General features: G+C 65.1%; 51 protein-coding genes and 1 other RNA gene (1 of these 52 running past the window's edge). 16 read left to right on the forward strand and 36 right to left on the reverse strand.

Going from position 1 to position 57,671, the window contains the following annotated elements:
• Positions 1–372 (forward strand): transposase (locus OPU71_RS17055; RefSeq protein WP_267729264.1); only part of this gene is annotated, 372 nt, incomplete at its 5' end.
• An 820-nt stretch (positions 373–1,192) separates the two neighbouring features.
• On the opposite strand, the gene OPU71_RS17060 is transcribed toward OPU71_RS17055, so the two are convergent.
• A complete protein-coding gene (locus tag OPU71_RS17060; RefSeq protein WP_267729265.1) occupies positions 1,193–2,002 on the reverse strand; it encodes a substrate-binding periplasmic protein in 810 nt (269 codons plus the stop codon).
• A gap of 141 nt (positions 2,003–2,143) precedes the next feature.
• Between OPU71_RS17060 and OPU71_RS17065 the strand changes: the two genes are divergently transcribed.
• The 5 genes from OPU71_RS17065 (at position 2,144) to OPU71_RS17085 (ending at position 6,410) form a co-directional block, all read left to right on the forward strand.
• Positions 2,144–2,644 (forward strand): SRPBCC family protein, encoded by a 501-nt coding sequence (locus OPU71_RS17065; RefSeq protein WP_267729266.1) that lies wholly within the window; start codon positions 2,144–2,146, stop codon positions 2,642–2,644.
• A 3-nt stretch (positions 2,645–2,647) separates the two neighbouring features.
• On the forward strand, positions 2,648–4,285 hold the full coding sequence (locus OPU71_RS17070) for an alpha-glucosidase (protein WP_267729267.1): 1,638 nt from the start codon (positions 2,648–2,650) through the stop codon (positions 4,283–4,285).
• 102 nt (positions 4,286–4,387) lie between these two features.
• A complete protein-coding gene (locus tag OPU71_RS17075) occupies positions 4,388–5,617 on the forward strand; it encodes a hypothetical protein (RefSeq protein ID WP_267729268.1) in 1,230 nt (409 codons plus the stop codon).
• Positions 5,618–5,640: 23 nt separating this feature from the next.
• On the forward strand, positions 5,641–6,060 hold the full coding sequence (locus OPU71_RS17080) for a hypothetical protein (RefSeq protein WP_267729269.1): 420 nt from the start codon (positions 5,641–5,643) through the stop codon (positions 6,058–6,060).
• A gap of 56 nt (positions 6,061–6,116) precedes the next feature.
• A complete protein-coding gene (locus OPU71_RS17085; RefSeq protein WP_267729270.1) occupies positions 6,117–6,410 on the forward strand; it encodes a hypothetical protein in 294 nt (97 codons plus the stop codon).
• Here OPU71_RS17085 and OPU71_RS17090 read toward each other — a convergent pair.
• The 12 genes from OPU71_RS17090 to OPU71_RS17145 all read right to left on the reverse strand — a co-directional run bounded on the left by OPU71_RS17090 (position 6,385) and on the right by OPU71_RS17145 (position 22,509).
• Positions 6,385–6,699, reverse strand: coding sequence for a PilZ domain-containing protein (locus tag OPU71_RS17090; RefSeq protein WP_267729271.1), 315 nt, complete (start codon positions 6,697–6,699; stop codon positions 6,385–6,387). The two genes, OPU71_RS17085 and OPU71_RS17090, sit on opposite strands and share 26 nt — an antisense overlap.
• A 181-nt stretch (positions 6,700–6,880) precedes the next feature.
• A complete protein-coding gene (locus OPU71_RS17095; protein ID WP_267729272.1) occupies positions 6,881–7,675 on the reverse strand; it encodes an ABC transporter ATP-binding protein in 795 nt (264 codons plus the stop codon).
• A gap of 19 nt (positions 7,676–7,694) precedes the next feature.
• Positions 7,695–8,600 carry a nitrate ABC transporter permease gene (ntrB, locus tag OPU71_RS17100; RefSeq protein ID WP_267729273.1) on the reverse strand — a complete coding sequence of 302 codons (906 nt, stop codon included), beginning with the start codon at positions 8,598–8,600 and terminating at the stop codon, positions 7,695–7,697.
• A gap of 63 nt (positions 8,601–8,663) precedes the next feature.
• Positions 8,664–9,920: a CmpA/NrtA family ABC transporter substrate-binding protein gene (locus OPU71_RS17105; RefSeq protein WP_267729274.1), complete on the reverse strand. Its 1,257-nt coding sequence runs from the start codon at positions 9,918–9,920 to the stop codon at positions 8,664–8,666.
• A 454-nt stretch (positions 9,921–10,374) separates the two neighbouring features.
• Positions 10,375–10,953, reverse strand: a complete 579-nt coding sequence (locus tag OPU71_RS17110) for an ANTAR domain-containing response regulator (protein ID WP_267729275.1) — start codon at positions 10,951–10,953, stop codon at positions 10,375–10,377.
• A 68-nt stretch (positions 10,954–11,021) separates the two neighbouring features.
• Positions 11,022–13,415, reverse strand: a complete 2,394-nt coding sequence (locus OPU71_RS17115; RefSeq protein ID WP_267729276.1) for a sensor histidine kinase — start codon at positions 13,413–13,415, stop codon at positions 11,022–11,024.
• Between the two features lie 159 nt (positions 13,416–13,574).
• Positions 13,575–15,119 (reverse strand): SpoIIE family protein phosphatase, encoded by a 1,545-nt coding sequence (locus OPU71_RS17120; protein WP_267729277.1) that lies wholly within the window; start codon positions 15,117–15,119, stop codon positions 13,575–13,577.
• A complete protein-coding gene (locus tag OPU71_RS17125) occupies positions 15,116–16,024 on the reverse strand; it encodes a response regulator (RefSeq protein WP_267729278.1) in 909 nt (302 codons plus the stop codon). Before OPU71_RS17125 ends, OPU71_RS17120 begins: the two co-directional genes overlap by 4 nt.
• 2 nt (positions 16,025–16,026) lie before the next feature.
• Positions 16,027–20,241 carry a PAS domain S-box protein gene (locus OPU71_RS17130; RefSeq protein WP_267729279.1) on the reverse strand — a complete coding sequence of 1,405 codons (4,215 nt, stop codon included), beginning with the start codon at positions 20,239–20,241 and terminating at the stop codon, positions 16,027–16,029.
• A 133-nt stretch (positions 20,242–20,374) separates the two neighbouring features.
• Complete coding sequence (locus tag OPU71_RS17135; protein ID WP_267729280.1) at positions 20,375–20,743, reverse strand: sirohydrochlorin chelatase; 369 nt, start codon at positions 20,741–20,743, stop codon at positions 20,375–20,377.
• 27 nt (positions 20,744–20,770) lie between these two features.
• Positions 20,771–21,559, reverse strand: a complete 789-nt coding sequence (locus OPU71_RS17140; RefSeq protein ID WP_267729281.1) for a tRNA threonylcarbamoyladenosine dehydratase — start codon at positions 21,557–21,559, stop codon at positions 20,771–20,773.
• Positions 21,556–22,509 carry an MBL fold metallo-hydrolase gene (locus OPU71_RS17145; RefSeq protein ID WP_267729282.1) on the reverse strand — a complete coding sequence of 318 codons (954 nt, stop codon included), beginning with the start codon at positions 22,507–22,509 and terminating at the stop codon, positions 21,556–21,558. The genes OPU71_RS17140 and OPU71_RS17145 overlap by 4 nt, the downstream gene beginning before the upstream one ends.
• A 214-nt stretch (positions 22,510–22,723) precedes the next feature.
• Between OPU71_RS17145 and OPU71_RS17150 the strand changes: the two genes are divergently transcribed.
• Positions 22,724–24,196: an aminoacyl-histidine dipeptidase gene (locus OPU71_RS17150; protein WP_267729283.1), complete on the forward strand. Its 1,473-nt coding sequence runs from the start codon at positions 22,724–22,726 to the stop codon at positions 24,194–24,196.
• Positions 24,197–24,254: 58 nt separating this feature from the next.
• Here the strand turns inward: OPU71_RS17150 and OPU71_RS17155 are convergent, their stop codons facing one another.
• From OPU71_RS17155 to rnpB, 18 genes are all read right to left on the reverse strand, one after another.
• Positions 24,255–25,793, reverse strand: coding sequence for a lytic transglycosylase F (locus OPU71_RS17155; protein ID WP_267729284.1), 1,539 nt, complete (start codon positions 25,791–25,793; stop codon positions 24,255–24,257).
• 533 nt (positions 25,794–26,326) lie between these two features.
• Positions 26,327–27,244 carry a UDP-3-O-acyl-N-acetylglucosamine deacetylase gene (gene lpxC, locus OPU71_RS17160; protein WP_267729285.1) on the reverse strand — a complete coding sequence of 306 codons (918 nt, stop codon included), beginning with the start codon at positions 27,242–27,244 and terminating at the stop codon, positions 26,327–26,329.
• A gap of 155 nt (positions 27,245–27,399) precedes the next feature.
• A complete protein-coding gene (gene ftsZ / locus OPU71_RS17165; protein ID WP_267729286.1) occupies positions 27,400–28,539 on the reverse strand; it encodes a cell division protein FtsZ in 1,140 nt (379 codons plus the stop codon).
• A gap of 160 nt (positions 28,540–28,699) precedes the next feature.
• Entirely contained in the window at positions 28,700–29,929 is a 1,230-nt protein-coding gene (ftsA, locus tag OPU71_RS17170) for a cell division protein FtsA (protein WP_267729287.1), read from the reverse strand.
• Positions 29,926–30,750 carry a cell division protein FtsQ/DivIB gene (locus OPU71_RS17175; protein ID WP_267729288.1) on the reverse strand — a complete coding sequence of 275 codons (825 nt, stop codon included), beginning with the start codon at positions 30,748–30,750 and terminating at the stop codon, positions 29,926–29,928. The genes ftsA and OPU71_RS17175 overlap by 4 nt, the downstream gene beginning before the upstream one ends.
• Positions 30,743–31,663: a D-alanine--D-alanine ligase gene (locus OPU71_RS17180; protein ID WP_267729289.1), complete on the reverse strand. Its 921-nt coding sequence runs from the start codon at positions 31,661–31,663 to the stop codon at positions 30,743–30,745. The genes OPU71_RS17175 and OPU71_RS17180 overlap by 8 nt, the downstream gene beginning before the upstream one ends.
• Positions 31,664–31,666: 3 nt before the next feature.
• The gene (gene murC, locus OPU71_RS17185; RefSeq protein WP_267729290.1) at positions 31,667–33,055 is read right to left on the reverse strand and encodes a UDP-N-acetylmuramate--L-alanine ligase; all 1,389 of its coding nucleotides are present in this window, start codon (positions 33,053–33,055) and stop codon (positions 31,667–31,669) included.
• Between the two features lie 64 nt (positions 33,056–33,119).
• On the reverse strand, positions 33,120–34,211 hold the full coding sequence (murG, locus tag OPU71_RS17190; protein ID WP_267729291.1) for an undecaprenyldiphospho-muramoylpentapeptide beta-N-acetylglucosaminyltransferase: 1,092 nt from the start codon (positions 34,209–34,211) through the stop codon (positions 33,120–33,122).
• Positions 34,211–35,395, reverse strand: a complete 1,185-nt coding sequence (gene ftsW / locus OPU71_RS17195) for a putative lipid II flippase FtsW (protein ID WP_267729332.1) — start codon at positions 35,393–35,395, stop codon at positions 34,211–34,213. The genes murG and ftsW overlap by 1 nt, the downstream gene beginning before the upstream one ends.
• A gap of 53 nt (positions 35,396–35,448) precedes the next feature.
• Entirely contained in the window at positions 35,449–36,831 is a 1,383-nt protein-coding gene (murD, locus tag OPU71_RS17200; protein ID WP_267729292.1) for a UDP-N-acetylmuramoyl-L-alanine--D-glutamate ligase, read from the reverse strand.
• A 15-nt stretch (positions 36,832–36,846) separates the two neighbouring features.
• Positions 36,847–37,935 carry a phospho-N-acetylmuramoyl-pentapeptide-transferase gene (mraY, locus tag OPU71_RS17205; RefSeq protein ID WP_267729293.1) on the reverse strand — a complete coding sequence of 363 codons (1,089 nt, stop codon included), beginning with the start codon at positions 37,933–37,935 and terminating at the stop codon, positions 36,847–36,849.
• A gap of 19 nt (positions 37,936–37,954) precedes the next feature.
• A complete protein-coding gene (locus OPU71_RS17210) occupies positions 37,955–39,325 on the reverse strand; it encodes a UDP-N-acetylmuramoyl-tripeptide--D-alanyl-D-alanine ligase (protein WP_267729294.1) in 1,371 nt (456 codons plus the stop codon).
• Positions 39,322–40,830, reverse strand: a complete 1,509-nt coding sequence (locus OPU71_RS17215; RefSeq protein ID WP_267729295.1) for a UDP-N-acetylmuramoyl-L-alanyl-D-glutamate--2,6-diaminopimelate ligase — start codon at positions 40,828–40,830, stop codon at positions 39,322–39,324. The genes OPU71_RS17210 and OPU71_RS17215 overlap by 4 nt, the downstream gene beginning before the upstream one ends.
• Positions 40,827–42,575, reverse strand: coding sequence for a peptidoglycan D,D-transpeptidase FtsI family protein (locus tag OPU71_RS17220; protein ID WP_267729296.1), 1,749 nt, complete (start codon positions 42,573–42,575; stop codon positions 40,827–40,829). The genes OPU71_RS17215 and OPU71_RS17220 overlap by 4 nt, the downstream gene beginning before the upstream one ends.
• Positions 42,572–42,850 (reverse strand): cell division protein FtsL, encoded by a 279-nt coding sequence (gene ftsL, locus OPU71_RS17225; RefSeq protein ID WP_267729297.1) that lies wholly within the window; start codon positions 42,848–42,850, stop codon positions 42,572–42,574. Before ftsL ends, OPU71_RS17220 begins: the two co-directional genes overlap by 4 nt.
• The gene (gene rsmH / locus OPU71_RS17230; protein ID WP_420712396.1) at positions 42,847–43,767 is read right to left on the reverse strand and encodes a 16S rRNA (cytosine(1402)-N(4))-methyltransferase RsmH; all 921 of its coding nucleotides are present in this window, start codon (positions 43,765–43,767) and stop codon (positions 42,847–42,849) included. The genes ftsL and rsmH overlap by 4 nt, the downstream gene beginning before the upstream one ends.
• 8 nt (positions 43,768–43,775) lie before the next feature.
• Positions 43,776–44,222, reverse strand: coding sequence for a division/cell wall cluster transcriptional repressor MraZ (gene mraZ, locus OPU71_RS17235; protein ID WP_267729299.1), 447 nt, complete (start codon positions 44,220–44,222; stop codon positions 43,776–43,778).
• Positions 44,223–44,591: 369 nt separating this feature from the next.
• Positions 44,592–45,091, reverse strand: an RNA gene (gene rnpB / locus OPU71_RS17240) — RNase P RNA component class A.
• 94 nt (positions 45,092–45,185) lie between these two features.
• Between rnpB and OPU71_RS17245 the strand changes: the two genes are divergently transcribed.
• Both OPU71_RS17245 and OPU71_RS17250 read left to right on the forward strand, forming a co-directional pair.
• Positions 45,186–46,091: an SPFH domain-containing protein gene (locus OPU71_RS17245; RefSeq protein ID WP_267729300.1), complete on the forward strand. Its 906-nt coding sequence runs from the start codon at positions 45,186–45,188 to the stop codon at positions 46,089–46,091.
• On the forward strand, positions 46,091–46,276 hold the full coding sequence (locus tag OPU71_RS17250) for a hypothetical protein (protein ID WP_267729301.1): 186 nt from the start codon (positions 46,091–46,093) through the stop codon (positions 46,274–46,276). The genes OPU71_RS17245 and OPU71_RS17250 overlap by 1 nt, the downstream gene beginning before the upstream one ends.
• On the opposite strand, the gene OPU71_RS17255 is transcribed toward OPU71_RS17250, so the two are convergent.
• The 3 genes from OPU71_RS17255 to OPU71_RS17265 all read right to left on the reverse strand — a co-directional run bounded on the left by OPU71_RS17255 (position 46,266) and on the right by OPU71_RS17265 (position 49,627).
• The gene (locus tag OPU71_RS17255) at positions 46,266–46,862 is read right to left on the reverse strand and encodes a pyridoxamine 5'-phosphate oxidase family protein (RefSeq protein ID WP_267729302.1); all 597 of its coding nucleotides are present in this window, start codon (positions 46,860–46,862) and stop codon (positions 46,266–46,268) included. The two genes, OPU71_RS17250 and OPU71_RS17255, sit on opposite strands and share 11 nt — an antisense overlap.
• A 123-nt stretch (positions 46,863–46,985) precedes the next feature.
• Entirely contained in the window at positions 46,986–48,299 is a 1,314-nt protein-coding gene (locus OPU71_RS17260; protein ID WP_267729303.1) for a sigma-54-dependent transcriptional regulator, read from the reverse strand.
• Between the two features lie 11 nt (positions 48,300–48,310).
• Positions 48,311–49,627 (reverse strand): sensor histidine kinase, encoded by a 1,317-nt coding sequence (locus OPU71_RS17265; protein ID WP_267729304.1) that lies wholly within the window; start codon positions 49,625–49,627, stop codon positions 48,311–48,313.
• A 366-nt stretch (positions 49,628–49,993) separates the two neighbouring features.
• Here OPU71_RS17265 and OPU71_RS17270 point away from each other — a divergent pair, with 366 nt between their 5' ends.
• Both OPU71_RS17270 and OPU71_RS17275 read left to right on the forward strand, forming a co-directional pair.
• Positions 49,994–51,001, forward strand: coding sequence for an alpha/beta hydrolase (locus OPU71_RS17270; protein ID WP_267729305.1), 1,008 nt, complete (start codon positions 49,994–49,996; stop codon positions 50,999–51,001).
• A gap of 65 nt (positions 51,002–51,066) precedes the next feature.
• The gene (locus OPU71_RS17275) at positions 51,067–51,945 is read left to right on the forward strand and encodes an HDOD domain-containing protein (protein ID WP_267729306.1); all 879 of its coding nucleotides are present in this window, start codon (positions 51,067–51,069) and stop codon (positions 51,943–51,945) included.
• Positions 51,946–52,057: 112 nt separating this feature from the next.
• Here the strand turns inward: OPU71_RS17275 and OPU71_RS17280 are convergent, their stop codons facing one another.
• Both OPU71_RS17280 and OPU71_RS17285 read right to left on the reverse strand, forming a co-directional pair.
• Positions 52,058–52,984 (reverse strand): SPFH domain-containing protein, encoded by a 927-nt coding sequence (locus OPU71_RS17280; protein ID WP_267729307.1) that lies wholly within the window; start codon positions 52,982–52,984, stop codon positions 52,058–52,060.
• 17 nt (positions 52,985–53,001) lie between these two features.
• The gene (locus OPU71_RS17285) at positions 53,002–53,415 is read right to left on the reverse strand and encodes a hypothetical protein (RefSeq protein WP_267729308.1); all 414 of its coding nucleotides are present in this window, start codon (positions 53,413–53,415) and stop codon (positions 53,002–53,004) included.
• Positions 53,416–53,540: 125 nt separating this feature from the next.
• Between OPU71_RS17285 and OPU71_RS17290 the strand changes: the two genes are divergently transcribed.
• The 5 genes in view from OPU71_RS17290 to OPU71_RS17310 are tightly spaced (at most 34 nt apart) and all read left to right on the forward strand, a layout consistent with a single transcriptional unit that may run on beyond the window.
• Positions 53,541–54,767 (forward strand): HD-GYP domain-containing protein, encoded by a 1,227-nt coding sequence (locus OPU71_RS17290; protein WP_267729309.1) that lies wholly within the window; start codon positions 53,541–53,543, stop codon positions 54,765–54,767.
• A gap of 19 nt (positions 54,768–54,786) precedes the next feature.
• Complete coding sequence (locus OPU71_RS17295; protein ID WP_267729310.1) at positions 54,787–56,571, forward strand: methyl-accepting chemotaxis protein; 1,785 nt, start codon at positions 54,787–54,789, stop codon at positions 56,569–56,571.
• 9 nt (positions 56,572–56,580) lie between these two features.
• Complete coding sequence (locus tag OPU71_RS17300; protein ID WP_267729311.1) at positions 56,581–56,895, forward strand: plastocyanin/azurin family copper-binding protein; 315 nt, start codon at positions 56,581–56,583, stop codon at positions 56,893–56,895.
• A complete protein-coding gene (locus tag OPU71_RS17305) occupies positions 56,892–57,326 on the forward strand; it encodes a c-type cytochrome (RefSeq protein WP_267729312.1) in 435 nt (144 codons plus the stop codon). The genes OPU71_RS17300 and OPU71_RS17305 overlap by 4 nt, the downstream gene beginning before the upstream one ends.
• 34 nt (positions 57,327–57,360) lie before the next feature.
• A protein-coding gene (locus tag OPU71_RS17310) for a cytochrome-c peroxidase (protein WP_267729313.1) crosses the window boundary here: on the forward strand, positions 57,361–57,671 show its 5' end (the start). It continues 724 nt past the right edge of the window; the window shows 311 of its 1,035 coding nt (coding positions 1–311); it begins with the start codon at positions 57,361–57,363; the stop codon falls past the right edge of the window.

Raw genomic sequence — 57,671 nt, forward strand, 5'->3', positions numbered from 1 at the left:
GCGCGCCAACTGCTCACCCGCGCCCGACGCAGGAAGATGCATCCCAAAACATTGGGGGCCGACAAGGGCTACCACGTGAAGGACTTCGTTGCGCACCTGCGCGAACACCGAATCAAGCCGCATATCGCGCGCATCGACGGGCGTCAGACACCGGGGCTCGACCGACGTACCACCGGTAGCGACGGTTACAAGGTCAGCCAGCGCAAGCGAAAGCGCATCGAGGAAATCTTCGGCTGGCTCAAGACCGTCGGCGGGGTGAGAAAGACGCGCTTCATCGGCCAAGCCCGAACCCAGATCGCCGCCTACCTGTCGGCGGCGGCGTACAACTTGCTGCGCATCGCGAAAATGCAAACGGCGGGGAGCGCGGCATGACGCGGCACCCGGAATCGGGTCAGAACCCTTTCTCCGACCTATTGGATGGGCATCGAAAGTGAATTGGGAATCCAATTCCGGGATTGAAGTCATGGCAAACCAAATCCAGGAGGCGAGGGCTGGCGCGGCTTCTCAGCGTTTTGCATCGGCCTGCTAAGGCAACAAGACCGGCGCTTGGCTCGCGAGACAGACTCCCACTCTACCCAGTCAGCCCACCGTATGCTGGCTTCTTGCTGACAGGTCTCTGCGAAGTGGCGGTATTCGAGAAGGAGTTGGGCATCGCTGCGCTTAGCCCAAGCGGCATCAGGACCGTCCTCTGTAACATGGGAGTCCTGACCCCGGAGTCCCGGAGGATTCAGTTGTCGGAAGAATTACGTGAAAACAACCCGCCGCGCAGCGTTTGCGTTTTGTCTGGCTGGCCCTTGGGCTGGAATAATTACAGCAATACTTGGTCATTGCGGCATCCGCGCAGGGGACTTTGCTATTTGGATATTCGTTGGGGTCTGGCTCGCCTGCAGTCCAATCATTTACCTTGCGCTGGCCAAACACGACCAACGTTTAGGGCGAGATTGAGCCGCGGTCTCTGGTCGCCTGGGGCTGTGGGGGCTTCCACCGATGCTTAGCTCCCCGCGGTTGCGTAGGTTGGGCTGAGCACAGCGAAGCCCAAGGCGCAAGAATCGAGTAAGGCACCTTCCGACGGTGCGTTGGCCGGGTTTCCGCTCACGGCGGGACCCGGCTTGAGCGGCACTGCGCTCGCATTGCGACCCCGCCAATCGCAAGCCGACGCGTCAAGCCGCCCACGCGAGGAGCTTCGCTAAGCTCACTGCCCGCCGTCGATCACCTTGTCCGCCAGTTCTGCAGGCAGGTGTTTCTGCAGGATGCGCAGCAGGCTTCCATCTGCCTTCATCTCTGACAAGGCTTTGGCTATGGCCTTGTGGACGGCGGGGTCGAGGGTCTTGCGCGACAGCACCACCGACATCACGCCGGCGGTTGCGCCCACGTCGAGCTTGCGCAGCGGCCGGTCGCTGTACTGGCTGGCGTAGTAAGACCAAGCGATCTCACGCACGATCGTCGTATCCGCACGACCGATCGCCACCAGGCGCACGGCGTCGCCTTCTTCGGCGACCTGGCTTACCAACCCGCGCGACTGAACCTGGCTGATCCAGGGCTCCCAGAACGGGCCGTAGTGAAAACCGCGCGTCACGGCGAGGGTGGTTTCCGGGTCGTTCATCGGGTTGGGGCTCGCCGGCGCCGGGCTGCGCGCGGCGTTGCGCAACAGCAGCACGTTGCGCAAGTGCAGATACGGCAGGAACACCGCGAATCGCTCACGCTCTGCGGTGGCAACACCTGACAGCGAGATATCCACTTGCGAGGCATCGAAGGCCGCCCACAGGCGAATCCGCGATTCATAAGTCGGCAGGAAGGTGCAGCCGGTTCGGTGCGACAAGGCCTGCGCCAAGTCCACCTCGATGCCACGCCCCTCGCCTTGTTCATCCTGGTAGTACAAGGGCGGCAGCATCGAATACGCCAGCCGCAGCGGGCGGGGGCAGAGAGGGTCAGCGTGCGCAACCCCTGACAACAGCGCGAGGGAGCCCAAGGCCAGCAGCAGAATCCGACGAAGTTGATTCACTGGATGATCCGCCTCTGCGGTTTTATGCATTCAGTATGGCTCACTTCGCGGCGCATTGCCTGCGGGGAGACGAACGCCTTGACTGCACCGGGAGCCACGCTGAGAGTAAGGCCTGCCTCACCCTTGAGCAAGGACACCCCGATGCCGAGCAACGCCCCCGAAACCCAAAGCCAAGCCCTCGATCTGGTGTTCGAGCGCGTCGTTGATCTGCCGCCGGCGGCGATCTGGCGGGCCTGGACGACGCCGACACTGATCACCCAGTGGTTCACGCCCGCGCCGTGGGAAACCATCGCCAGCGAGATCGACCTGCGCCCAGGCGGGCGCTTCTACACCGTGATGCGCTCGCCCGAGGGGCAGACTTTCCCGCACGAGGGTTGCTACCTCGCGATTGAGCCGAACCAGCGCCTGGTGTGGACTAACGCGCTGGGGCCGGACTACCGCCCGGCCGACACTTCGGCCGGCGGCCCGGTAATCACCGCCGAGATCACGCTCACGCCCGAAGGCCATGGCACCCGCTACCGCGCCCTCGCCCGCCATGCAACCGCTGCCGACTGCCAGGCCCATGCCGCGATGGGCTTTGCAGAAGGCTGGGGCAAGGCACTCGATCAACTCATTGCGCTGATGAAGCGCCAGCAGGCTTGAGCGATGACCCTGCCCTGGTGGAAAACCTGCGTCGCTTACCAGATTTACCCGCGCAGCTTCTGCGACAGCAACGGCGACGGCGTGGGCGACCTGCGCGGCATCATTTCCAAGCTCGACTACCTCGCCAGCCTTGGCATCGGCATGCTGTGGCTGTGCCCGGTGTATGCCTCGCCGAACGACGACAACGGCTACGACATCTCGGACTACGAAGCGATCCAGCCAGAGTTCGGCACGCTGGAGGATTGGGCCGCGCTGCGCGACGGCCTGCACGCGCGCGGCATCCGGCTGGTGATGGATCTGGTTGCGAACCACAGCTCGGACGAACACGCGTGGTTCGTCGAATCGCGCGCCGCGAAGGATTCGGACAAGCGCGACTGGTACATCTGGCGCCCGCCCGCGGCGGACGGCGGCCCGCCGAATGACTGGCAATCGGTGTTCGGCGGCCCGGCCTGGGAATTGGACGAAGCGAGCGGCGAGTACTACCTGCACCTGTTCACCCGCAAGCAGCCGGATCTGAACTGGGCGAACCCGCAATTTCGGGATGCCCTGTTCGCGATGATGCAGCGCTGGGTGGCGCTGGGCATCGACGGCTTCCGCATGGACGTGATCAACCTGATCTCCAAGCCCGATGGCTTGGGGCAAGGCGGCAACGAGGGCGGCATGGATCGCGCGCTCAACGGCCCGCGGCTGCGCGACTACCTCGCCGAGATGCGGCACGAAGTCTTTGCCGGCACCGATCTGGTGACGATTGGCGAGACGCCCGGCATGCCGCTGGATCTCGCGCGCGAGATCACCGACGAACGCGCGCCGCTGCTCGACATGCAGTTCCACTTCGAGCATGTCGACCTCGACCACGCGCCCGGCGCCAGCAAGTGGGACAGCACGCCGATGACGATGCCGGCGCTGCGCGCCACGCTGTCGCGCTGGCAAGCGGGCATGGAAGCGCATGGCTGGAACAGCCTCTACCTGGGCAACCACGACCAGCCGCGCACGGTGTCCCGCTACGGCGATGACGTCCGCTACCGGCGCGAATCCGCCATGCTGCTGATGACCCTGCTGCTCACCTTGAAAGGCACACCCTTCATCTACCAGGGCGACGAAATCGGGATGGCCAATGTCGCCTTCGATTCGATCGACGATTACCGCGACATCGAAACCCTCAACGCGTGGCGCTGGCTCACGGGTGAGCGCGGGCTCGATGCGGCCACCGCGCTGGCGATGATCCGCAAGAAGAGCCGCGACAACGCGCGCACGCCGATGCAATGGTCGGCCGCGCCGAACGCCGGCTTCAGCAGCGCCCCGCCCTGGATCGCGCCCAACCCGGATTACGCCGATCACAACGTGGCGGCGGCCGAGGCCGAGCCCGATTCGGTGCTGCACTACACCCGCCGCCTGATCGCGCTGCGAGCGCAAACCCCCGCGCTGACGTGCGGGCACTATCGGCTGCTGGACGCCGAACACCCTGCGCTTTGGTTGTTCGAGCGCGCCACCCCGTCATCGCGCTGTGTGATCGCGCTGAACTTCAGTGCTACGGCGCAAGCGCTGCCGGCCGAGTTCGGCACGCTTTCGTGCGTTTTAGGCAATACGGCCGATCGCGCCGCGGAGACGCTCGCAGCCTGGGAGGCGCGCATCCTGATCTAGCACCGACACGGGGGGTGGCCTTCTCTCAACTTGCCGGCCAATTCGCCGTTAACCGCGACATCGCCCACCCGAATCGGCCTGCCCACCCCGATGCCCACCACCGTGTGCCTCCGTTTCGCCTGCCTCGCTGTGGCCCTGCTCGGCCCGATCGGGCATGCGGCGGCGCAGGATGAAAGCGCGGCACAAGCGGGGTTCGGTGAGCGGTTCAGGGTATCGGGCTTTGGCACCGCGGGCTTTTCGGCGTACAGCTCGGAAGTGGCCGACTACGTGGGCACACAACAGCCAGACGGCCCCGGCCGCACCGGTGAGACCAGCGGCAGTCTGGATTCGAACCTTGGCGTGCAACTGGATGCACAGATCCTGCCGCAGTTGTCGGCCACGCTTCAGGTGCTGTCTGAATACCTGCCCGAGGGAAACTGGGACCCGCGCGTGAGCGTGGGCAGCCTGCGCTGGGAGGCGAGCGATCAGCTCGCGCTGCGCGTCGGCCGCTTTCAGTCATCGACCTTCCTTGCCACCGACTATCGCTATGTGCGTTTTGCCAACGCCTGGCCGCGCCCACCGCGCGAAGTTTATGGCGTACAGCCGACCACCCGGCTCGACGGTGCCGATCTGAGCTGGCAGATGCCGCTGCGCGACGGGCGCCTGATGATCCGCGCCGGCGGCGGGGAAGTCACCAGCGGCGCGGTGGCCTCAACCGCCGGCGCCTCGGATGAGATCGTCTATCGCGGGGGATTCCTGCGCGCCCAGTGGGAAGCCGGCAGCTGGCTGGCATCGGCCTCGCTCGCGCACAACCGGGTCACGTTTGCACCCAGCGGCGTCGTGGGGCAGGCACTGCAACTGCTGGCAAAGCTGGACCCGGCGGCCGGCGAAGCGGCCATCGTCGACGACAAGCCGAACACCGCGCTGGCGCTTGGGCTGGCCTACGACAGCGAGACCTGGTTCGTCCAGGCCGAATGGGCGCGCGCCTGGAACGACAGCATCCTGATCGACCGCAGCGGCGCCTATCTGCAAGCCGGCCACCGCTTCGGGCGCGCCCTGCCCTACCTGATGCTGGCCGAACGCTGGACGCACGGCCAGAAAATCCGCTCTGGCATCCCCGCCGCCGAAGCCCTGCTGCGGGTGCTATACCGAAACCAGCATAGCGATCAACGCTCGGCGACCTTGGGCGTGAATGTGGAATTGTTCGATCGCGCCATGCTCAAGGGGGCCATCGAATGGGTCCGCCCCGCGTCTGGCGGCACCGGCCTGCAAGGCAACATCGGGCCGGGGTATTCGCGCGAATCCCCCAAGTCCGAGCGCCTGTTCACCCTTAACCTGGACTTCGTCTTCTGATGCGCGCCGGATTCGGACTCCTGTTGTCAGCCAGCTTGCTCTGGGCCAACGCGGCCCTGGCGGCGAGCGCGGCAACCACGGGCGAAGAACGGGTGGCGGTGATCGTCAGCGCATCGGTGGCGATCAACCAACTGAGTGCCGCCGATGTGCGCGAGCTCTTCCTCGGGCGCAAGCAGATCCAGGCCGGCGAGCACACGCTGCTCGCGGTGGACAACGCCGATAAGCAAGCGCGCGACATTTTCTACACCGGCGTGGCCGGCATGAACGGCAACCGGGTCCGCGCCTACTGGGCGCGGGTGGTGTTCTCGGCGCAAGGGCGGCCGCCGCCCGAACTGCCGGCCAGCGAAGTCGGCCGCCGGGTGATCGAGCGCCCCGGCACGCTGGGCTATGTTGCCGCCTCGTCCGTTCCGCCGGGCACCCGGGTGCTCTTCACCTTCCCTTGATCCGGCCGCTGATCACACGCCTCCGCCCGGCATGCCTGCTTGCGGCGCGGACACCCATGCCCGGTCTGGCGATCGACGCCGCGCAGCTCGAAGCCCCGCCTTACAGCTTTGTCCGCAAGAATGAGCCCGCCGGCGCGTATGTCGACGTGGTCCGTGTAATCGCCGCGGCATCCGGCCTGGCGATCAACATTCGGTCGCCCCCTTCACACGGGCCGTCGCAAATGTTGCCGCAGGCCGCGCAGGTGCAACTGAACCGTGCCGTCGACATGCTGCGCCAGCGCGGCGACATCGCGCGCATCCTCCACCGCTGGGGTGAGCAGGCGGCTACTTCAAGACTTCCAGGATCTTGACGCCCACTTCGTAGATCTGCGAACCATTCACCGGGAAACAACGCCGCACCTGCGCGCGCACATGCATCGGGCTGGCGGCGAGGGGGCCGTCGTGCGGGCGCACGATCACCTCGAAGATCTCATCTGGCCGGGGCACGTACACCGTGTGCAATGTCATGCCATCGACGCTCAGATCAACGCAGCGAGCCTTGCGCGGCGGGTGCGGCGGGGTGGGCTGGATGAAGGCCTCACTGCCGAGCGGAATGCGCACCGCGGTGCGGCGTTCGCGATCGCCGAAACCATTGTTCATTGCTTTGTCTGCTCCCTGTGCGGCCGCTGCGCGCGTGGCGGGCGCGGCACATTTCTTGTGCCGCTAGGTTACCCGAAGCGCACCGCGACGGCAGGGGCCGACACGCCGACAAAACACAAAGAGGCAGAAAAAAGGCCCACGACAGTGCCGTGGGCCTTCAGGGGTCGAGTCCGGCGCGAACTCAGGCGGCCTTCTTCATCTGCTTCTGGTACAGAAACTCCAGGATCGCCGCACGGCAATCGACGAACTGCGCGTCGTGCGCCAGCTCCAGGCGGTTACGCGGCTTGGCGAGCTTCACGTCGAGGATCTCGCCGATCGTCGCGGCCGGGCCGTTGGTCATCATCACCACGCGGTCAGAGAGCAGCACCGCTTCGTCCACGTCGTGCGTCACCATCACCACGGTGGCGCCGGTCTTGCCCATCACGCCGATCAGTTCGTCCTGCAGGCTGGCGCGGGTGAGTGCGTCGAGCGCGCCGAAAGGCTCGTCCATCAGCAGCACTTTCGGCTCCATCGCGAAGGCTCGGGCGATGCCCACACGCTGCTTCATACCGCCCGAGATCTCATGCGGATACTTATGCATCGCGTGGTCCATGTGCACCATCTCAAGCGCCGCCTCGGTGCGCAGCTTGAGCTTGCCATTGCGCTCACGCGAACCGAACACCCGCTCGACCCCAAGGTAGACGTTCTCGAAGCAGGTCAGCCAGGGCAGCAGCGAATGGTTCTGGAACACCACCGCCCGCTCGGGGCCGGGGCCTGCCACCTCACGCCCGGCACAGATCACGTTGCCGGACGTGGGCAGCGTGAGGCCGGCAATCAGGTTCAGCAGCGTGCTCTTGCCACAGCCCGAGTGGCCGATCAGCGAGACGAATTCGCCTTCGGCAATCTGCAGGTCGATGTCGCGCAGCGCGGTAAAGCGGCCACTCTTGGTATCGAACGCCATTCCGACGTTCTCGACGATCACCATGGGTTTGCTCATGATTGGGCTCCGGTGTGGCTCAGTTGTTGCCGTACGAGAAGCGCTTGGCCAGCAGCAGCAGCGCCTGTTCAAGAAGCAGACCGACGATGCCGATCACGAAGATCGCGATGACGATGTGCTCGACCTTCAGGTTGTTCCACTCGTCCCACACCCAGAAGCCGATCCCCACGCCACCGGTGAGCATTTCGGCCGCCACGATCACCAGCCAGGCGGTGCCGATCGAGAGCCGGATGCCGGTCAGCATGTAAGGCAGTACCGCCGGGAAGAGGATCTTGGTGATGATCTTCCACTCCGAAAGGTTGAGCACGCGCGCCACGTTCATGTAGTCCTGCGGCACGCGCTGCACACCCTGCGCGGTGTTCAGGATCATCGGCCAGATCGAACAGATGAAGATCGTCCAGGTCGCGGCCGGGTCGGCCTTCTGGAACACCAGCAGGCCGATCGGCAGCCAGGCCAGCGGGCTGACCGGGCGCAGCAGCGAAATGATCGGATCGAACATATTGGTCAGGAAGGTGAAGCGCCCGAGCAGGAAGCCGGCCGGGATGCCGATCAGCGCCGCAAAACCGAAGCCGATGCCCACCCGCTGCAAGGACGAGAGCACGTTCCAGCCAATCCCCTGATCGTTCGGGCCATTGCGGTAGAAGGGGTCGGCAAACAGGGTCACGGCCGCGTCCCAGGTTTGCAGCGGGCTCGGAATGCCGCTGGCCTTCATCGCGACGATGGCCCAGATGCCCAGCATGAGCGCGACGCCCATCACCGGCGGTATCACGCGCTTGGCCGCCGCGCGGAGTTTTGGCCGCAGCGGTTCGCGTTGCGGCTTTTCCGGGCGCGCCGGGGTGCTTACTTCGTTGGCAGCGGCCGGCTTTTCGGCGGCCGGGGGCGCGCCCGCATGGGCGGGGCTGGCGGACAGTGTCAGTGCGCTCATGTGTCTCTCCTCGATTCAGGGGCTTGCATGCGGCGCGCCCGGTGCGCGCCGCGGTTCAAACGATCAGGCCTTGACCTTGAAGCTGTCGGCGTACTTCTTCGGGTCTTTGCCGTCCCACACCACACCGTCGATCAGCTTGCTGCTGCGCATCTCGCTCTTGGGCAGCGCCACGCCGGCCGCGGTGGCCGCTTGCTTGTAGATGTCGAGACGGTTGATCGCCTTGGCCACGCCGGCGTAATCCACATCGCCCTTGAGCAGGCCCCAGCGCTTGTGCTGGGTGAGGAACCACATGCCGTCTGACAGGTAGGGATAGTTCACCGCGCCGTCGTTGAAGAACTTCATGTGGTTCTTGTCGTCCCAGCTCTTGCCCAGCCCGTTCTGGTAGCGGCCCAGCATGCGTTCAAGGATCACGTCCATGTCGGTGTTCACATAGGACTTCTGCGCAATCGTCTCGGCCGTCTTGCGGCGGTTGAGCAGCGAGGCATCGATCCAGCGGCCGGCGTCAAGGATCGCGGCGGTCATCGCACGCGCGGTGTTCGGGTTCTTCTGCACGAACTCGGCGGTGGTGCCGAGCACCTTCTCCGGGTGATCGGTCCAGATGTCCTGCGTGGTCACCGCGGTGAAGCCGATCTTGTCCATGATCGCGCGGTTGTTCCAGGGCTCGCCGACGCAGAAGCCGTCCATGTTGCCCACGCGCATGTTGGCCACCATCTGCGGCGGCGGCACGGTGATGACCTTCACATCCTTCATCGGGTTCACGCCCTGTGCAGCAAGCCAGTAGTACAGCCACATCGCGTGGGTGCCGGTCGGGAAGGTCTGCGCGAAGGTGTATTCACCGGGCTTGGCGGCCACCGCCTTGGCGAGGCCTGCGCCATCGGTCACGCCCATGTCGCGGAACTTGTTCGCCAGCGTGATCGCCTGGCCGTTGTGGTTGAGCGTGGCGAGCACCGCCATGTCTTTCTTCGGGCCGCCGATGCCCAGATGCACGCCGTACACCAAGCCGTAGAGCACATGCGCGGCATCCAGCTCGCCGTTGACCAGCTTGTCGCGCACCGAGGCCCACGAAGCCTCTTTGGTGGCGATGATCTTGATGCCGTACTTTTCGTCGAACTTCTGCACCGCAGCCATCACGACCGAGGCGCAGTCCGTCAGCGGGATGAAACCGATGCGCACTTCCTTCTTCTCGGGCGCGTCAGAGCCGGCCGCCCAAGCGCCGTTGAAAGGCACCACGCTCGCGGCGGCGGCCGCGCCACCGAGGGCCAGGGTTTGACGCAGGAAGCCGCGACGGCTCAGTTCGTTGTCCGAGGGGCGATCGATCATGGTGGTCTCTCCGCAGCTAGGTTCAGGAATCAGCAAAACAAAAAGGCGCCCGCCGTGCGTGCTTGGCACGCTCGGGGGACGCCGTTGTCCATTGCGAGCTGCGCGCCGTCTTTGGCAGGGCAAGCTTCGCTGCGATCACCGCCATTGGCGATCGCCTTGCAAAAGCCATCGCAACGGCCATGCCAGATATCGCAAGCTTCTGTTTTTATTTGACTTTATGAACGCGCAGTGCGGCGGAGCAGGCTTTAAGCGGGGCGCTTGAGGGCTGGCGGGGGGGAGTTCAGCACTTGGGCGGTGCAAGCCACGCCCGCGGCGCACCGGATGAATGCCGCACCACAGCAGTGCTAGTGCAGCAGCAATCACCCGGACATCGCACAGTCTTGGTGCAGAAGGAGCAACGCACAGCTGGGCGGGGTGCCTGCGGCGCTGAACGCGGCGCAATCGCCGCTGCGCATTAACCGATCAGCAGCTTGGCGGACTCGATCACGTCTTGCGCGATCTCGCCGATGCGGCGGCCGCGCTCCATCGCGAGCTTGCGCAAGGCGTGGTAGGCCTCGTCTTCCGACAGGCCGCGCGCCTTCATCAGGATGCCCTTGGCGCGATCCACGGCAATGCGGTCAGAGAGCTTGCGCTCGGCGTCGTCGCGCTCGCGGCGCAATGACTGGAATTCCTCGAATCGCGCGACGGCCACTTTCATCAAAGGCTCAATCCGCTCGGGGGCGAGCCCGTCGACCACATAGGCGGACACGCCGGCCCGCATCGCACGCCGGATGATGGATTCGTCGTCATCGCCGGCAAACACGATCACCGGCCGTGGATAATCGCGATCCAGCGTTGCCAGATGTTCCAGCGTGTCGCGGCTGGGCGATTCGGTGCTGATCAGGATCGCATCGGGCTTGATCTCCTGCACCCGCTCGGCCAGCGCGGCCGCATCCGGCAAGACGGCGGCAACCAGATGCCCGGCGGCCGCCACACCCTGGCATAGATCCAGCGCGCGCTCCTTGGATTCGTCGACGATCAGGACTCGAAGCATGTATCAACCGGCCGTGGCATTCGGGAAGCACGCAATGCAATCGCCGTGCCAGCGCACCAAGTTGAGGCTCAGGGCAGCCAGAACGACAGCGTGGCGCCCTGGCCCGGCGCACCTTCGGCGTGCACCGCGCCATGGTGCCGCTCGACAACCCGTTTGACGATGGCCAGACCGATGCCGGTGCCTTCGAACTCGCGCGAGGAATGCAGGCGTTGAAAAACGCCGAACAGCTTGTCGGCGTAGTTCATGTCGAAGCCCACGCCGTTGTCCGATACGAAGTACCAGGCGCGTCCGTCGCGCTGGGTAACGCCGATGTGCACGCGGGGTTCCGGTGTGTGTGACGAAAACTTCAGCGCATTGCCGATCAGGTTGCTCCACACATGCCGCAGCAAGCGCGGATCGCCATAAGCCGGCGGCAACAGGCCCACGGACACACGCACATCCAGGTAAGGCCCGCGCAGATCGGCCACCACTTCGGCCACCAGGCGCCCCATGTCGACCTTCTGGCGTGTCAGCTCGGCACGCCCGATGCGCGAAAAATCGAGAAAATCGTCGATCAGCTCACCCATGCGGACCGAGGCGTTCATCACCCGGTCAAGCAGGCCGCGCCCCTCGGCCGAGAGGCGATCGCCCTCGCCATCCTGCAACAGGAAGGTGTAGCCGTGAATCGCCCGCAGCGGCGCGCGCAGATCGTGCGAAACCGAGTAGGAGAAGGCCTCCATCTCGCGATAGGCACGCTGCAGTTCGGCGGTGCGTTCATTCACACGCTGTTCGAGCGAGGCATTGAGCACGTTGATTTCCAGTTCGGCCCCCACCTGCTCGGTGATGTCGCGCAGGATCAGGGTGTACAAGGTGCGGTCGCCCAGTTCGACGCGCGACAAGGCCAGCTCGACCGGGAATTCATCGCCATCGGCGCGGCACCCGAGCAAGGGGCGGGCTCCGCCGCGCAAGCGCCAACTGGCCCGACGCCGCGCCTGCAGCATGATCTTGGCGGCCGGCACATCACGGTAGCGTTCGGGCAGCAAGCGCAGCACGTCCTGCCCGATGATTTCGTCGGCCGTATAGCCGAACATCCGTTCGGCGGCCTTGTTGTACATGACCACCCGGCGGTCCGAGTCGGTGATCAGCACTGCATCCATCGCTGAATCAATGATCGCTTCCATCTGCAGCGATCGCACGCGCAGCGCCCATTCCGCCTCGCGCTGGGCGGTCAACTCGCGGCCGATGATGGCAAAGCGGGGGCGGCTATCGTCGGACGCAGGCAACTCGATGACCTTGATTTCCACCTGGGCGTCCGCGCGCGCCAGCGGCACGCTCAGGTTGAACACCCGCTGGCTGTCGTGGCGATGACGCGCGGCCTGCTCCAGTGCGCGGCGCAGGGTTTCCCCGGCCAGCAGCTTTGAAACCGGCGCGCCGCCCGCAAGCGCCTCGCCCCCGAAAATGCGCCGCGCCGACGGGTTGCTGCGCTCGCAGATGAAGCCGCCATCAATTTCCTGACGCACCAGCATCATCGGATCGGGCGAGGCTTCAAACAGTGCCGCTTGCTGGTCGGCACGCAGGCGCGCATGCCGCATCGAACGGGTTGCCCCCATCAGCATCAGCGTGACTGCCAGCACAAATACTGCCAGCAGGATCAAGCCCATGCCCTGCGCGCGGCTAGGCAACTCCACCGCACTGCGCGAGCGTTCCGCATCGAGCGCAACAACGACCCACAGCGGCAGTTGTGCCAGCTGCCGGACGCCGAAAAGGCGCCCGTCCGTGTCACTGCCGATCTCGGTTTCAAGCCCGCTGGCAATCGCAGTCAGCACGCTGGAAGGCAGCGTCACCGCCTCGCCATCGGCGAGCAGCACGCGGCCGGTGCGGTCGGCCAGCATCGCAGTCCGCCACTTCTGCGGCGGATCCACCGAAAGCAGCTTTGCCAGTTGTGGCCGCATCAATTCAACCGCTGCGCCGCGCGCCTGGGCATTGCCCTCGCCCGCCGCACGCCAGACGCGCACCGCAAAGATGCGCTGCTGCGCCCCTAACAAGAGATTGAGCTCACCGCCCTTGGCGTCGAGCAGGGACTCACCGGGCGGCAGGGCATCCGGCGCATCGAGCTTGGCCTCACCCCAAAGGCGGGCCTGGTCGAGGACGAAGGGCTTGCCCAGCAGGCTCGCCAGATCCCCCAGCGGGAATTCGTGAGGCGCCGGCAAGCTGGCCTCGCCGCCACGCCGGGCGGTGCGCTCAAGCACGTAGTCGGTCAGATCCAGCGCGCGCAACACGCGTTGCTGCACTTCGGCGGTGGCGCGCCCCACGCTGGCAAGCGCCTCGCGCTCGCGCATCTGGCGCGCTTCATTGAAGGGCTGCCAGGCAACAAAGAGCGCCAGCAGAACGACCGCGAGGCCACCGAAGCCGACAAACCACTCGGCACGCGAGCTGGTCCACGGGTCAAGCCAGCGCGAAAGGCGTTCGATCAAGCCAAACATGGGCAGACGGGTGGAGTCATGCGGCGATGATAGTAGTAATCCCGATGCGATGCCCGTCAAGCTGTGGTAACCCGCGCATGCGCCGCGCAGCGCTGGTCAGGCACGCCGGCAAACTGCAAGGCCGGACCAGGACCGATCCGGCGCCCGCGCGGGCCGGCCTCATCCGGCGCTGATCAAGAGCAGCGAGAGATCGTCATGCGGCGAACCGCCACCGCAGTGCGCGGCCGCTGCCTGCACCAGCGCGGCAACACGCTGATCCGCCGCCGCGCCGCGCAAGGCACGCTCCACCCCTTCGTAGCCGAAGTGCGAACCGTCTTCCCCCACGGCCTCGAGCAAGCCATCAGAGAAAATCAGGATCTGTTCACCCGGCCCCAGCAGCGTGCTTTCACACTCGGCGGATTCGGGCGTGAGGCTGTCGATGCCCAAGGGCAGCGAGGTCGATGCGAAGCGCTGCACGACCGTGCCGTCGGCAGCCACCTTGAGCACCTCGGGCGTGCCGCCCACCCACACATGCGCCTGCCGCGTTGCCGGGTCCACACACACCAGCGCCGCCGCCACGAAACGCCCGATCGGCAGTGATTCGCACAGCGCATGGTTGAGCTGCGCCACCAGCTCGGCAGTGCTGGGGGACGCGGCCACCGCGCGGTAGAACTCCGCCACCGCGGGCAACACGCTGACTGCGGCACCCAGACCATGCCCGGTGGCATCGGCCAGCACGGCGAACAGGCGCCCGTCCGGCGCGCGCTGGGCGAGCACCACGTCACCCGAAAAGCGCTGCGCGGGCACCACGCTGTGCGCAAGCGTCGGGTCGTCGAGACCGCCGCGGCGGATCTGCCGCTCGAGGATTTCAAGCGCAAGGCCGTTCTCGCGTTCGGCGTCGTCGTGATAGTGCTTGAGCTCGTTCGTGTAGGCCGCCAGCTCGCGCTCGGCCTGCTTGCGCTCCGAGATGTTGCGCAAGACCGCCAGATACATGATTCCGTTCGACGCGTTCATGGTCGATAGCACCAGTTCCAGCGGCACCACCACGCCGTCGGCACTGAGCGCCGCCACTTCGCGCGCGCGGCGTTGCTCGGCACCGCTGCGATTGGCCATCACCACGCTGCGCAGCAGGCGATCGCCCGGCGGCAGGAACAGATCGAACACCAGCGAACCGACCAGCGCACTTTCGTCGCGCCCCAGCATCGCGCACACCGCCGGGTTCACCGTGCCCACCCGCCCTTCGGGATCGAAGAGCATCAGCCCGTCGCTCATCGCCGAAGAGATCGCGCGCACTTCTTCGAGCGCGGCATCGCTTTGCCGCTGCAGATGCAGGCCGCGGGTCACGGTGCGCATTTTTGCCGCAAAGATCTGATAGGACAGCGGCTTGACGAGGTAGTCGTCGGCCCCCGCATCGAGCCCACCGACCACGTCGCCCTCGGCGCCCAGCGCCGAGAGCATGACGATCGGCACGCCACGCCCATGCTTGCTGGCACGCACACGGCGGGTGGCTTCGAGGCCGTCCATCACCGGCATCATCACGTCCATCAAGACGATGTCGGGCCGCTCCCGTTCGAAGAGCTCGAGGGCCTGCGCGCCATCCTCAGCCAGCAGCACTTCAAAACCCAAGCGGCTCAGGTACGCGCGAACCAGCGTTCGGTTAGCTGCCGTATCGTCCGCCACCAGCACGCGAAAGCCGGCCGTCGAGGTCGTGTCGGATGCGCTCATGCAGTGCCCTCCGTGTTAGCCGCCAGCCAGGCGTGGACTTCGTTGCCGGAGCCGGCGTAAGTCACTTCATCGAAAGCAATCTGCTTCGCGAGCACGATGCCGCGGCCGTTGGGCGCGAAGGCGCGCGCCGGGTCCAGTTCGATGAAGCGTTGCCAGTCGAATCCGGGGCCGTCGTCGCGTACATGGAAGTGCCAACGGCCACCTTCCTTGGCCACGGTCAGGCGCACCCGTTTTTCGGCGTGCTCAGGCAAGGCAAGCCGGCGGTTGACCTCATCCGCCCAGGTGCCGGACTCCTTCAGCGCCCCCTTGGCGACGAAGTCGATCCCCAGATTGCCGTGCTCTACCCCGTTCACCAGAAGTTCGGCAAGGCCCATGGCCACCGCTTCCGGCCGCGGGCAGACCAGCGCCGCCGTGGTGGCAACCGCCGCCGCCTCTTCCAGCGAGCGCACCGAAAACTCGGCGCGCTCGATCATCTGCATGGCCACAATGTGTTCGTTGATACGCGCGGAAAGCTCGGCCCTGCGCCGCTGGTCGTCGAGCGCGGTGCGGATCACCGCCTGCAAGGAATCGGCCTCGAAGGGCTTGGTGAGGTAGTAATGCGCGCCAGCGGCCAGGCCTTCACGCACCTGATCGGGAGTGGCAGCCGCCGTCTGCATGATCACCGGGATCGCCTTGAGGCGCTCGTGCTGCTTGACCTGACGCAGCACCTCCATGCCGCTGATGTCGGGCATCATGCGATCGAGCACCAGCACATCGTAGTGACGCCCGGCGTCCTCCAGCCAGGCCAGCGCTTCTGCGCCGCTTTGCGTCGTGTCGAGCTGGTAGTCGCAATCCTCAAGGTAGTCGCAGATGATCTCAAGATTGAAGGGCTCATCGTCTACCACCAGTATCCGCGCTCTCGGCATGACTACTCCTTTTGTAGGTCTTCTACGGCGGGCAGGCGCACAGTGAATCGCGCGCCCCCCTCGGGGTTGTTGCGGGCAAAGATCACGCCGCCGTGCGCGGCAACGATCTCGCGGCAGATCGCCAGGCCAAGGCCGGTGCCGCCGGCGCCGGTGTGGGTCTTGCTGCTCTGCACGAACTTGTCGAACACGGTTTCAAGTTCGTCCTCTGGAATGCCAACGCCCTGATCGCTCACCGCCAGTTCGATCGCGGCCCGCTCAACGCCCCCGGTGCCGTGCAAATTCGCGTGCGACAAGGCAAGTTCGATCCGGCGCCCCTCCGGCGTGAACTTCACCGCGTTCGACAACAGGTTGCGCACCACCTGGCCAAAGCGCAACGCATCCGCCCAGGCGCGCAGCTCGGCGCATTCGGTTGTGAGCCCGACCTCAAGCCGCTTGGCGGCAAACCAGGCGTCGTATTCGGAGAGAACCTCGCGGATCAGGGCCGAGAGTTCGACCGGGCGCGGCTCGATCTGCATGTGCCCGGCCTCCAGCTTGGCGAGGTCCAGCAGATCGTTGAGCAGGTTGAGCAGCCGCTCACCGCTGGTGGTAATGCGCTGGAAGTACTCACGCAGGCGCTCATCCTGAGCCCGGCCAACCTTGCCTTCGCCCAGACGCGAGAACGACAACACTGCATGCAGCGGGGTGCGCAGTTCGTGGCTCATGTTGGCGAGGAACATGCCCTTGGCTTCATTGGCGGCTTCAGCGGCTTCCTTGGCGGCAATCAGGTCGATCGTCTGCTCGCGCACCAGATCGGCCAGTTTGTCGCGGTGCTGTGCCAGTTCGGCTTCGGCAGCGCGGCGCGCGGCCGCCGTGCGGCGGGCAGAGATGATTTCGCCGAAGGTGCGCAGCAAGGGCTGGAAGTCTTCGCACAGCGCATCGGTGTAGCCGCCAGGCCGATTCGCCACCCCGACCATGCCGACGAGTTGTTCGCCGTACATCACCGGCATACCCAGGAAGGCCGTCAGCGGCGGATGGCCGGCCGGCAAACCACCGGCGCGCGGATCACTCGCCGGATCGTTCGCAATCACCACCTGCCGGGTCAGCAGCGCGGCGCCGAACAAGGTATTCAGATTGCGGAATTCCATGCCCCTGGGCGCGTGCTCGGCGTAGAACGCGCGCGTCTGCGCATCCCAGGCAATATTGCTGATGGCATTGGTTTTCAGGTAGGGCTGCTCGCCGTCGTAGAGCACTTCGCCGATGAAGCCGAAACTGCTGTCACTGATCGCCAGCACCTGCTGCAGCAGGCCATCGAAGGCGCGCGCGGCATCCGATTCGCGGATGAAGGCTTCCTGCACATCGCTGATCGCCCCCAGCAAGGTCGCGCTGCGGCGCAAGTCGGCCTCGGCCTGTTTGCGCGCCGAGATGTCGGTATGAGTGCCGATCACCCGTAGCGGCTTGCCGCGCTCATCACGTTCAACGACCTTGCCGCGATCGAGCACCCACTTCCAGCTGCCGTCTTTGCAGCGCATGCGAAGCTCGCACTGGTACATCGGCGTGAGGCCATCCAGATGCTGCTGAACAAGCGCCATCGACGGCTCCAGATCATCCGGGTGTGCACGCGAAGCGAAGTCCTCGATCCGTCCGCCAACCTCGGCTTCGTCATAGCCGAGCATTGCCTTCCACTGGCGTGAGAAGAACACCCGTCCGCTCACCAGATCCCAATCCCAGACGCCGTCGCCGGCGCCGTCGAGCGCGAACTGCCAGCGTCGTTCGGACTCCTGCAGCGCCGCAGCGGCGGCCACCCGGTCACTGATGTCTTCGACAATACCCCAGGCCAAGCCATAGCCCTGCCCGTTGTGCCCGACCGCCGCGCCGGCCACGCGCACCGCCAGTTCATTGCCCTTGGCATCGCGGTAACGGGTCTCGAACGGTGCAAGCCGCCCGCTTGCGAGCAGCGATGCGAATCTCGCCTGGTGCGCTTCGCGCAGCGCGGGCGGGCTGAGGGCGCCGATACGCCGGGTGCGGAGGAAATCGTCGTCCAGGGCGAACATGCGGCGAAAGCTCGGGTTGGCAAGCAAAATGCGCCCGTCCGACTCGATCAGCGCAAGCCCGAAAGGCGCATTACGATAGAGCGAATCGAGCCGTTCAATCACCTCGCGCTGGCCGTCCTGCGCGGCAACGAGGTCGGTGATGTCGGTCGCCACGCCGGCGATCAGTTGCGCCCCATCCTGATCGGCGCACAGCGCCTTGTGCACGCGAATCACGCGGTGTGTGCCAGCGCGGGTGGTGTAGCGCAGCTCCTCACCTTCGATACTGCCACCAGCGAGCACGCGCTGGTCGTGTTCGACCTGCACGCGGGCAATCGCCGCGTCCCCGAAAACATCAAACGAAGTCTTGCCGAGCACTTCTTCGGGTTTGAGCTCGTACAAGGAACAGAAGGCCGGATTGACCAGAACAAAACGCGAAGCGGCATCCTTGACGAAGAAGGCGTGCGGCATGGCATTGATGAGGCCTTGCAGGTATTTGCGGAACGCGGTCTGGCGCGCCTCTGCCGCGGTTTCGTCACTGATGTCGATGTAGGCGCCCACCACCAGTTCGGCGCCATCGCCGCCTGCACACAGGCAGCGCGCCATGCGGAAGTGGCGCCTGCCAGCAGGCAGGTCGAGCCAGGCCCTGAGCTCCGTAGCATCACCCACATCCTTGAGCGCGGCGTCAGCCTGCGCCAGCATCTGCGCTACTGCCCCCAGATCGAGATCGGCGGCCTTCATGCCGACCAGGCGATCGCGCGTGAGCCCGAAGGTCTGCTCAAAGGCGGCATTCACGAGCAGGATCGTGCCGGCGCGCCCCTTGACCGAGATCGGCACCGGCACCACATCGAGCACACGCGCCAGCGCCGCCTGCTCCTGCGCCAGACGCTCGGTCAGGCGGCGATACAGGCTCACATCGGATATCGCGCCGATCACCGTCTGCGGCCCGCTCGCCCGCAAGGCCCCCAGGTCGCCCCGGATGCGCACCCAGCGCTGCGCGCCATCGCCCGCACGAACCCGGCATTCAAGGTCGAAGGGTTCGCGAGCGCGCACTGCGACACGCAACCGTGCAAACAGCTCATGCCGATCGGCGCGGGCCACACACCGCATCAGTCGCGCCAGCGGAAAACCGGCACTTTGCGGTGTAAGCCCAAGGAACTCGCAAGCGTTGGCCGAAAGCAGGCAGGTGCGCTCGCCGGGCCGGTACTCCCAGATGCCATCGTGGCTGGCAGCCAGCGCACGCTCGAAGCGCGCCTCGCTGAGTGCCAGATCACGCCGCACCCGGTAGGCCAGTCGATCGGCCAAACGCTTGCGTGCTGCCTGTGTGAAGACCCCCACCGCCAGCAGGCTGCTGAGCAGAAGCCCGGAGAGCAGCAGATGCACGCGCTGGACAAGCCCCGGCGGCGGCGCGAGCGAAGCCACCTCGAAAGCCCAGCGCTGATCGCCCTGGGCGAACACGCCGACCTCGGTGAATTCGGGATCCTCCGGATAGTTCAGGGATGAAACGATGCTCACCGCCGGCCCGCTACCGGGGACTTCCATCGCACGCAGCGCTGCGTCCTGCGAGAGGATGGCGCCGCGCGTGGCCAGCCAGGCCCGTGCGTCAATCAACTGCAGCAAGACTGACTGATCGGACACCGGCGTTGCCAGTGCCAGCAAGGACTTACCGCCGGGCCGCCCGTCGCCGCCACTGGCCACGGCCGCATCACGATCGCGCAAAGCCCGCCCGGCAACAGTCTGCGCAAGGCGCAGCATCCAGGGGTCCAGGGCGGCGTCGGTGCTGCGCTGGGTATCGAGCCGGTATGCGGACACCACCTGCATGTCGGCCGCCTCGGGGTTGGCCAGGCTCACCAGCAGCACCGCCACCCGCGGCGGCTCCAGTTGATCGATCTGGACATCGCGCAGCAGCGTTTGCCAGGCCTGCGGCGTGAGCGCCGGCAACAGGCGCACCGTCGAAGCCATTGCGCGGCCGAGCGTGAGCGCAGAACTGACATCGGTATCCATGCGCGTAATGACTTCCTGCGCGGTGGCATGGAAGCCCTGCTCGAAGGCCTGGCGTTCCCCATCGAGACCGGAGCGCCAGACCCACACGCTCAGCGCACTACCCAGCAGTGCAACCGCCAGCGCCAGCCAGGCAGCCGGCCACAGCGAGCGCTTTGCGCCGCCGCTGGCGTCTCGCCCACCGAACCCGTTTTGCCTGCGATCAATCACATGCGCCCGCCTCGAATGCGCGCGCCAAAGGCTGGCAGCGCTGCGTGTCCGAACGGGTCAACGGCACCCCAGCGGCGCTCTTGAGGGCAACGCGCGGTCGCCACACGCGCGCGGGCGTGAGGTGTTCAGAAGCTCAAGCGGCCAGGCCCACCACATGCGCGGCCATCGCGGCGATCACCGTCTCGGCCTCGCCCAGCACGCCGGCCAGCACAATCGTGGCGCCCGGATGGCGCGCACGCGCGGCATCGAGCATCTGCGGCAGATCGCGCTTCACATGCCCGCCCGCCGCAAGGAACACCGGCACCACCTCGACGCGGCTGGCGCCAGCGGCGATCACCGTGTCGATCGCGCTCGCCAGATCGGGGCTCATGAATTCAAGGAAGCAGGGCTGCACCGTCACGCCGTGACGCAGCGCGCGGATGGCATCGGCCAGCTTTTCGATCGGGCGCGCCCATTCCGGATCGCGGGCGCCGTGGGCAAACAGGAGGATGGCGGTGCTCATGCTGGAGACTCCGGAAGGTGATTCGGACTAGCGGACCGCAAGCCCGTTGAGGACTTCGGCCGCGGCGAAGAAGCCAAAGCTGGCCGTGACGCACACGCTGGAGCCAAAACCCGCGCAGTTGAGGCCCTGCGGCGCTGCGGCATCAGGCGCGCAGGCGGCGTCCGGGTAGCGTAGCGGTTCGGTGGAATAAACCGCGCGAATGCCGAACTTCTTTTTCGGATCGCGCGTGAAGCCGTGTTGCTTGCGCAGGTTGGCGCGCACCTTGGCGAGCAGCGGATCCTGCACGGTGCGCGAGAGGTCTTCGACGCTCACCCGCGTCGGGTCGATCTGCCCGCCGGCGGCGCCGCAGATCACCAACGGCAGGCTCTTCGCCACGCAATGCGCGGCAAGCGCGGTCTTGACGCGCACGTTGTCGATCGCATCGATCACGTAGTCGAAACCAGTCACGAGCTGGGCGAGGTTGTCTTCGGTGACGAAATCATCCACCGTGCTGACGCGGCAGCTCGGGTTGATCGCGCGGATGCGGCGCGCCATTGCCTCGACCTTGGCGAGGCCCCAGTCGGGGTCGAGCGCGTGCAGTTGGCGGTTGGAGTTGGATTCGGCGATCACGTCCAGATCGATCAGTGTGATTGCGCCCACCGCGCTGCGGGCAAGCGCTTCGACTGCCCAAGTACCGACGCCGCCGATGCCGATTACGCACACCTTTGCGGCGGCAAGCCGCGCGCGCCCGTCATCGCCGTAGAGGCGGGCGACGCCGCCGAAGCGGCGATCGAGATCGGGCGCCGCGGTTTGCGGCAGGGGTGATTCGGTATTCATTGCGCTCGTGTTTGCAGCCATACCAGCAAGCCTTGTGCGTTGAGGTCCAGATCGCCTTCGAGCAACTGCAGCGCGGCCTCGCCCTGCACGCCCCAGCCGGCGGCGGCGGCCTCGGCCAGCGCAATCTGTTCGAGCCGCTTTACCAGCAGCGCATGCGCATCGGGTGCGGCCGGGTCGATGCCCTCGCAAGCCTGCACATGCGCGTCGATCAGCCGGTGCAACGTGGCGCCCAAGCGCGGCACATCGGCGCTGCGGCTGTAGTGGGTGGGGTAGATGCAGGCGGGCTGGAGCGCCATCAACCGGTTGATCGAGGTGTGCAGCGCATCGGGGTCGAAATGCACCGGCGTGGTGGTGGCGAATACGTTGGCACGGCCATCGGCGCCGTCCATCTCGCGGTAGGTGAGGCCGAAAGTGTCGCCGGTGAAGATGCCTTCGCTCGCCGGGTCGTGGTAGCAGACATGGTGCTTGGCGTGGCCGGGCGTATCGAGCACGTGGAAGGCGCGCGAACCGAAGCGCACGGTGTCGCCCTCGCCCACCTCGACGATGCGTGATTCGGGCACCGCGATCAGTTCGCCGTAGAGTGCCTCGGCATTGTCTTTGCCGTACACCGCCACCGTGCCGGCCCAGAGCTTGGAGGGATCGGCCATGTGGCGCGAGCCGCGCGCATGCACCGCCAGCCTGGCGTTCGGCAGCACCGCCGCCAGCGCACCGGCGCCACCGGCATGATCCAGATGCACATGGGTGAGGCAGATCCAGTCCACCGCTTCGGGCGCGAGGCGCAGCTCGGCGAGCGCGGCGAGCACCCGCGGCACCGCATGCACGGTGCCGGTATCGACCAGCGCGGCGCGGCCGTCGTCGGACACGACAAGATGAATCGCGTCGAGCAGCGGCCGCACATAGCCCGAATCGATGGCGAAGACGCCCTGCCCCTGCGCGGTTAGGAATGACATTTCGGAAGCCTCGCAAACCCTGATGTCGCAATTCTACCGACGCAAGCGCCCCACAACTGTCGCCCGACTCGCCGGCTCGGCTAAGATCCCACTCCGGCATCAACGCCACATGCAGCCAACACCCCGCAAGGCAGGACTGCAGATGAAACCCAATCAGCGCCGGGCTCTGACACAGCGCCACGGACGCAAACCGACCGAACCTTCTGGACCCACGATGCCCTTACTAGATCAGCTGGAACCCGCCGCCGTCTGGCGCCATTTTTCGACCCTGCTCAACACGCCGCGCCCATCCAAGCACGAAGACGCCTTGCGCGACACACTGCGCACCTGGGCCGACGCGCGCGGATTCGCCACCATGGTCGACCGCGCCGGCAACCTGATCATCCGCAAGCCAGCCACCGCCGGCATGGAAAACCGCCCGGGCGTAATCCTGCAAGGCCACCTCGACATGGTGTGCCAGAAGAACCACGCCACCACGCACGACTTCCAGCGTGATCCGATCCAGGCCGAGTTGCAGGGCGACTGGCTGGTCGCACCGAACACCACGCTGGGCGCCGACAACGGCATCGGCGTTGCGCTGGCGCTCGCGCTGCTCGAATCCACCGATTTGCCACACCCGCCGCTGGAAGTACTGCTGACAGTGGACGAAGAAGCCGGCATGGGCGGCGCATTGGGGCTGGAGCCGGGCCTGCTGCAAGGCAGCCTGATGATCAACATCGACACCGAAGAGTGGGGCGAGTTCTACCTGGGCTGCGCCGGCGGGGTCGATGTGAACGTGAGCTTCCGCTACACCAGCGAAGCGCTGCCGAGCGGTTTCGCGAACTATGAAATTGATGTGGGTGGATTGCGCGGCGGCCACTCGGGTGTCGACATCCACCTTGAGCGCGGCAACGCGATCAAGATTCTGGTGCGCCTGCTGCGCAGCCTCGAAGGCCGCTTCGGCAACGACATCCGCCTGGTTGAACTCGAAGGCGGCAGCGCCCGCAACGCGCTGGCGCGCGAAGCCCGTGCCCGCATTGCCCTGCCGCGCGAACTGGCCGAGCGGGTTGCCAGCCGCATTGAAGATTTTGACGTGCTGGTGCGTGGCGAACTGGCCGGCGTGGATGAAGGCGTGAGCGTCCGCTTCGGCCCGGAAGACGGCATCGCGCACAGCGCAATGAGCGGCGCCGACCAACGCAACATCCTCGCCGCGCTGCACGCCGCACCACACGGCGTGCGCCGCATGAGCCAGCGGGTGGCTGGCGTGGTGGAAACCTCGAACAACCTCGGCGTTGTGAAAATCTCCGATGGCACCGGCTTTGCCAACCTGATGGTGCGCTCGCTGCTCGATTCTGGCGTGCAGGCGCTCGCGGCCGAAATCGAAAGCCTCTTCTCGCTGGCCGGTGCTGCGGTACAAACCGAAGGCGCCTACCCCGGTTGGGCGCCGAACCCGGATTCGGATTTGCTAAAACTGTTCCAGCAGGTCTACCAGCGCGGCTTCGCGAGCGGCCCGGCTGCCGTGAAAGTGATACACGCTGGGCTCGAATGCGGGATTCTCAAATCGAAGTACCCGCAACTCGACATCGTTTCCTTTGGCCCCGACATCCGCGGCGCCCACGCGCCGGGCGAACGGGTGAACATCGAATCAGTCGCGAAGTGCTGGAAGCTGCTCTGCGCAGTCGTGGCGGCGATTCCGGCTGAACGCTAAGACGCCGCCCGGTTGAACCGACCCGGCAGCACGAATGCATGCTGCCGGGCGTTTGCGCTCACTGCGCAGCGGGCGCTTGATCCTTGACTTGCTCAAGGGCGGCCTTGCGCTCAAGCCGCGCCTCTTCCACCAACTGGTAGGCAATGTAGTACTTGTAGATGTTGCCAACGTAGGTCACCGTCTCTGCGCCAATCTTGTCGGCCGCCACATACTCGACGTTGTGGAACCAGACGTTCGGATTCAGGCCGCGTTTTTCCGCTTCCTTGCGCAACTGCGAGATGCGGCCTGCGCCGGCGTTGTACGAAGCAAACGAGAACAAGGCTTTGTCCAGCTGGCTCATCGGTTGATCGCCGTAGTAGTTGTCGATCATCCAGCGCATGTACTTGATGCCGGCGTGGACGTTCGGCTCGGTCTGGCGAATGTCGCCCACAGCCAGGTCCTTGCCGGTTGCAGGCATCACCTGCATCACCCCGATCGCCCCGACCCGGCTCTTGGCGGCTTGATTCAGCTGCGACTCCTGATAGCCCTGCGCGGCCATCAGCAGCCAATCCACATCGTATTTCTCGCCGTACTTCTCGAAGAAGCCCTTGAGGGCGAAGAACTTCTTGCGCTCGGCCTCGGACGCCGCGTCCTTCACATACTTGGCGCTCTTGAGATAGCGATTGAGGATGGTGTTGCGCATCGCCGTACCCTGGCCGTGGCGGCTAAGGAAGCCATCAAGCGCCGCCTTGAGCTGCGGGCTGCCCTTGCGCATCGCCCAAGCCACCGTCGCCCCGGAACGAACGGCCGCCGCCGCATTGACGTTGATGTTCGGGAACACCTGCTTCCAGAAATCGGCTTTGTGCTTATCGACAATGATCAAGGGGATCAAACCCGCGTTCACCATCTCGATCAGGTCCTCATCCTCCAGACTCTCAGGCGCCAGCTTGATCACGACCGGGCTCTTCTTCGCCTTGGTGAGCGTCTGGTTGAGCGCAAGCAGACTCTCGTGGTAGCTGGACGACTTGCGCACGAAAACCGTCTTCCCGGCCAGATCATTCACGCTTGCCAGCGGCGCCGCCCCCGGGCTGGACACCACCACCTCGCTTACATCCGGGTAGACCGGCGCAGAGAAGTCGACCAACTGCTTGCGCGCATCGGTGATCGTCAGGTTCGCCGCCGCAATATCGCCCTTGCCGGCTGCCAGCGCCGGCAGCAGTTCGTCGCGGCCAACCGGAATGAAGACCACCTTGGCCTTGATGTACTTGTTCTTGAGCTTGCCTTCCTTCGCGAGCGACTTGTTCAGCTCGTCTTCAAAGACACGGAAGGTGTCATAGGTGGCACCGCGCTGTGCGCCCTTGTCGAGGAAGTAGAAGGTCTTGCTGTAGACCACCAGAACGCGAATGACCTTGCGCTCGATCATCGCGTCCAGGTCGCCGGTCCAGGGCTTCATCGCTTCTTCAAGGGGAATCGTCAGCTCACCCTTGGCCGCAGCCGGCTCAGGCTTTGCGGCGACGGCCGGGTTTGCCGCTGCCAGTAAAGCCATTGCAACAACACACAGACAAACACGAACCCGGAAACCAAAGACTGAAAGCTGTTTCAGCGACACGCCGGTCATGATCCAAGCTCCAACAGTTTTTTGGAATCACGCCGAGTGCCGCGCACCCGGCGCAATGCATTGGCGCCAGCGCTGCGAATCACTCAGCCCTGGCAAACGGCCCGAACTGGCGCCGCCACTTGTCGGCGACGCTTCGGGCCGCCGCGATGCAAGCAAACGAGCACGCTTGCAGCAGGCATCCGGGAGGCGAGCGACAGAACAAGTCTCCTCTTCGCGATCGGCGCTGTAAAGGTGTGTGCGTTGGCGCCAGCTTCAGTCCTGACGCAAGCCTTGGACTCGTCTGACCGAAGGCTTGTTGGCCCTGAGGCTCAAGGCGTGGAAGGAGCAGGCGATGCCCGCGAGGCGTACTCGGCGGCCATGCGCGCAGCCGCGCATCGCGGCGAAGGCTTAGGGTGCCGATGGTCTGGGTAGGTAAGCACTGACCAGTGACGCGGCCAGTTCTTTGCGAGTTTCAGTGGCTAAACGCCACAACCTTGATTACCCCGGCGCCACGAACCGAGGAACGGCCCGCGGCAGGTGCCACCCTGCCCTGATCAGGCAATCTGCAGGGCGAATGCATGGTTGAGCGAAGCCGGCACATCTTCCTCGCGCTCGAAACTCACGATCTCCCAGGCAGTCTTGTCCTCGAGCAATGCGCGTAGCACCTGGTTGTTGAGGGCATGGCCGGATTTGTGGGCCGAGTACGCAGCCAGCAAGGGATGCCCTGCAAGGTAGAGATCGCCGATTGCGTCGAGCACCTTGTGCTTGACGAACTCATCGGCATAGCGCAAGCCATCCGCATTCAGGACGCGGTACTCATCCATGACGATGGCGTTATCGAGGCTGCCGCCGCGCGCGAGGCCGGCATCGCGCATGTACTCAACCTCATGCATGAAGCCGAAGGTGCGGGCACGCGAGATCTCACGGGTGTAGGAGTGCTCGGCAAAGTCGACGGCGACCTCGGTGCCGGTTCGGTCGATCGCAGGGTGATTGAACTTGATCGAGAACGCGAGCCGATAGCCTTCATGCGGATCAAGTCGCACCCACTTGTCGCCCTCGCGGACCTCGACTGGCTTGAGCACCCGCAGGAAGCGCTTGGGCTGGGATTGCTCTTCGATCCCGGCCGACTGGATCAGAAAAACGAAGGGCGCGGCCGAGCCATCGAGAATCGGAATCTCCGGGCCATCAACATCCACATAGGCATTGTCGACACCAAGCCCGGCGAGGGCTGACATCAGGTGCTCCACCGTACCGATTTTCGCCTCGCCTTGCTGCAGGCCAGAGCAAAGCCGGGTATCGACAACGGAATAAGGTGAAGCAGGCAGATCCACCGGGGGATCAAGATCCACACGACGAAAGACAATACCGGTATCTGCCGGCGCCGGGCGCAGGGTCAACGTGACCTTGATGCCGCTATGCAAGCCGACGCCGGTCGCCGTGACGATCGTCTTCAGCGTTCGCTGTCGCAGCATACCCACCCCCGGCAAATTATTGATTGGCAAGCATTTTATCACGCTGATCACAGGCGGCGATTAACGCCCCCTATGAACAGGATAGTCATTCAAGCAGAGCATGAAAGCAAAACGCCCCGACCAGGCGGGGCGTTTTGGCTTGCTGGCACGAGGCTTCAGTCAGCTTGCTTGCGCAGGAAGGCCGGAATATCGAGCGTACCAAAACCGTTTGCGCTCATCGCCTCGACCGTCGTACGGCGATGCTGACGACGGATGACGGCCGGCTGCTCCAGGTCGGCATAGTTCACTTCAATGCCAACGTTGTCGGTTCCGGTGCGAATGACATGCATCGGCGGCTTCTGTGCCGCAGCCTTTGCGACGCCAAGACCGGTTGCAACCACGGTCACGCGAATGCGGTCTTCCATCGCTTCATCGAAAACGGTGCCGTAGATCACAAAGGCATCGCCATGAGCAAAGGCACGCACGGTATTCACCGCTTCACGTACTTCGCTCATTTTCAGCGAGCGGCTAGCCGAGATATTGATCAGCACACCGCGGGCGCCAGAGAGCTCAACGCCCTCCAGCAGCGGGCAGCATGCAGCCTGTTCGGCCGCGATGCGCGCGCGATCAATGCCGGCCGCTTCGGCCGAGCCCATCATTGCGCGCCCCATTTCAGCCATCACGGTGCGGACGTCCTGGAAATCGACGTTCACAAGGCCGGGGATGTTGATGATTTCGGCGATCCCTCCGACCGCGTTGCGCAGCACGTTGTCAGCCGAGCGGAAGCACTCTTCGACACTCGCGTCGTCGCCATGCACTTCCATCAGCTTGTCGTTGAGCACAACGATCAGCGAATCCACATGCTTGGCCAACTCTTCGATGCCGCTGTCAGCCACGCGGTTACGGTTCTCGAAGTCGAATGGCTTAGTCACAACGGCGACAGTCAGCACGCCCATTTCACGCGCGACTTCGGCAACAACCGGCGCTGCACCGGTGCCGGTACCACCGCCCATGCCCGCGGTAATGAAGGCCATGTGAGCGCCGGTCAGTGCCTCGGCAATCCGCTCGCGCGCGTCAAGCGCTGCGGTGCGGCCGGCCTCGGGCTTGGCGCCGGCGCCAAGGCCTGAATCGCCAAGCTGGATCTTGGTGCCGGCGCTGCTGCGCTTGAGAGCCTGGGCGTCGGTATTGGCGCAGACGAACTCGACCCCCTTGACCCCTTCGCGGATCATGTGGTCGATCGCATTACCGCCAGCACCGCCGATACCGATCACCTTGATCACTGTACCGACCGCTTCTTTTTCCCTGATCTCGAACATCTGCCTAGCCTCCTGATTCAGCCCTGGCGCGGGTGGTTGCCCCTGCTGTCGGGGAATTTGACAACCACCTAAATATAGTACGCCAATGAAAGTTTACAACTAAATATCGGCACCGTGCCAGATGCATGAGCGGTGCCGTGAAATACTTTGACTCGCAGCCTCAGAAATTGCGCGCAAACCAGGCCATAAGCCTTTGAAAAGACTGTTTCATGTTGCGCGTTTCGCGCGCATGCAGCCCCCTGCGGCGCTGGGCCGCAGCTTCGAACAACAGGCCCATGGCAGTCGCATACTGGGGATGACAGACCATGTCCGCCAGGCTGCCCTGGTAATGCGGGATACCGATACGCACGGGTGTGTGGAAGATCTCTTCGCCGAGTTCGACGACACCCGCCAAGACGGCCGAGCCGCCGGTGAGCACCAGCCCCGACGAGAGCAGTTCTTCGTAGCCACTGCGCCGCAGTTCGGCCTGAACCAACTCGAACAATTCGGAGACGCGCGGCTCGATCACATCGGCAAGCGCCTGCCGAGTCAGCTTTCGCGCGGCGCGCTCGCCCACGCTGGGGACATCGATCATCGCCTCGGGATCAACCAGCGCCGGCATTGCCACGCCGTAGCGGATCTTGATTTCCTCGGCCTCGGCGGTGGGCGTCCGCAGCGCCATGGCGATGTCGTTGGTGACCTGATCGCCCGCAACCGGAATCACTGCTGTGTGCCGTATCGCGCCCTGGGTAAAGACGGCGATGTCGGTCGTGCCGCCGCCGATGTCGACCAGGCAAACGCCAAGCTCCTTTTCGTCCTCAGTCAGGGTCGCAAAACTCGATGCCAGCGGCTGCAGCACGAGATCATTGACCTCAAGTCCGCAGCGGCGAACGCACTTGACGAGGTTCTGCGCCGCAGAGACCGCCCCCGTGACGATGTGGACCTTGACCTCAAGGCGCACGCCGCTCATGCCGATGGGCTCGCGTACCCCATCCTGGCCGTCGATAATGAACTCTTGCGTAAGGATGTGGAGGATCTGCTGATCCGCCGGAAGCGGCATGGCCTTGGCGGTTTCGATAACGCGCTCGACATCCAGCGGCGTGACCTCACGATCCTTGATCGGCGTCATGCCATTTGAGTTGAAGCTGCGGATGTGGCTACCCGCGATGCCGGTGTAAACCTCACGGATCTTGCAGTTGGCCATCATCTCGACCTCCTGCACTACCTTGGAGATCGCCTCGACCGTGGCTTCGATGTTGACCACGACACCCTTGCGCAAGCCGCTGGATGGCTGCGATGCCGCACCGATCACCTCGAAGCGGCCGTCAGCCTTCAGTTCGGCGACCAGCGCGGTGATCTTGGATGTACCGATGTCGAGGCCGACGATCAGATCCTTGTATTCCTTGCTCATGGGTTTGCCTTGTTGCTTGATGCGGTTGCAAGCTGCACCGCAAATCCTGTCGGGTAACGCAGGTCCGCCACGCGAACCGGTGTGCCAATCTGGGCACGCGCCCGCGGCCATATTTCGACGAAGCGGGCCAGGCGAAAAGCCAGCGGGGCTTTCGCATCGTCGCGCCCAAGCTCGATCACCAAACCGTCTTCAAGACGCAACTGCCATGCCTGTCGCTGCGAATAAGTGAGCGCTGCGGTGACGCCGCTTGCCGGGGCCAGCAGCGCCGCAAATTCGCGGTAACGCGCCAGCACCTGCGCTGCACTGCCCTCCGGCCCCGAAAGCGTAGGCAAACGCGCGTTGCTGGCGGCCGTAAAGACTTCGCCCTGCTGGTTGACCAGGCGGGTATCACCCGATTCACCCGAGCGCCAGTAGGCCGCGGCCACATGTTCTTCGAGCTTGATCTCAAGTGTCGCGGGCCACACGCGGCGCACTTCGGCGCGGCGCACCCAGGGCAGCTTTTCGAAGGCGGTCCGGGCCTCCTCAAGACTGACACTGAAGAAGTTGCCGCGCAGGCCTGAGCGCGCGGCGAATTCCAACTGGGCCGTAGTGACCTGCGAGAGGGGCGACATCACCACCACCTCGCGGAACCCGAACAAGGGCATCGCAAGCATTGCCCGCATGGCGGCGTAGCCGAGCGCAACCGAAGCGCCCAGCAGCAGCACGTCCGCAATGCGGTTGAGCCACTCCGGCCGGTGCCACAGGCTGTTGGACTGCGCCCCGTCGCGCGCTTGACGCGCGCCCGGCAGCCGCGAGCCGAATGCGGGCTGATGCTCAGCCAAGGCGCGCCCCCTTGAGGATCTCGACACAGAGGTCCTCGAACTCCAGGCCCGCAGCACGTGCGGCGATCGGCACCAGCGAGTGCGAGGTCATCCCCGGTGCGGTGTTCATTTCAAGGAAGGCGAAGCTACCGTCCGCGCGCACGATCAGATCGGCGCGGCCCCAACCGCGGCACCCGAGCACCTGGAAGGCACGCAGCCCAGCCTCGCGGATCTTGCCCTCGAGCGCGGCATCGATACCCGACGGACAGTGATACTTCACGACATCGGTGAAGTACTTGTTCTGATAGTCGTACTTGCCTTCCGGTGCCTCGATGCGCACCAGCGGCAGCGCGCGCTCGCCCAGCACCGCAGCGGTCAGCTCCTGACCCACGACGAACTCCTCGGCCAGCACGAGCGGATCGAGCTGATACGCCAACTCGAACGCCACGCTGAACTCCGCAAGGTTCGTGACACGCGTGACCCCGATCGAGGAGCCTTCGCGCGCAGGCTTGATGATCAGCGGCAGGCCCAGATCGGCAATGACCTCGGCCGCATCGGTGCCCGGTCCGAGCATCCGGTAGCGCGGCGTCGGCACCCCCGCCGCAAGCCAGACCAGCTTGGTGCGCCACTTGTCCATTGCAAGCGCCGACGCCATCACGCCGCTGCCGGTGTAGGGCACGCCAAGGGTTTCAAGGGCGCCCTGAACAGTGCCGTCCTCGCCAAAGCGCCCATGCAGGCAGATGAACGCCCGCTCGTAGCCTTCGCGCTTGATGTCCCACAGTTCGCGATGCGCAGGGTCGAACGCGTGTGCATCAACGCCCCGCGCGCGCAGCGCATCAAGCACGGCCGTGCCGGATATCAGCGAGATCTCGCGCTCTGCCGAGGGGCCGCCCATCAGCACCGCCACCCTGCCAAGTTGCTTGACGTCACTCATCGATTACACCTGCGCCAGCTTTCCGGGAACGGCACCGATCGAGCCCGCCCCCATGGTGATCACCACATCGCCATCGCGGGCGACTTCAAGAATCCGTTCCTGCATTTGCGCGATGTCTTCAACGAAGATCGGCTCGACCTTGCCGGCCACGCGCAAAGCGCGCGACAGCGATCTGCCATCGGCGGCCTGCAAGGGCGCCTCACCCGCGGCATAGACTTCGGCGAGCAGCAGCGCATCAACCGTACCGAGCACCCGGACAAAGTCCTCGAAGCAATCGCGGGTGCGAGTGAAGCGATGCGGCTGGAAGGCCAGCACCAGGCGGCGCCCAGGGAACGCACCGCGCGCGGCAGCGATCGTGGCCGCCATCTCGACCGGGTGATGACCATAGTCGTCGACCAGCGTGAAGCTGCCGCCGCTGCGTGCGGCGATTTCGCCGTAGCGCTGAAAGCGCCGCCCGACCCCCTGGAAGCCCGCGAGTCCGCGCGCGATCGCTTCGTCCGACACGCCCACCTCGGTCGCCACCGCGATGGTGGCAAGCGCGTTGAGCACGTTGTGCATGCCAGGCAGGTTAAGGGTGACCGGGAAACGCACGGTGCTGCCGTTCTGCCGCACCGCATCGAAGTGCATCTGGTCACCCACCGCACGCACGTTCTCTGCGCGCACCTGAGCGTCGGGGCTCAGGCCGTAGCGGATGATCTGCTTCGAAACGAAGGGCAGGATCTCGCGCACGTTCGGGTCATCAACGCACACCACCGCCACACCATAGAAGGCCAGGCGGTTTAGGAAGTCGACGAAAGCATGCTTGAGGCGGGCAAAGTCATGCCCGTAGGTTTCCATGTGGTCAGCGTCGATGTTGGTGACCACCGAAATCACCGGGCTGAGCATCAGGAAGGAAGCGTCAGACTCGTCCGCCTCAGCAACCAGAAACTCGCCCGTGCCCACGCGCGAGTTGGCGCCGGCCGCGTTCAGACGCCCGCCAATCACGAAGGTCGGGTCCATGCCGCCTGCTTCCAGCACGCTTGCGACCAGACTTGTCGTGGTGGTCTTGCCGTGCGTGCCGGCAATGGCGATGCCCTGCTTCAGGCGCATCAGTTCGCCCAGCATTTGCGCACGCGGCACCACCGGAATCTGACGCGCGCGGGCCGCCTGCACCTCAGGGTTGTCGCGCTGAACTGCAGTCGAGGTAACGATTGCGTCGGCATCGGCCACATGCTCGGCGGCGTGCCCCTGCACGATGCGGATGCCCAGGCTTGCGAGGCGACGCGTCGTCGCGTTGTCGGCCAGATCGGAGCCGCTCACCGCGTAGCCCTGGCTGGCGAGCACCTCGGCGATCGCGCTCATGCCGGTTCCCCCGACACCAACGAAATGGATGCGTTTGATCTTGTGTTTCATGACTCTGACCGGGGCGAGAAAAACCCACTAGTGTACAGGCTTGCAGTGCTCAAACCGGGCGCGTTCATGCATGCCTCCCCACAGCCAGTTGATCGATGATGTCGGCAATGCGCTCGGTTGCGTCTGGCCGGCCGATCCCTCGCGCCTTGGACGCCATATCAAGGCATTGCGCACGGTCCAGCCCCTGAATTGCGGCTGCCAGTTGCTTTGGCGTCAGCTGCGACTGCGGCAGGTGGATGGCCGCCCCCGCCCGCGCAAGCAATTCTGCGTTGTCACGCTGGTGTGAGGTGGTCGACACGACCAATGGCACGAGGATGCTGGCAACCCCGGCCGCCGCAAGCTCGGCCGCAGTGATTGCGCCGGCGCGGCACACCACCAGATCGGCGTTGGCAAGACGCTGCGGCATGTCGTCGATGAAGGGCAACAGTTCCGCTTCGATGCCCAGCGCGGCGTAGCGCTGACGCAGCGCTTCGATGTTGGCCTTGCCAGCCTGATGCGTGACGCGCGGACGCTGGTCCGGCGGCATCAAGGCGAGCGCCTCCGGAACCGTTTCATTCAGGACACGCGCGCCGAGGCTTCCACCGACAACCAGGATGTTCAGGCCGCCGCTGCGCGACGCATAGCGCGCGGCCGGCTCAGGGAGCGAACAGATCTCCTGCCGGACCGGGTTGCCGGTTACAACGGCCTTTCCGGCGAGCGAGCCGAACGCACCGGCAAAGCCGAACAGCACACGCTGCGCGAAGGGGCCAAGGAGTTTGTTGGAGAGCAGCGGCGCCGCATCTGCGTTGACCAGCGCGAGCGGCCTGCCGCAAAGGCGCGCGGCGATTCCCCCCGGCACCGTGACGTAGCCACCCATGCCAAGCACAACATCGGCTCGTGCGGCGCGCACCAGGCGAATGCAGCGAAACAGGCTGGCAACGAAGCCGATCGCGCCGCGCACGGCGTGGGCAATGCCCTTGCCCCGCAGCCCCGAGAACGCAATCGCATCGAGCTCGATGCCATGCCGCGGCACGATCTCGCTCTCCATTCCCTGCGTTGTACCGAGCCAACGCACCGACCAGCCGCGTGCCTGCATCGCCTGTGCAATGGCGAGGCCCGGAAAGATGTGGCCACCGGTGCCGGCAGCCATGACCATCAGGGTGCGCGCTGGCCGCATCAACTGCGCCCCCCGCGCGTCAGCTGGCGGTTTTCCCAGTCGATCCGGAGCAGCACCGCAAGCGCAACACAGTTCGCGAGCAGGCCAGAGCCGCCAAAGCTCATGAGCGGCAAGGTCAGCCCCTTGGTTGGCAGCAAACCCATGTTCACGCCCATGTTGATGAAGGACTGCACGCCGATCCAGATGCCGATGCCCTGCGCAACCAGGCCGGCGAAATGGTGATCGATCGAATGGGCCTGCCGGCCGATCGAAAACGCACGCTGAACAACGATGGCAAAGAGCACCACCACCGTCATGACGCCCACGAAGCCAAGCTCTTCGGCAACCACCGCGAGCAGGAAGTCGGTGTGCGCTTCGGGCAGATAGAACAGTTTTTCAACACTGCCCCCAAGGCCCACGCCGAACCACTCGCCGCGCCCGAACGCGATGAGCGCATGCGATAGCTGGTAGCCCTTGCCGAAGGCGTCTTGCCACGGGTCCATGAAGCCCAGCACGCGTTCGCGCCGGTACGGCGAGAGCCAGATCAGCAGGATGAAGCCGACGATGGCAACCGCGATCAGCAAACCAAAGATGCGAACGTTGATGCCGCCCAGAAAGAGAATGCCGAAGGCAATGGCGGTGATGACGACGAAGGCGCCGAAGTCCGGCTCGCGCAGCAGCAGAAAGCCGACGAAGAGTACGACGCCGGCAAGTGGCAGGAAGCCGCGCCGGAAGCTCTTCATGTCGCCCAGCTTGCGCACGGTGTAGTCCGCCGCGTAGATCGCCACGCCCAGCTTCATCAGCTCGGAGGGCTGCAGGTTCGCAAAGCCAAAGCCGATCCAGCGGCGTGCACCGTTGACCTCGCGGCCGACGTGGGGAATCAGTACCAGCAGCAGGAGCACCACGCCAATCGCGAACAGGATCGAAGCGCTCTTCTGCAATGTTGCGATCGGCACCTGAAAGATCATTGCCCCCGCAGTCAATCCGATCAGGAGGAAGATCACATGGCGGACCAGAAAGAAGGTGGGCTGATACTGCGTATGGCGGTTGCCCTCCGCCATGGCGATCGATGAAGAGAACACCATCACCACCCCGAGCAGCAGGAGTGCGGCGGCCGCCCAGATCAGGAACGGGTCGAGCTCGCGCGGCGTCTGCTGCACGCCACTCAAGCGCCCGACGGCGCGATGGGCCGCATGCGAGCCCATCGGCAAGGCCGGCTCGGATCGGGCAAAGAATCCAGCGAAACGCTCACGCATCGTCATCGCCGCGCCACTCCCGGAAGGGCCCAGACCGCGTCGCAGAAAACTTCGGCGCGGTGGGCGTAGTTACGGAACATGTCGAGACTCGCGCAGGCCGGCGAGAGCATTACCGCATCCCCCTCGCGCGCCTGCTCGTTTGCCAGCAGCACCGCCGCAGGCAGGCTATCGGCGCGAAGCAAAGGCACGCCGCAGCCCTCGACCGCCGCGGCAATCGCGCCGGCGTCGCGGCCGATCAGCACAACCGCGCGCGCATGCCGCGCGAAGGCCTCGCGCAGGGGCGTGAAGTCCTGCCCCTTGCCATCACCGCCTGCGATCAGGGCCACCCTGAGACCAAGCCCCTCAAGCGCCGCCACGGTGGCGGCGACGTTGGTACCTTTGGAATCGTCGTAGAAGGCAACGCCATCGGCGCGTCGGGCGATCAATTCAACACGATGCGGCAAACCGCGGAAGGCGCGCAGCGCATCGAGCATGGCCGGAACCGGCAGGCCGATCGCGTGGCCGAGGGCAAGCGCCGCCAGCGCGTTGGCGACGTTGTGGGCACCCGCCAGATTCAGCTCGGTGCGCGGCAAAAGCCTTTGTTCGCCGAGCGCCAGCCAATCCTGCCCGTCATGCGCGAGCACGCCCCACGCATCAGCGTGATCCGGCGCACCGAGCCCGAAACTCACCGCATCGCGGTCTGATCGCTGCATCTGCCGAACCCGCGCGTCGTCACGATTGATGACCTGCACCGCACAGCAGCTGAAGACGCGCGCTTTCGCCGCGGCATAGTCATCGAGCCCGGCATACCGATCGAGGTGGTCGTCGGTGACGTTCAGCACGGTGGCGGCATCTGGCGCGAAGTCATGGCAGGTTTCAAGCTGGAAGCTCGAAAGCTCGAGTACCCACGCATCCGCCGGGGTCGCCGCGTCTTCACGCCGCATCCACTCATCGAGCACCGCCGGGCTGATGTTGCCGGCGACGGCGGTATCCAGGCCGGCGCCCTGGCAAAGCGCCCCGGTCAGCGCGGTGGTCGTGGTCTTGCCGTTGGTGCCGGTGATCGCGATGATGCGCGGCGTCTGTCCGCTTGCCCGCAGTGCCCAGGCGAACAGATCGAACTCGCCGACCACGGGAATCGCCCGCTCCGCAGCCGCTTCCAGCAAGCGCTGGCGCGGATCGATACCCGGGCTGATCGCAAGCAGTTCAATCGCATCAAGCAAGCTTTCTTCGAACGTGCCGCGGCGCAGTTCAACCTGCGGCATGGTCGCAAGGGCGTCGACACCCGGCGGCGCAGCGCGGGTATCGGCCACCCGCACCACTGCCCCCTGCCGTGAAAGATGACGCACCATCGCCAGACCCGATTCACCGAGCCCGAGCACCAGTACGCGAAGACCTTTCAACTCCACCGGCAGACCCCTGTTTCAGCGCAGCTTGAGGGTCGAGAGACCGAACAGAACGAGCATCAGCGTGATGATCCAGAAGCGGACCACCACCTGCGTTTCCTTCCAGCCGCCCAACTCGTAGTGGTGATGCAGTGGCGCCATGCGGAAGATCCGCTTGCCGCCGGAATACTTGAAGTAGGCCACCTGCACCATGACTGAGAGCGCCTCGGCAACGAAGAGGCCGCCCATGATGAACAGCACCACTTCCTGCCGCACGATCAGCGCCACCGTGCCCATCGCTGCGCCGAGGGCGAGCGCCCCGACGTCGCCCATGAACACGTCCGCCGGGTAGGCGTTGAACCACAGAAAGCCGAGACCGGCGCCACACATGGCGCCGCAGAAGACCGCCAGTTCGCCAGCGCCTGCGATGTAGGGCACGCCCAGGTATTTCGAGAAACCGATGTGGCCGGCCACATAGGCGAACACCGCAAGCGCGGCAGAAACCATGACGGTCGGCATGATCGCCAGCCCGTCCAGACCATCGGTCAGGTTGACCGAATGACTCGTGCCATTGATGACGAAGTAGCCCAGCACGACGAAGCCTGCGACACCCAGCGGATACACCGCCGACTTGAAGAAAGGCACGATCAGCTCGGTCTGCGCCGGCACGGTGGCCGTCAAGCCCAGGTAGAGCGCGGCGGCACCGGCAATCAGCGAGGTCCAGAAATACTTCCAGCGCGATGCCAGCCCTTTGGGATCACGATGCACGACCTTCTTCCAGTCATCCACCCAACCCACCGCCCCAAAGCCCAGCGTGACCAGAAGCACCACCCAAACGTAACGGTTGGTCAGGTCGCCCCAAAGCAGCGTGGTGATGCCAATCGCGATCAGGATCAGCGCGCCGCCCATCGTCGGCGTACCCGCCTTGGTGAGGTGCGATTTCGGACCATCGTCACGCACCGCCTGGCCGATCTTCTTTGCCGCAAGCCAGCGGATCACCGGCGGCCCGAAGATGAACGAAATGACCAGCGCAGTCAGCGCGGCCACCATGGTGCGCAGCGTGATGTAGCCGAACACATTGAAGGTACGGATGTCTTCGCCGAGCCACAGCGCGAGTTGAAGCAACATGTCTGGTGTGTCCTGCCTGTCAGCCAGCCAACGCAATAGCGTCGGCAATTCTTTCCATCTTCATGAACCGCGAACCCTTGACGAGCACGACCGTATCCGGGGTCAGCGCCGCGCGCAGGGCGGCAATGAGCGACTCCGCACTGCCGTAGTGCTGGCCGCCTTCGCCGAAATTACGCGCTGCCACTTCGGCGTGTTCGCCCAGCGCAAAGAGCAGATCGACCCCCTGGCTCTTGGCATACCCGCCCACTTCATCGTGGTACTGCGCCGCGCGATCACCAATCTCGCCCATGTCGCCGAAGACGAACACCTTGCGCCCCGGCGTCATGGCCAGCACATCAATGCCGGCCCGCACCGAGTCCGGATTTGCGTTGTAGGTGTCGTCCAGGATCGTGGCGCCCGCGTATCCGGCGCGCACCTGCAGCCGGCCCTTGGTGCCGCCATAGCCCCCCAGACCATCGGCCACGGCCGCAAGGCTGACGCCGGCGGCCAGCGTGGCCGCAGCGGCGGCAGCCGCATTGCGCACGTTATGCGCGCCAGGCACATGCAAGGTGAAGTCGATGTTGCCCTGCGCGGTGCTCAGACTCACCCGGGCATCAAGCGGGTTGAGGCCTGCGCGCGCGCGGACATCGGCGTCGCGCTCGGTCGCGAAGCTCACCGTCGTGCGCTGCGCATTGCTCGCGCGCCAAAGGTCGGCGTGCGGATCGTCGGCGTTGACCACCGCCACGCCGGCGTCGGTCAGCCCGAGGTAGATCGCGCCCTTCTCGATTGCCACCGCGTCGAGCCCGCCCATGCCTGCCAGGTGCGCGCGCTGTGCGTTGTTGACCAGCGCAACCGTAGGCTGCGCGATGCGCGTGAGGTACTCGATCTCGCCCGGATGGTTCATGCCCATTTCGATCACCGCGAAGCGATGCGCGGGGCGCAAACGCAGCAGCATCAGCGGCAGGCCGATATCGTTGTTCAGGTTTCCGACGGTCGCCAGCACGGCACTTTCGTCACCGCCATCCAGCCGCACCTGGGCGCGCAGGATGGCCGCGCACATTTCCTTGACCGACGTCTTGCCATTACTACCGGTAATGCCGATCAGCGGCAGCGCGAAACGCGCGCGCCACCAGGCCGCCAAAGCCCCCAGGGCCAGGCGCGTGTCCGGCACCACCACACACGGCAGGGGCAGATCGTCCGTCGCGTGCGCGGCGTCGATCAGCGCAGCGGCGGCACCGCCGGCGGCTGCCTGCGCCAAGAATGTGTGGCCATCAAAGTGTTCGCCACGCAGCGCCACAAACAGCTGGCCCGCACTCAGGGCGCGGGTGTCGCTTCCCACCGAAAGGACTTCCGTGTCGTTGCCGACCAGCGTGCCACCAATGGCCGCAGCGAAGTCCGACAGCTTCATCATGAACGCACCCCCGGGGGCAGGCCCCATGCATCCAGCGCAGCACGCGCGTGCTCGATATCGGAGAAGGCGAGGCGCTTGCCTGCGATCTCCTGGTAGGGTTCGTGCCCCTTGCCGGCAAGCAGGATCACGTCGTCAGCGGCGGCCTGATCGATCGCGTGCCGGATCGCGCCAGCGCGATCGGCTTCAACCACCGCACTCGGGCCTGCGCCCGCGGCGATCTGCGCCAGAATGGCCTGCGGGTCTTCGCTGCGCGGGTTATCGCTAGTCAGCACCACACGGTCGGCAAGGCGGCTTGCGACCGCACCCATCATCGGGCGCTTGCCGGGGTCACGATCACCGCCGCAACCGAACACGCACACAAGGCGCCCGCCACGCGCTTGTGCGGCCGGGCGCAGCGCCTTGAGCGCCTGCTCCAGTGCATCCGGCGTGTGGGAATAATCGACCACCACCAGCGGCTGCATGACGCCACCCACCGCCTGCATGCGGCCGGGTGGCGGATGCAGCTGCGCAATCACGCCGGCCACGTCTTCAAACGCGTGGCCCGCTGCCAGCAGCACCCCCATCACGGCCAGCAGGTTGCTGACGTTGAAACGGCCAACGATGCTGACTTCGACCTCGGCCCGCATGCCACTCCAGAGAACGGTGAAGCGCTGGCCAGTGGCCGTGCCATGCAGATCAACAGCCACCAGCGGATGCACGCCCTCAGGCAGATGCTCCGGGCTGTCGCCCAAGGTGTAGCCGATCGTGTTGCTCAGGCGTGGGCCGCAGTCACGCGCCAGATCCAGGCCAAACTCATCGTCCAGGTTGATGACCGCGGCGCGCAGCCCTGGCCAGGCAAACAGTCGCGCCTTGGCGGCGGCATACGCCTCCATGGTGCCGTGGTAGTCGAGGTGATCGCGGGTCAGATTCGTGAACACGGCGGTATCAAAACGCGCCCCGGCCACCCGCGCCTGATCGATACCGATCGACGAAACCTCCATCGCCACCGCACGCGCACCGTCGGCCACAAAATCCGCAAGCGCCGAATGCAGCACGATGCCATCGGGCGTCGTGTTGAGCCCTTCTTCAATCGCGTCCGGGTAGCCGATACCCAGCGTGCCCACGACGCCGCAACGCTCATGCATTGCCGTGAAACTGCGCGATAGCCATTGGGTGATCGAGGTTTTCCCGTTGGTGCCGGTCACGCCGATCAGGCGCAGGCGCGTTGAAGGCTCGCCGTACACCAGGTGCGCCAGGTCGCCGAGCACTTTCGCCAATCCGTCCCACGCAAGATGCGGCACCAGCAGAGCCGGATCCCAGGCAAAGCCTTCGCGCTCCCACAGTACGGCTGCGGCACCGCGCTTGACGGCATCGGCGATGAATCGGCGGCCATCGCTCTTGGCCCCTGGATAGGCCAAAAAGATGTCACCGGCCTGCACCGTGCGGGAGTCGGCGCAGAGTCGGCTGACCGTAACGCCACTCGACGTGAGCGCATCGAGGATCAGGCGGGCTTCACGGCTGCTCACATGCCCTCCTTAGCTTCGCCATCCAGGCGGCGCGTCTGCGCCACCTGCATCGGGCGGATCGGCGCATCAGGCGGCACACCCAGGGCGCGCAAGGCACCCGCCATGACCTCGGCAAAGGCCGGGCCCGCCACCGCGCCACCGTAGTGTTCGCCGCCGGTCGGCTCATCGACCATTACCGCCACAATCAGGCGCGGGTTGGAGATCGGGCCAAGACCGACGAAGGAGGACACGTACTTGTTGGCGTACACGCCGCCTTCAATCTTGTGCGCGGTGCCGGTCTTGCCGCCAACGCGATAACCGGGCACCTGCGCGCGGGTCGCGGTGCCGCCGGTCTGCGTCACGCTTTCAAGCATGGCGCGAACTTCACGCGCCGTCTGCGCCGTGAACACCGGGCGGCCATGCAGGGGCGGCGCCTCGACACGGGTCAGCGAGAGCGGGATCAGATCGCCATCGCGCGCAAAGGCGAGATAGGCCTGGGCAAGCTGCATCAGGTTCACCGAGATGCCATGACCGTAGGACATGGTTGCCTGCTCGATCGGCCGCCACACGCGGGCCGGCCGCAAACGCCCCGACGCCTCGCCCGGGAAGCCGAGCTTGAGCTGCGACCCGAAGCCCAGCGCGTCATACATCTTCCACATCTCGTCGGCAGTCATTGAAAGCGACAGCTTTGCCGAACCGATGTTCGAGGACTTCTGGATCACCTGGGCCACCGTCAGCGCCCCGTGCGGATGCGCGTCCGAGATGGTGGCCGACCCGATCGTCATGCGACCGGGCGCGCAGTTGATGATGGAGTCCGTGCGGAACTTGCCGCTATCGAGCGCCGCGGCGGCCACAAAGGGCTTCATGGTCGAACCGGGCTCGAAGGTATCCGTCAGCACCCGGTTGCGAAGCTGCGCACCAGACAGACGAACCCGGTTGTTCGGGTTGTAGGTCGGGCTGTTAACCAGCGCAAGGATTTCGCCGGTCTTCACATCGATCACCACCGCGCTGCCGGCCTTTGCCTTGTGCTGGGTGACTGCCTGCTTCAACGCGCTGTAGGTCAGGTACTGGATCTTCGCGTCGAGCGCGAGCACCACATCCTCGCCTTCGCGCGGACGCTTGATCGACTCGGCGTCTTCGACGATCTGGCCACGCCGGTCCTTGATCACCCGGCGGCTGCCCGGATGACCGAGCAGATCACTCTGGAAGGCCAGCTCGATGCCTTCCTGCCCCTTGTCGTCGACATCGGTGAAGCCGACCACGTGCGCGGCCACCTCGCCGCTCGGGTAGAAGCGGCGGTATTCGTTCTGCGCATGGATGCCCGGCAACTTCATCGCCAGCACCCGGTCCGCAACATCCGGCGCCACCTGCCGCTTGATGTACACAAAGTCCTTGTCCGAGGCGACCTTGCGGTTGAGTTCATTAACGTCCAGGTTCAGCAGTCGCGCCAGTTCGCGCGATTGCGACGGCGTCAGCGTGATGTCGTCCGGAATCGCCCACACGGACCGCACCGGCGTACTCACCGCCAGCAGTTCGCCATGACGGTCGACGATCTTGCCGCGATCGGCCGGCAGCTCGATCACGCGCGCATAGCGCGACTCGCCCTTGGCCTGAAGAAAATCACCCTTCACGCCTTGCAACCAGGCCGCACGACAGATCAAGGCAATCGACCCGATCAACAGACAAGCCAATACAAAGCGCGCACGCCAGACCGGCAGCTTTTCCGACAACAGGGGATTGTGGTTGAACGTGAAATTCTTCTTCACGGCTTGCCTCCGGCGTCGGCATCGATCACCAGGATGTGTTGCGCATCGGGCGTCATCATGTGCAAGCGCGCGCGCGCGACCTTCTCGACCCTGGCGTGAGCTGCCCAAGTGCTTTGTTCAAGTTGCAGCTGGTTCCACTCAACCTCGAGCGCCTGCTCCCGGCTTTGCAGACGCTCGATCTCGGAGAACAGCTTGCGCGACTGGTGCTGCGACGCGACCAGGCCCAGCGCGCTTGCCAGTACCAGCACGATCAGGATCACGTTAAGCCGGATCATGTCGCCATGCGCTCCGCCGTCCGCATGATCGCGCTGCGCGCCCGCGGATTTGCCGCCACCTCGGCCGCACTCGGGCGGACCGGTTTCCCGATCAGGCGCATCAAGGGCGGCGGCAGATCGGCCGCACGCACCGGCACGCCGCGCGGCGGCTCCACCGAATGCGATGCATCGCGCAGAAACTGCTTGGCGATACGGTCTTCAAGCGAATGAAAGGAAATCACCGCAATCCGGCCACCGGGCGCGAGGCGACTCACGCACTGAGGCAGGATCAGCGACAGCTCTTCAAGCTCGCGATTGACGTGAATCCGTATAGCCTGGAAGGTGCGCGTCGCTGGGTGCTGCCCCGGCTCGCGCGTGCGCACGACCGTTTCCACGAGCGCGGCAAGTTGCCGTGTGGTTGTAACAGGTTGCCCTGCCCGAGCAGCAACAAGCGCCTTTGCAATCTGGTAAGCAAACCGTTCTTCACCGTACCCCCTCACTACTTCGGTGATTTCCTGCACGGAGGCCCGTGCAAGCCATTCCGCGGCGGTTTCGCCACGGCTTGTATCCATGCGCATGTCGAGCGGCGCATCGAATCGAAAACTCATGCCGCGAGCGGCGTCATCAAGTTGCGGTGAAGACACGCCCAGATCGAGCAGCACGCCATCGATCTGCGCGATGCCAAGGCGATCGAGCGAGGTCGAAAATTCCGAAAAGGCCTCGTGAACCAGCGTCAGACGCGCATCCCCAAGGGCCTGCCCGGCAGCAATCGCAAGCGGATCGCGATCGAAGGCTACGAGGCGGCCAGCCGGCCCGAGACGCTTGAGGATCTCGCCGCTGTGGCCGCCGCGACCGAAGGTGCCATCGACGTAGATGCCATCGGGGCGAATCGCGAGCGCATTGACGGCCTCGTCGAGCAGGACCGTCACATGGGACATGGGCGCACTCACAGCGACAAAGTCTCCAGGCCCGGCGGCAGCAGATCCGCGCCCAGCGCGAGCATTTCTTCCTGCTGCTTCTGCCACCCGGCGTCCGACCACAACTCGAAGTGGTTGCCCTGGCCCACCAGCCAGACTTGCTTGTCGAGCTGGGCGAACTGGCGCAACTCGGGTGCGATCAGCACCCGACCGGCGCCATCCATCTCTTCATCACGCGCGAAGCCGACCAGCAATCGCTTGAGCAGGGCTGATTTCGGCTCAAGGCTGGGTGCCGCGAGCACTTTGTCGCGGATCGGCTCCCACGCAGGCACCGGGTAGACCAACAGGCAGCGGTGCGGGTGGGCGGTGATGACCATCTGACCGCTGGACAGGGCTGTCAGGGCGTCACGATGCCGCGACGGGATCGCAAGGCGACCCTTCGCATCGAGACTCAGCGCGGCAGCGCCCTGAAACATTCAAGCCCTTTCAACTCATCGGGAGCGGAATTCCCACTTCGCAACCTCTGCGAGCAGTCAATGTCCACTTTTTCCCATTTTTGTCCACTTCGCACCACTTTAGGTAAAAGAAACACCCCGGTCAAGCGAGCCTCTGGCAGCTTTTCTCAAACAACACAATGACTTACCGATTGCGGGCAAAAAACCGCTCAGGAAATAGTCAATCAATCCAATGGGATACGCGCACTAGCGCAGAAACGACTTGAGAAATTGTGCCTAGAGGGGCGTCGTCAACGCCGCGAATCGCCCATCGCGCGGGCGATTGGGCGGAATATGCGAAGCGGGATTCCGTGCGGCCGGGTGCTGCACACGACTGAAGGATTCGGTGGAAGTGGAAGTCCGCCGATAAGCCGGGTTCTGTCGCGCCACCTTGCGATGGCGGGGCAGTCATTCCTCTGGTCGACGCATTGCTGCGAAGCTCTAGCAGCCTACCCGGGAGCTCAGCGGGCCGCCTCAACGCTCCCCTATTTGGCCTTGCCCCGAATGGGGTTTACCGTGCCGTCCGTGTCACCACGTCCGCGGTGGGCTCTTACCCCACCGTTTCACCCTTACCTGATCCTCGACGCAGCCATCAATCTGCTGCGCGATCCGTCGTGGCGCCTGCGTTGCTCACCGTACTTGCGTACGACTGCGCGACTCGACACCACGCCGAACCGCTCGCGACGAATGATGACTGGTCTCGTCGGGCCATCGGCGGTCTGCTCTCTGTTGCACTTTCCGTCGCCTTGGGCCTTTCGGCTTATAGCGCCCGGCCGTTAGCCGGCATTCTGCCCTGCGGGGCCCGGACTTTCCTCGATACCTTGCGGTACCGCGACTGCCTGGCGGACTTCCGCCGCCCATTCTACCGGTTGCCGGTCCCCGCGCCTTGACATTCAAGCGCCGGCAACCAATAGTGATATCACTTCGATATCTCGCGAGACTGCAATGACCCCAGCCCACAACGAACGCGCCGGCATCGCCTTCTCCGGCTACATCGCCCTGATCGTCGCCCTCGGGCTGCTGCTGAGCGCGGTCTCAACGCTCATCGGCATCGCCTCCGGCGACCCTTCTGAAACCGAGCTGACCTCCGCCGGATGGCGCCTGGGCCTGCTGGCGCTCGGCCTGGCCTTCATCGTGCCGGGCATCTACATGCTGCAACCGAACGAAGCCGCAACGCTGCAGCTCTTTGGCGCCTACACCGGCACCGACCGCGGCCGCGGCCTGCGCTGGAGCATTCCGTTCTTCTCCCGCAAGAAGCTGTCCTTGCGCGCGCGCACCTTTCTGACTGAAAAGCTCAAGGTCAATGATCAGCGCGGCAACCCGGTCGAAATCGCCGGCGCGATCATCTGGCGGGTCGACGACACCGCCAAGGCGCTCTTCGACGTGGATGACTATGAAGCCTTCGTCCGCATCCAGAGCGAGACGGCCCTGCGCCACCTTGCCAGCGCCTACCCGTACGACACGATGGATGCCGACGATGTGCCGGCCTCGCGCACCTTGCGCGGCGGCGCCGAATCGATTGCCGAAACGCTGGCCTCGGAGCTTGGCGAGCGGCTTGCGATGGCAGGCCTGGTGGTGGACCAGACCAAGCTCACCCACCTTGCCTACGCGCCGGAAATCGCCAACGCAATGCTGCGGCGGCAACAGGCCGAGGCGGTGATTGCCGCACGGCGCAAGATTGTCGAAGGCGCCGTCGGCATGGTCGAGATGGCCTTGGCCCAACTGGCAGAGCGGAAGATGGTGGAGCTGGACGACGAACGGCGCGCCGCGATGGTCAGCAACTTGCTGGTGGTCTTGTGCGGCGAGCGTGAGGTCACGCCCGTCGTCAACAGCGGCACGCTCTACACCTGATGGCATCGCCGGGCAAAAAGGCCTACCCGCTGCGGATCGACCCCGCGGTGTGGGATGCCCTGGTGCGGCTTGCCGCGGCCGAGATGCGCAGCACCAATGCGCAGATCGAGTACCTGTTGCGTGAAGCGCTCGCCCGGCGCGGCATCCGGCCGGGCGGTGAAGCGCCCGATCAGATCAAGGATTGACATCCGTCACAGCCCAACTCGTGCCCGCCTGCGCCCAGCTGCGCCGCGCATGGGGGCTCGAGCGCAGACACAAACGTTCAACACGCTGCGCTGCCAGCACGAACAGGGCGAAGTGCGCAGGCGGCACCAGCGGCGGTGGCGCGGTCACAAACGCCGCAGCCGGCGCACGCAGCTGACCTGGCGCGGGCCATTGGAAGCGCCGCCGCGCCTCGTCGCTGCCCGCACGCCAGAGCGAGGCCCGCAGCGCCGACCAGTCGGCAGGCGCCGCCCCGCCATGCACCGCCACTTGCCCCGCCAGACGCCATTGAACGCGGGCGTCCGGGAAGTACCAGCACGCCTCGCCCCAGCCGTCCGCATTCAGCGCGGCAACTTTGGCGCTGCGTGTGTCGGTCACGAACACCAGCTCACCGTTCGGGCCAAAGCGCCGGAAGCTCATGCTCCGGACGCTGGGCCGGTGTTCGGCATCCAGGGAGGCCACCTGCACGAACATCGCGGCAGGGTCTTGGGCGTGCGCCGCCAGGTCGGCGCCGAGCACATGGCGCCACGGCGGCGCAGCATCGGCGGGTTGCGGGGCAATCGAAGACATGTAAAACATCACTCCAGTTGTTGAGGGTTCAATTCAGGGGGCCGGCTTGCACGCCGGCAGATGGCAGCGGCAGGCATGCGGCGGCCGGCGCGACAAGCCGCCGGGCGGGCCGCCGCGGCGGCATCAAAGTCCGTAGCGCTTGATCTTGTCGTACAGCGTGCGCAAGCCGATACCCAGGCGCCGCGCGGCCTCGGCACGGTGCCCGCCGGCGGCGTCGAGCGCGCGCGCGATGCTGCGGCGCTCAATCTGCTCCAGCGATTCGTGCGCGTCGCCCGCCACGGCGGGCTCGTCCATATCGTGTTCGAGCACGATATCGGCCGCGCACAGCCGCTCGCCATCGGCCACGATCAGGGCGCGCTCGAGCGCGTTGCGCAACTCGCGCACATTGCCCGGCCATCGCGCCGCCCTGATCCGGGCCAGGGCATCGTCGCTCAGGCTGATCGACGACCGCCCGGCGGCAGCCGCCAACTGCTGCAAGAGCGCACGGGCAATCGGCTCGATGTCTTCAGGCCGCTCACGCAAAGGCGGCAGGCGGATCGGAAACACCGCAAGGCGATGATACAGATCCTCGCGGAAGCGGCCGTCGCGCACCATCGCCCGCAGATCGCGGTGGGTGGCGGCAATCCAGCGCACATCGGCCGTGATTGCGCGCGAGCCGCCCACGCGCTCGAAACTGCGCTCCTCAATCACGCGCAACAGCTTGGCCTGCATCGGAGGCTGCAGCTCGCCGACTTCATCGAGGAAGAAGCTGCCACCACGCGCCAGCTCGATCCGCCCCACGCGCAGGGCATGCGCGCCGGTGAAGGCGCCCTTTTCGTGGCCGAACAATTCGCTCTCGAGCAGCGATTCAGTCAGCACCGCGCAGTTGATGGCCATGAAGGGGCCGGATGCGCGCGGGCTGCCGGCATGGATCGCGCGGGCCAGCACCTCCTTGCCGGTGCCGGTCTCGCCCTGCAGCAGCACGGTTGCCGCGGTGCGCGCAACCCGCTCCACCGCATGCACCACCGGCTGCATGGCCGGCGCGCCCCAGCTCAACTGCGGCGGCCCGGCGCTTGCGCTCGATGCAGCCGACACCCGATGCGCCAGCATGCCCTTCACCTTGTCGCGAATCGCGGCCGGGCTGGCCACCGGCTTTTCAAGAAAGTCGCTCGCCCCGAGCTTGATCGCTTCAACGGCGGTCGGCACCGCACCGTAGGCAGTCAGAATCAACACCTCGGGCGCCGGCAGCAAGGCGCGCGCCGCACGCAGTACCTGGATGCCGTCCACACCGGGCATGCGAAGATCGCTCAGCACCAGATCAAACGCATCACCGCGCAAGGCATCGAGCGCTTCGATTCCGTTGGCAGCCTCAACGATCTGGTGGCCGTCTCGCGCGAGGGCTTCGACAAGGAAACTGCGCACACCTTCGTCATCGTCCGCCACCAGAATCCGGGCCATCACATCCTCACTCAATTGCGCGGCAGCGTAATCCGGAACACCGCGCCGCCGTCCGGATGGCTCGCGCCGTCGAGCTTACCACCGTGCTGCTCGACCGCCCGGCGCGCCGCCGCCAGCCCCAGGCCGGTGCCGCTGACGCGTGTGGTGACAAAGGGTTCGAAGATGCGTTCTTCTTCGCCAGAGGGGATGCCGGCGCCGCGGTCGCGTACCTCGATCACGACGCTGCGCGGCACCTCGCGCGCCACAACGTACAGCGCCACCGCTTCGTCGGGCGCGGCCTGCGCCGCGTTACGCAGCAAATTGCTCAGCGCAAGCCCAAGGCGCGCGGCGTCGATCCGCAGCGTGGCGGGCGCCTCGCTCAGATCGGCGCTGACCCGGATCCCCGGTAGCGATTGCAACACCGTCGCAATCCACTCGGCGGGCGCGATGTCGCGCAGATCCAGCGGGCCTTCGCGAACGTAGTCAAGCAAGGTGGCGGTCAAGCGTTCCAGGCGCTGCGCCTCGTCCTCGATGCGGCGCGCCTTGTTCGCCTCGGGCGTACCCAGCGGCAAGTCTTCGGCCAGCAACTGGCAATGCCCCTTGAGCGCAGCGATCGGGTTGCGCAGTTCATGCGCAATGATTGCCGACATCTGCCCCAGCGCCGCCAGGCGCCGGGCACGCTCGGCCGCGTCCTCGGCGCGCGCCAACTTCAAGAACGCCAGATAGAGCGCGGCGGCAATCAGCAGCAGCACCGCCGCCGCAACCCCCGCCATGATTTGCGTGCGCAGCATCGTGGCCTGAAGCCCCGCCACGATGGATGTTTCGAATTCAATGACCAGAAAGCCCCGGAACGCACCCCGCTGCTCGGGCGGGCGATGTGGATCGCCGATTTCGCCATCACCTGGTGCGCGCGGCAATACCGGCGGCAGCGCGCCCACCAAACGCACGCGCTGGCCGCGCATCACCATCTGCCCCAACTCCAGCCGCTGCAGGCTGCCCGGCGTTTCAAGCAGGGGCGTACCGGCCGCCCCGATCACATGGCCGCGGATGACCACTGCAACATAACGGAGCCCCGCGCTGTAACGCCGCGTGATTTCGCGATCCAGGGGGGTCATGGTCACCGGACGTTCGGTTGCGCGGGTGTCATCGAGGATGGTGGCGATCAGCGCATGCCCCTCGCCGCGGACCAAGGAATTGGCAGCGGCATCCAGGCCGGCCCGCGCAAACCACACCGTCGTGGCCAGCGACACCGCCGCAATCGCCGCCACCGCGACGGCCGCTGCCAGCGCTGGCCGGGCGTAACGCGAAAGCCCCGCCTTGGCGGGCCGGGAAGTGCGTTCGTCTGTCATCTTGGCCCTTGCTCTCCGAAAACCCGCGCGGGCAAGTGGCCCGCGCCGTAACGCCCACATTGCAAGTTTCGTTCCGCCCGTCCGGGGTCCGCCGCCCTTGAGGCGCGAGCGCAAGTCCACTTGCCACGACTGCCGTTTTTGCAGTGCGGCATGCAGATTCCGCAGTCGCCAGTGCGCGCGCGGTCGGCCGCTTTCCCCGCAGCGCCTTATGTCACGGCGAACAGGGCGCTCGCGCCGAACTGGCACGCGGATTGCGCTGTTCTCACCCAACACAGGCCGCACTCGGCATGCCGCGGATTCTGTGCAGAAGCGGCGCGGCGGACAAGTCGCCGCACGCCCAAGCCCTATCCACGCTGGAGCCCTGCAATGAAAACAGAAATCACCTCGCCCCGCGCGCTATCCCGCCAGTTGCTTGGCGCAGCCTTGATCCTGAGCCTCGGTGCATGCAGCCTGCTCGGCTGCGGCGGCAGCGGCGAGAGCAACGCAAGCACCACCATCAGTACCGCCACCACGAGCACCACCACTACGGACAGTGGCAGCAGCACCGCCGCCGCCAGCTACACCAACCTCGCCTATGCCGGCAGCTCGGCAGCACAAAAACTCGACCTTCATGTGCCGGCCGGCACGGGCCCCTTCCCGCTGGTGATCAACATCCATGGCGGCGCCTTCATGATGGGGGACAAGGGCATGCTCGACACCCCGGTCAAAGACGCCCTGCTCGCCGCCGGCTATGCGGTGGCGACGATCAACTACCGCCTCTCGGGCGAGGCGATCTTCCCCGCCGCCGTGCTCGACGCCAAGGCCGCCGTGCGCTTCCTGCGCGCATCGGCCACCACCTACCGGCTCGATCCGGCGCGCTTTGCCGCGTTTGGCCAATCGGCCGGCGGCAACCTGGCCTCGATGCTGGGCACCACCGGCGACCAGGCGGAGTTCGACGATGCCAGCCTGGGCAACGCCTCGGTATCGAGCCGCGTGCAGGCGGTGATCGACTGGTTTGGCCCGACCGACTTCCTTCAGATGGATCGCCAGGCCGCCAGCCAGGGCTGCGGCACCTCGGACCAGACGCATGATCTCGCCTCGTCGCCGGAATCGCGCTACCTGGGCGCGGCCATCCAGACCGTGCCGGGGCTCGCCGCGCGCGCCAACCCGATCAGCTACATCAGCGCAGACGACCCGCCCTTCCTGCTGCAAAAAGGTGCGCTCGATTGCACCGTGCCCTACGGCCAGAGTGGCCTGCTGGCCGATGCCCTGCGCGCAGCCGGCCGCAGCGTGCGCTTTGACACCCTGGCCGGCACCGGCCACGGCGGCAGCGCATTCACCAGCACCGCCAACATCCAGGTTTTGCTCGACTTTCTTGGCACAGCGCTGAAGTAATCCCACCCCGTGCCGCGGCAGCCTGTGTGCGGCGGCACACCCCCTCCATGCAAGAGAGATCCACCATGCAGTACAGCAACAACCCCCTGAGCAGCGCGGACACGCCGGCCACGTTCAGCGCCCACGGGTTCAAGATGCTCGAAGATATCGCTGACGAGCTTTCGGGCGACCTGTGCTTCCCGATCTGCTTCGACATTTCGGTGCGCCTGCGCAAACTCGCCGAGGGCCCCGGCGTGAGCGCCGGACGCCTGCTCGCCCTGATCAGCGCTGAACCGCTGGTTTGCCTGAAGATCCTGCGCCTCGCCAACGCCATTGCGAGCCACAGCGGCGCGCCCGCCGTGCGCGATCCGGCCGCGGCAATTGCGCTTGTGGGCGCGGACAAGGTTGCGCTCTGGGCTTCACGCATTGCCGCACGCCAATTGTTGGCCGCCCGCAGCATGGCCGACTACGCAACACTGAGCGACGAGCTATGGCGCCATTCGATTACCGCCGCCTGCGCCGCAGAAGTGCTGGCAGAGAAGATGACCCGCCTCGACCCGCGCGAAGCCATGCTGGCCGCGCTGGTGCACGATATTGGCGCCTTCTACATGCTGTATCGCGCGGCGCAATACCCGGCGCTGCGCGACAAGCCCGAAGTGCTTGAAGCGCTTGTGATGCAGTGGCACGAGGACATCGGCGTGTCGGTGCTTGAATCGCTGCGCACGCCACGCGCGCTCATAGAAGCCGTCACGCATCACGATCTACCGCGGCAGCAGCCGGAGGCCCTGCGCAACCTTGCCGACGTGGTGTACATCGCCAACCTGCTGGCTGGCGGACATCCGGAATGGCTGCCGCATGAAGGCGAAACGGAAATGCGCCGGCATCAGCAGCCCGGGCGCGCCTACCAGCGCTTGATGCCGGAAATCGAGGCACGCGTCAGCGCGCTCAAGACGGCGCTTGGCTAACCAGGCCTGCGGCAGGGCAGTTGGCCCGGCGGCGCCAGGCGCCGGGCTGCGCGCCATCAAACTTGCCGCAAGGCCGCGGGCAGCACAGCGGCCGCCGCCGGGCGCAGTTGGCTCAGCCCTTCGCGGCGGCCTTGGGCATCACCGCCATCGCGCCGGTGATCAGGCTGGCCAGATCGCCCATGTTGGCGGGCACCACCACGGTATTGCCCTGCTTGGCGATGTTGCCGAACGCGGCGACATACTGTTCGGCCACCTTGAGCGCGACCGCGCGTTCGCCCCCTTCCGAGCCGATTGCATCGGCGATCATGCGGATCGATTCGGCGCTGGCCTTCGCCACCAGCATGATCGACTGCGCTTCGCCCTGCGCGCGGTTTACCTGCGCCGCCTTGTCGCCTTCTGACTGCGCAATCGCGGCCGCGCGCTCGCCCTCGGCCACGTTGATCGCCTGCGCCTTCTCGCCTTCCGATTTGGCAATCAGCGCGCGCTTTTCACGCTCGGCCGTGATCTGCTTTTCCATCGCCTTGAGCACCGATTCGGGCGGCACGATGTCCTTGATCTCGTAACGCAGCACCTTGACGCCCCAGCCCGGCGAAGCCTCGTCCAGCGCGGCAACGACCGACTGGTTGATGGTGCTGCGCTCCTCCAGCAATTTATCCAGATCACGCTTGCCGGCCTCGGAACGCAGCGTGGTCTTGGCCAGTTGCTCGATCGCCGTTTCGAAGTTCGACGTACCGTACGAAGCCATCCGCGCATCGGTAACCTGGTAGTAGAGGATGCCGTCGATCTGCACTTGCGAGTTGTCCCGCGTGATGCAGACCTGCGGATCGACGTCGTAGGGCACTTCCTTGAGCGTGAGCCGGTAGGCGATCCGGTCAACAAACGGCACCAGCACATGCAGGCCGGCTTCCAGCGTTTCATTGAAACGCCCCAGGCGCTCAACGACATACGCGCTTTGCTGCGGCACCACCACCAACGCCTTTGATGCAAATACCAGGGCGACGACCACAACGCCCAGCAAGAAGAACGAGCCCAGTTCCATGCTTACACCCCAGTTAGTTAAGTGATATCGATCAGCAGCAGATTGGCCTCACGGCCGCTCACCCTGCCAGCCGCGCCCTTGGCTGCGCGTTCGGCGCCCGAAACAAGCCGCGCATCCCATTCCGCCCCCCGGTAGCTGACGCGCCAGCGCTCGCCGCCGAGCGGCCGGATCAGTTGCACGTCGCCGCCCAGATCCAGATCTGCCATCGGCGCGCGGCGGGCAGCCCGCACCCGCTGCGCATGCATCGACCCGATCGCGATCACCGCCGCGGCCACCGCCGCCGCCAGCATCCACGAGCCGGTTGCCCATTGCACCAGCGCCCCGGCACCGGCACCGGCCGCCCAGGCCAGCAAGTAAATCGTGCCCGCGAACATCTCCAGCCCCAACAAGGCCAGCGCCGTGCAGGCCCACAGAAAGGTCATGCGATCCATGCTGCCTCCATCCCGAGTCTTGCTTTTAATTATTGCACGGCGGCACAAGCGCACCTTGCGCTCAGGAATCCGCGCGCGCTGCCGTTATCCAGAGAATCCGCAGTCCGACCCAGGTAACTTCGACGATGTCCGCGATCAAGAAGATTTCCGCCCAGCAACTACGCGTGGGCATGTTCCTCCACGACCTCGACTGCGGCTGGATGGAACACCCCTTCCTGCGCAACAAATTCATGCTCGACAGCGAAGCGCAGATCGAAAAGATCGTCGCAGCCGGCATCCACGACGTGTACATCGACACCGCGCGCGGGCTCGACGTGCAGGACGCCCCAACCGCCGAAGAGGTCAAGGCCAGCATCGAGCGCGAGATGATCGAAGTGGCCAGCCAGAAGATCGTCGTACCGCTGAAGGTAGACGTCGCCGCCGAATTGGCGCGCGCCAAGCAGATCAAGAACCAGGCCAGCGCGCTGGTACGCAACGTCATGCACGATGCGCGACTGGGCAAGGCAGTGGAACTGGAAGCCGTCGAGCCGATGGTGCAAGACATCACCGAATCGGTGCTGCGCAACGGCGGCGCCCTGCTGACCCTGTTGCGCATCAAGAACAAGGACGATTACACCTTCCTGCACTCGGTCAGCGTCGGCACGCTGCTGATCGCCTTCTGCCGCGGCGTTGGCCTCGATTCCGAACTCACCCACCAGGCCGGGCTGGGCGGCTTGCTGCACGACACCGGCAAAGCCTTCGTGCCTGACGAAGTCCTCAACAAACCGGGCCGGCTCACCGACGAGGAATTCGAATTGATCAAGCGCCACCCCAAAGACGGCTGGGATGTACTGCTGAAAACTCCCGAGATTGGCGAAATCCCGCTCGATATCACCCTGCACCACCACGAGCGCATCGACGGCAGCGGCTACCCCGACAAATTGCCCGGCGCACAGATCGCCACCACCACCAAGATGGCCGCCATCGTCGACGTGTACGACGCCATCACCGCAGACCGCTGCTACCACAAAGGCATGTCGGCCACCGACGCGCTGCGCAAGCTCTACGAATGGAGCAAATTCCACTTCGAGCCCTCGCTGGTACAGGCCTTCATGAAGATCATCGGCATCTACCCGGTCGGCACCCTGGTCAGGCTCGAATCCGGAAAACTCGGCGTCGTGACCGAGCAGAACGAACACAGCCTGCTCACCCCGGTGGTCAAGGTGTTCTTCTCCGCCAAATCCAACGGCTACATCGAACCCTACCTGCTCGACCTCTCACGCCCGCTCGGCAGCGGCGGCGGCGACCGCATCACCGGCCACGAAGACCCACAGAAGTGGAAGATCGACCCGATGCGCTTTTTGGGCCTATGAGTCGCAGGCGAAAACAATCATGCATTTGCGTCCCGAGCCCACAGGCCAGGCGCCGAATGCTGAATCCAAAAGGGCAGCTTCAGATAGCTTTCCGACATACAGCATTCCCGAAACTGATTGCGGCAGCTATTCAGGAAACGTTCATGGCACGGAGAAAACCTTGAGTAAGCTTTATCTGTTTCTGGCGAACTATTCCCTGCGCAGCAAAATGCTAGGGCTTTCGGCCCTGCTGCTGCTCGGGATGGTCAGTATTTTTGTAATGGGCAGCGTCACGCAGACCCGAACGCTGGCGGAATTTTCCGAAGCCGTGCGTTCGGCCGAAAACCAAGTCAGCGCGGCGTTCAACACCCGGCTGGCCATCATGGCGATGGAGCGCTATCAGTCCCAAGTGATTGCGGCGACCGACCAGGCAGAAGCGACTCGCTTGGCCAAGGAGTCGATTCGCCAAGCTTCGATACTTGAGGAAACGGTCAACAGGCTTCAGCAATTGATTGGTCAAGACAACCCGCAGGTGCGCGAGATGTTGTCCGACATCAACACGATCAAGCCGATCCGCATGCAGATAATCAGGGCCGCCCGAGCCAATGACGACATGCGGGCCAACGAATTGGCGGCGACGGTGGCGCTCAAGGCCAAGCACATCGAGGACCTGGCGGCCGCCCTGACGCAACAGAGCGAAGAACGCCTTCGCCGACGCATCGACGAGCAAAACGAAAAATCCCGCCAGGTTGCCTCGATGATTGCCGGCGTCGTGGTGGTAATCGTGATTCTCGGCATCCTGTTGTCGCTGCTGGCCGCACAGCTAATTTCCAAGCCGTTGGGCGAAATGGAAGCCGCGATTGGCCACTTGGCCGATGGCTACCTCGAACACAATCTCGACACGCGCGGCCGCGATGAAATTGCCCGGGCTGCCCGTGCCCTGGATCGGTCCTTCAGTACCCTGCGCGGCGTAGTCGTCGAACTGCAGGAGGGTTCGCAGCAGTTGAGTCAGGAGTCAAGTACGCTGAACGAAATGGCCGGCGGCTTTTGCGGCTTGGCGGTCGATCTCAGTCAAAACATGGCACAAACGACCCAAGTGGCCCGTTTGGTATCCGAGTCTTCCCAGGCCATCTCACGGCAGATCGAAGCGATTACCCTGGATGCCGATCACCTAGCAACCAATTCGATGCAAGCGGCGAATGACCTGGAAGAAACCGCCAGCCAGTTTCGCACCTTCGAGACCAATCTTGGCGGCACCTTGGCCCGCACGCGTGAATTCGCCGTCAAGGCCCGCGATATCAGCCGGATCAACGGCAACATCAGCGATATCGCATCGCAGACCAACCTCCTCGCTTTGAATGCCGCCATCGAAGCCGCCCGCGCCGGTGAGCAGGGTCGAGGGTTTGCGGTGGTCGCAGACGAGGTCCGCAAGCTGGCCGAGCGGGCCTCGAGCGCCGTCTCGGAAATTGCCGTGCTGGCTGAGAACATTTCGATATCGGCGGATGACGCCCTCGGTTTTCTCGACCGTTCCAGCCATGAAGCGCACGAAAACAGTATCCAGGTCGAAAAATTGCGCGGCCAGTCGCAGGAAGCTAACCAGCGCGCCAACGAAATGCGAGCCGCTCTGCATCAGGCGGACGAACTGGCGCGCCAGCAAGCGATGACGGTACAGCGCATCACCTCAGCAATCGACCATATCGCAGAAAAATCCGAATCGCTCGACGGCTGGTCGACCCAGCTCTCGGCCGTATCCGAAAAACTGCACGACGTTGCAGAGCACCAACGGCTCACCGCCAGTCACTTCAATCTGAATTCCCCACGCTAAGGAGATACCGTGAAGAAGATCATTTTCCCGTTGCTCGTCGCCAGCCTGTCGAGCGCCGCCCTGGCCAACGATTATCTGGTCGACCAGAAGGACAAGGCCTTTTCCAAGAAGAGTCTGAAAATCAAGGTTGGCGACACGGTGGAGTTCCGCAACTCAGACCCCTTCTTCCACAACGTTTTCTCGCTGTCCGACGTCAAATCTTTCGACCTTGGTTCCTATGCGCAAGGCAGCTCCAAGAAGGTTGTTTTCGACAAGCCAGGCAAGGTTGAAGTCGAGTGCTCGATTCATCCGCAAATGCAAATGGTGATCGAGGTGGAAAAGTGAAACTCGTCACTGTATTGCTGGCTGGCATGCTGGCCACGGGGGTGGGCTACGCTCAGGAAAAGCGCCTTGATCCACAGCAAGCAGTCAAGGCCTGTTCGCCAGGCATGGTCGATGATGACTGCATCGTCCGCCATTTCAAGGACACCGTCGAAGCCTCGGTCATTCGCGGCCGCCTGGTCTATGAAAACTACTGCATCCTTTGCCATGGCAAGGAAGGCAAGGGCGATGGCCGCGCCGCCAAGCTGCACGATCCACGTCCGTTCAACCTGACGCTGTCGGTCGCACCGCGCGACTACATCGCGCAAGTCGTGCGCAAGGGCGGCGAGTCGATGAACCGGGGCAAGGGTATGCCGCCCTGGGGCGATCAACTGACCGATGAGCAGATCAACGACACACTCAATTTCCTGTGGTCGATCCGCGTCTACAAATAATTCACATCAGCGAACAACCCGGAGGAGGTTGATGATGAAGCAAATCTTGATGGGCGCCGCCTTGGCGCTGGCCGCAGCAGGCACGGTATCGGCCGAAGGCCAGACCTATGTTTTTCAGGCCGGGCACCCCAGCCTGAAAGGCTGGCTACTGCCGAAGACTGCGCCGTATCCCGAAAGCAACAAGCCTAACGCCGCGCGTATCGACCTTGGCCACAAGTTGTTTTTCGATCCGCGTCTGTCGGGTGATGGCAATATGTCTTGCGCCACCTGTCACAACCCGTCGCTCGGCTGGTCGGATGCCCTGCCGACCGCCAAGGGCGTCAAGAGCATGGTGCTCGGCCGTGC

The sequence above is a fragment of the Niveibacterium sp. 24ML genome (genome assembly GCF_026586805.1).
GTDB lineage: Bacteria > Pseudomonadota > Gammaproteobacteria > Burkholderiales > Rhodocyclaceae > Niveibacterium.

Excerpts from the sequence above, each read along its gene's own strand:
- OPU71_RS17065 (WP_267729266.1), top strand. The coding sequence starts at position 2,144 with ATGCCGAGCAACGCCCCCGAAACCCAAAGCCAAGCCCTCGATCTGGTG.
- OPU71_RS17070 (WP_267729267.1), top strand. The coding sequence starts at position 2,648 with ATGACCCTGCCCTGGTGGAAAACCTGCGTCGCTTACCAGATTTACCCG.
- OPU71_RS17085 (WP_267729270.1), top strand. The coding sequence starts at position 6,117 with ATGCCCGGTCTGGCGATCGACGCCGCGCAGCTCGAAGCCCCGCCTTAC.
- OPU71_RS17090 (WP_267729271.1), bottom strand. The coding sequence starts at position 6,699 with ATGAACAATGGTTTCGGCGATCGCGAACGCCGCACCGCGGTGCGCATT.
- OPU71_RS17095 (WP_267729272.1), bottom strand. The coding sequence starts at position 7,675 with ATGAGCAAACCCATGGTGATCGTCGAGAACGTCGGAATGGCGTTCGAT.
- ntrB (WP_267729273.1), bottom strand. The coding sequence starts at position 8,600 with ATGAGCGCACTGACACTGTCCGCCAGCCCCGCCCATGCGGGCGCGCCC.
- OPU71_RS17105 (WP_267729274.1), bottom strand. The coding sequence starts at position 9,920 with ATGATCGATCGCCCCTCGGACAACGAACTGAGCCGTCGCGGCTTCCTG.
- OPU71_RS17110 (WP_267729275.1), bottom strand. The coding sequence starts at position 10,953 with ATGCTTCGAGTCCTGATCGTCGACGAATCCAAGGAGCGCGCGCTGGAT.
- OPU71_RS17115 (WP_267729276.1), bottom strand. The coding sequence starts at position 13,415 with ATGTTTGGCTTGATCGAACGCCTTTCGCGCTGGCTTGACCCGTGGACC.
- OPU71_RS17120 (WP_267729277.1), bottom strand. The coding sequence starts at position 15,119 with ATGAGCGCATCCGACACGACCTCGACGGCCGGCTTTCGCGTGCTGGTG.
- OPU71_RS17125 (WP_267729278.1), bottom strand. The coding sequence starts at position 16,024 with ATGCCGAGAGCGCGGATACTGGTGGTAGACGATGAGCCCTTCAATCTT.
- OPU71_RS17135 (WP_267729280.1), bottom strand. The coding sequence starts at position 20,743 with ATGAGCACCGCCATCCTCCTGTTTGCCCACGGCGCCCGCGATCCGGAA.
- OPU71_RS17140 (WP_267729281.1), bottom strand. The coding sequence starts at position 21,559 with ATGAATACCGAATCACCCCTGCCGCAAACCGCGGCGCCCGATCTCGAT.
- OPU71_RS17145 (WP_267729282.1), bottom strand. The coding sequence starts at position 22,509 with ATGTCATTCCTAACCGCGCAGGGGCAGGGCGTCTTCGCCATCGATTCG.
- OPU71_RS17150 (WP_267729283.1), top strand. The coding sequence starts at position 22,724 with ATGCCCTTACTAGATCAGCTGGAACCCGCCGCCGTCTGGCGCCATTTT.
- OPU71_RS17155 (WP_267729284.1), bottom strand. The coding sequence starts at position 25,793 with ATGACCGGCGTGTCGCTGAAACAGCTTTCAGTCTTTGGTTTCCGGGTT.
- lpxC (WP_267729285.1), bottom strand. The coding sequence starts at position 27,244 with ATGCTGCGACAGCGAACGCTGAAGACGATCGTCACGGCGACCGGCGTC.
- ftsZ (WP_267729286.1), bottom strand. The coding sequence starts at position 28,539 with ATGTTCGAGATCAGGGAAAAAGAAGCGGTCGGTACAGTGATCAAGGTG.
- ftsA (WP_267729287.1), bottom strand. The coding sequence starts at position 29,929 with ATGAGCAAGGAATACAAGGATCTGATCGTCGGCCTCGACATCGGTACA.
- OPU71_RS17180 (WP_267729289.1), bottom strand. The coding sequence starts at position 31,663 with ATGAGTGACGTCAAGCAACTTGGCAGGGTGGCGGTGCTGATGGGCGGC.
- murC (WP_267729290.1), bottom strand. The coding sequence starts at position 33,055 with ATGAAACACAAGATCAAACGCATCCATTTCGTTGGTGTCGGGGGAACC.
- murG (WP_267729291.1), bottom strand. The coding sequence starts at position 34,211 with ATGCGGCCAGCGCGCACCCTGATGGTCATGGCTGCCGGCACCGGTGGC.
- ftsW (WP_267729332.1), bottom strand. The coding sequence starts at position 35,395 with ATGGGCTCGCATGCGGCCCATCGCGCCGTCGGGCGCTTGAGTGGCGTG.
- mraY (WP_267729293.1), bottom strand. The coding sequence starts at position 37,935 with ATGTTGCTTCAACTCGCGCTGTGGCTCGGCGAAGACATCCGTACCTTC.
- OPU71_RS17210 (WP_267729294.1), bottom strand. The coding sequence starts at position 39,325 with ATGATGAAGCTGTCGGACTTCGCTGCGGCCATTGGTGGCACGCTGGTC.
- ftsL (WP_267729297.1), bottom strand. The coding sequence starts at position 42,850 with ATGATCCGGCTTAACGTGATCCTGATCGTGCTGGTACTGGCAAGCGCG.
- rsmH (WP_420712396.1), bottom strand. The coding sequence starts at position 43,767 with ATGTCCCATGTGACGGTCCTGCTCGACGAGGCCGTCAATGCGCTCGCG.
- mraZ (WP_267729299.1), bottom strand. The coding sequence starts at position 44,222 with ATGTTTCAGGGCGCTGCCGCGCTGAGTCTCGATGCGAAGGGTCGCCTT.
- OPU71_RS17245 (WP_267729300.1), top strand. The coding sequence starts at position 45,186 with ATGACCCCAGCCCACAACGAACGCGCCGGCATCGCCTTCTCCGGCTAC.
- OPU71_RS17250 (WP_267729301.1), top strand. The coding sequence starts at position 46,091 with ATGGCATCGCCGGGCAAAAAGGCCTACCCGCTGCGGATCGACCCCGCG.
- OPU71_RS17255 (WP_267729302.1), bottom strand. The coding sequence starts at position 46,862 with ATGTCTTCGATTGCCCCGCAACCCGCCGATGCTGCGCCGCCGTGGCGC.
- OPU71_RS17260 (WP_267729303.1), bottom strand. The coding sequence starts at position 48,299 with ATGGCCCGGATTCTGGTGGCGGACGATGACGAAGGTGTGCGCAGTTTC.
- OPU71_RS17265 (WP_267729304.1), bottom strand. The coding sequence starts at position 49,627 with ATGACAGACGAACGCACTTCCCGGCCCGCCAAGGCGGGGCTTTCGCGT.
- OPU71_RS17270 (WP_267729305.1), top strand. The coding sequence starts at position 49,994 with ATGAAAACAGAAATCACCTCGCCCCGCGCGCTATCCCGCCAGTTGCTT.
- OPU71_RS17275 (WP_267729306.1), top strand. The coding sequence starts at position 51,067 with ATGCAGTACAGCAACAACCCCCTGAGCAGCGCGGACACGCCGGCCACG.
- OPU71_RS17280 (WP_267729307.1), bottom strand. The coding sequence starts at position 52,984 with ATGGAACTGGGCTCGTTCTTCTTGCTGGGCGTTGTGGTCGTCGCCCTG.
- OPU71_RS17285 (WP_267729308.1), bottom strand. The coding sequence starts at position 53,415 with ATGGATCGCATGACCTTTCTGTGGGCCTGCACGGCGCTGGCCTTGTTG.
- OPU71_RS17290 (WP_267729309.1), top strand. The coding sequence starts at position 53,541 with ATGTCCGCGATCAAGAAGATTTCCGCCCAGCAACTACGCGTGGGCATG.
- OPU71_RS17295 (WP_267729310.1), top strand. The coding sequence starts at position 54,787 with ATGCATTTGCGTCCCGAGCCCACAGGCCAGGCGCCGAATGCTGAATCC.